Annotated in this window: 58 protein-coding genes and 1 pseudogene (1 of these 59 only partly in view); 20 read left to right on the top strand and 39 right to left on the bottom strand. The window is 73.2% G+C overall.

Annotation, left to right across the window (positions count from 1 at the left end):
- The 3 genes from AQJ30_RS03720 to bla form a co-directional block, all read right to left on the bottom strand.
- Positions 1-133 carry the start of an RNA polymerase sigma factor SigF gene (locus tag AQJ30_RS03720; RefSeq protein WP_391881487.1) on the bottom strand. 704 nt of this gene lie to the left of the window's left edge, so only the first 133 of its 837 coding nucleotides appear in the window; it begins with the start codon at positions 131-133; the stop codon falls past the left edge of the window.
- Positions 134-307: 174 nt separating this feature from the next.
- Positions 308-880, bottom strand: coding sequence for an HdeD family acid-resistance protein (locus tag AQJ30_RS03715; RefSeq protein ID WP_067228435.1), 573 nt, complete (start codon positions 878-880; stop codon positions 308-310).
- Between the two features lie 125 nt (positions 881-1,005).
- The gene (gene bla, locus AQJ30_RS03710) at positions 1,006-1,929 is read right to left on the bottom strand and encodes a class A beta-lactamase (protein ID WP_067228434.1); all 924 of its coding nucleotides are present in this window, start codon (positions 1,927-1,929) and stop codon (positions 1,006-1,008) included.
- A 159-nt stretch (positions 1,930-2,088) separates the two neighbouring features.
- On the opposite strand from bla, the gene AQJ30_RS03705 reads away from it, so the two are divergent.
- Both AQJ30_RS03705 and AQJ30_RS03700 read left to right on the top strand, forming a co-directional pair.
- Positions 2,089-3,060, top strand: a complete 972-nt coding sequence (locus tag AQJ30_RS03705) for a LysR family transcriptional regulator (protein ID WP_067228432.1) — start codon at positions 2,089-2,091, stop codon at positions 3,058-3,060.
- Complete coding sequence (locus AQJ30_RS03700; protein ID WP_067228430.1) at positions 3,057-3,992, top strand: serine hydrolase; 936 nt, start codon at positions 3,057-3,059, stop codon at positions 3,990-3,992. The genes AQJ30_RS03705 and AQJ30_RS03700 overlap by 4 nt, the downstream gene beginning before the upstream one ends.
- 73 nt (positions 3,993-4,065) lie before the next feature.
- Here the strand turns inward: AQJ30_RS03700 and AQJ30_RS03695 are convergent, their stop codons facing one another.
- The 4 genes from AQJ30_RS03695 to AQJ30_RS03680 all read right to left on the bottom strand — a co-directional run bounded on the left by AQJ30_RS03695 (position 4,066) and on the right by AQJ30_RS03680 (position 6,561).
- Positions 4,066-4,740, bottom strand: a complete 675-nt coding sequence (locus AQJ30_RS03695; protein WP_067228428.1) for a pyridoxamine 5'-phosphate oxidase family protein — start codon at positions 4,738-4,740, stop codon at positions 4,066-4,068.
- A 248-nt stretch (positions 4,741-4,988) separates the two neighbouring features.
- A complete protein-coding gene (locus tag AQJ30_RS03690; RefSeq protein WP_067228427.1) occupies positions 4,989-5,375 on the bottom strand; it encodes a TraR/DksA family transcriptional regulator in 387 nt (128 codons plus the stop codon).
- Positions 5,376-5,444: 69 nt separating this feature from the next.
- Positions 5,445-5,681 carry a hypothetical protein gene (locus AQJ30_RS03685; RefSeq protein WP_067228425.1) on the bottom strand — a complete coding sequence of 79 codons (237 nt, stop codon included), beginning with the start codon at positions 5,679-5,681 and terminating at the stop codon, positions 5,445-5,447.
- A gap of 70 nt (positions 5,682-5,751) precedes the next feature.
- On the bottom strand, positions 5,752-6,561 hold the full coding sequence (locus AQJ30_RS03680) for a maleylpyruvate isomerase family mycothiol-dependent enzyme (protein ID WP_067228424.1): 810 nt from the start codon (positions 6,559-6,561) through the stop codon (positions 5,752-5,754).
- Positions 6,562-6,679: 118 nt separating this feature from the next.
- Here AQJ30_RS03680 and AQJ30_RS40020 point away from each other — a divergent pair.
- The 4 genes and pseudogenes from AQJ30_RS40020 to AQJ30_RS03665 form a co-directional block, all read left to right on the top strand.
- A pseudogene (locus AQJ30_RS40020) lies at positions 6,680-6,787 on the top strand (LysR family transcriptional regulator); the annotation flags it as partial.
- Positions 6,788-6,945: 158 nt separating this feature from the next.
- Entirely contained in the window at positions 6,946-7,869 is a 924-nt protein-coding gene (locus AQJ30_RS03675; protein WP_067228423.1) for an NADP-dependent oxidoreductase, read from the top strand.
- A gap of 102 nt (positions 7,870-7,971) precedes the next feature.
- Positions 7,972-8,247 carry a DUF3253 domain-containing protein gene (locus AQJ30_RS03670; protein WP_079083774.1) on the top strand — a complete coding sequence of 92 codons (276 nt, stop codon included), beginning with the start codon at positions 7,972-7,974 and terminating at the stop codon, positions 8,245-8,247.
- Between the two features lie 205 nt (positions 8,248-8,452).
- Positions 8,453-8,689 (top strand): hypothetical protein, encoded by a 237-nt coding sequence (locus tag AQJ30_RS03665; protein WP_067228421.1) that lies wholly within the window; start codon positions 8,453-8,455, stop codon positions 8,687-8,689.
- Between the two features lie 91 nt (positions 8,690-8,780).
- On the opposite strand, the gene AQJ30_RS03660 is transcribed toward AQJ30_RS03665, so the two are convergent.
- Positions 8,781-8,975, bottom strand: coding sequence for an antitoxin (locus AQJ30_RS03660; RefSeq protein WP_067228419.1), 195 nt, complete (start codon positions 8,973-8,975; stop codon positions 8,781-8,783).
- A 144-nt stretch (positions 8,976-9,119) separates the two neighbouring features.
- Here AQJ30_RS03660 and AQJ30_RS03655 point away from each other — a divergent pair, with 144 nt between their 5' ends.
- Entirely contained in the window at positions 9,120-9,587 is a 468-nt protein-coding gene (locus AQJ30_RS03655) for a GNAT family N-acetyltransferase (protein WP_067228418.1), read from the top strand.
- Between the two features lie 90 nt (positions 9,588-9,677).
- Here AQJ30_RS03655 and AQJ30_RS03650 read toward each other — a convergent pair whose 3' ends face one another.
- Positions 9,678-11,645, bottom strand: a complete 1,968-nt coding sequence (locus AQJ30_RS03650) for a sigma-70 family RNA polymerase sigma factor (protein ID WP_067228416.1) — start codon at positions 11,643-11,645, stop codon at positions 9,678-9,680.
- A gap of 257 nt (positions 11,646-11,902) precedes the next feature.
- Between AQJ30_RS03650 and AQJ30_RS03645 the strand changes: the two genes are divergently transcribed.
- Positions 11,903-12,886, top strand: a complete 984-nt coding sequence (locus tag AQJ30_RS03645; protein ID WP_067228414.1) for a thaumatin family protein — start codon at positions 11,903-11,905, stop codon at positions 12,884-12,886.
- A gap of 20 nt (positions 12,887-12,906) precedes the next feature.
- Entirely contained in the window at positions 12,907-14,148 is a 1,242-nt protein-coding gene (gene manD, locus AQJ30_RS03640) for a D-mannonate dehydratase ManD (RefSeq protein ID WP_067228413.1), read from the top strand.
- 50 nt (positions 14,149-14,198) lie between these two features.
- Here the strand turns inward: manD and AQJ30_RS03635 are convergent, their stop codons facing one another.
- Positions 14,199-14,447, bottom strand: coding sequence for a hypothetical protein (locus tag AQJ30_RS03635; protein ID WP_067228411.1), 249 nt, complete (start codon positions 14,445-14,447; stop codon positions 14,199-14,201).
- Positions 14,448-14,641: 194 nt separating this feature from the next.
- On the opposite strand from AQJ30_RS03635, the gene AQJ30_RS03630 reads away from it, so the two are divergent.
- Together AQJ30_RS03630 and AQJ30_RS03625 are read left to right on the top strand one after the other, a co-directional pair.
- A complete protein-coding gene (locus AQJ30_RS03630) occupies positions 14,642-15,805 on the top strand; it encodes a serine hydrolase domain-containing protein (RefSeq protein WP_067228409.1) in 1,164 nt (387 codons plus the stop codon).
- 46 nt (positions 15,806-15,851) lie between these two features.
- On the top strand, positions 15,852-16,433 hold the full coding sequence (locus AQJ30_RS03625) for a DUF488 domain-containing protein (protein ID WP_067228408.1): 582 nt from the start codon (positions 15,852-15,854) through the stop codon (positions 16,431-16,433).
- 51 nt (positions 16,434-16,484) lie between these two features.
- On the opposite strand, the gene AQJ30_RS03620 is transcribed toward AQJ30_RS03625, so the two are convergent.
- The 3 genes from AQJ30_RS03620 to rpmG form a co-directional block, all read right to left on the bottom strand.
- Positions 16,485-18,224, bottom strand: a complete 1,740-nt coding sequence (locus tag AQJ30_RS03620) for a RecQ family ATP-dependent DNA helicase (protein WP_067228406.1) — start codon at positions 18,222-18,224, stop codon at positions 16,485-16,487.
- 197 nt (positions 18,225-18,421) lie between these two features.
- Positions 18,422-18,544, bottom strand: coding sequence for a type B 50S ribosomal protein L36 (gene ykgO, locus AQJ30_RS03615; RefSeq protein WP_067228404.1), 123 nt, complete (start codon positions 18,542-18,544; stop codon positions 18,422-18,424).
- 77 nt (positions 18,545-18,621) lie between these two features.
- Positions 18,622-18,786, bottom strand: a complete 165-nt coding sequence (rpmG, locus tag AQJ30_RS03610; protein WP_067228403.1) for a 50S ribosomal protein L33 — start codon at positions 18,784-18,786, stop codon at positions 18,622-18,624.
- A gap of 366 nt (positions 18,787-19,152) precedes the next feature.
- Between rpmG and AQJ30_RS03605 the strand changes: the two genes are divergently transcribed.
- The 3 genes from AQJ30_RS03605 to AQJ30_RS03595 are packed head-to-tail and all read left to right on the top strand — an operon-like array spanning position 19,153 to position 22,367.
- Positions 19,153-21,018 (top strand): hypothetical protein, encoded by a 1,866-nt coding sequence (locus AQJ30_RS03605; protein ID WP_159052290.1) that lies wholly within the window; start codon positions 19,153-19,155, stop codon positions 21,016-21,018.
- A 53-nt stretch (positions 21,019-21,071) separates the two neighbouring features.
- On the top strand, positions 21,072-21,503 hold the full coding sequence (locus AQJ30_RS03600; RefSeq protein ID WP_245726790.1) for a hypothetical protein: 432 nt from the start codon (positions 21,072-21,074) through the stop codon (positions 21,501-21,503).
- 54 nt (positions 21,504-21,557) lie between these two features.
- Entirely contained in the window at positions 21,558-22,367 is an 810-nt protein-coding gene (locus tag AQJ30_RS03595; protein ID WP_159052289.1) for a hypothetical protein, read from the top strand.
- A gap of 76 nt (positions 22,368-22,443) precedes the next feature.
- Here the strand turns inward: AQJ30_RS03595 and AQJ30_RS37675 are convergent, their stop codons facing one another.
- The 4 genes from AQJ30_RS37675 to AQJ30_RS03575 all read right to left on the bottom strand — a co-directional run bounded on the left by AQJ30_RS37675 (position 22,444) and on the right by AQJ30_RS03575 (position 26,523).
- Positions 22,444-23,391, bottom strand: coding sequence for a hypothetical protein (locus AQJ30_RS37675; RefSeq protein ID WP_067228398.1), 948 nt, complete (start codon positions 23,389-23,391; stop codon positions 22,444-22,446).
- A gap of 200 nt (positions 23,392-23,591) precedes the next feature.
- Positions 23,592-23,816 carry a hypothetical protein gene (locus AQJ30_RS03585; protein ID WP_067228396.1) on the bottom strand — a complete coding sequence of 75 codons (225 nt, stop codon included), beginning with the start codon at positions 23,814-23,816 and terminating at the stop codon, positions 23,592-23,594.
- Between the two features lie 26 nt (positions 23,817-23,842).
- The gene (locus tag AQJ30_RS03580) at positions 23,843-25,150 is read right to left on the bottom strand and encodes an aminotransferase class V-fold PLP-dependent enzyme (protein ID WP_245726789.1); all 1,308 of its coding nucleotides are present in this window, start codon (positions 25,148-25,150) and stop codon (positions 23,843-23,845) included.
- Positions 25,151-25,260: 110 nt separating this feature from the next.
- Positions 25,261-26,523, bottom strand: a complete 1,263-nt coding sequence (locus AQJ30_RS03575; RefSeq protein ID WP_067228395.1) for an MFS transporter — start codon at positions 26,521-26,523, stop codon at positions 25,261-25,263.
- A gap of 88 nt (positions 26,524-26,611) precedes the next feature.
- Here AQJ30_RS03575 and AQJ30_RS03570 point away from each other — a divergent pair, with 88 nt between their 5' ends.
- Complete coding sequence (locus AQJ30_RS03570) at positions 26,612-27,085, top strand: winged helix-turn-helix transcriptional regulator (protein ID WP_067228393.1); 474 nt, start codon at positions 26,612-26,614, stop codon at positions 27,083-27,085.
- A gap of 23 nt (positions 27,086-27,108) precedes the next feature.
- Here AQJ30_RS03570 and AQJ30_RS03565 read toward each other — a convergent pair whose 3' ends face one another.
- From AQJ30_RS03565 to AQJ30_RS03525, 9 genes are all read right to left on the bottom strand, one after another.
- Complete coding sequence (locus tag AQJ30_RS03565; protein WP_067228392.1) at positions 27,109-27,615, bottom strand: hypothetical protein; 507 nt, start codon at positions 27,613-27,615, stop codon at positions 27,109-27,111.
- A 19-nt stretch (positions 27,616-27,634) separates the two neighbouring features.
- Positions 27,635-29,338, bottom strand: coding sequence for a DUF885 domain-containing protein (locus AQJ30_RS03560; RefSeq protein ID WP_067228991.1), 1,704 nt, complete (start codon positions 29,336-29,338; stop codon positions 27,635-27,637).
- A 70-nt stretch (positions 29,339-29,408) separates the two neighbouring features.
- Positions 29,409-30,671, bottom strand: coding sequence for an ATP-grasp domain-containing protein (locus AQJ30_RS03555; protein WP_067228390.1), 1,263 nt, complete (start codon positions 30,669-30,671; stop codon positions 29,409-29,411).
- Entirely contained in the window at positions 30,668-31,993 is a 1,326-nt protein-coding gene (locus AQJ30_RS03550) for an ATP-grasp domain-containing protein (protein ID WP_067228389.1), read from the bottom strand. Before AQJ30_RS03550 ends, AQJ30_RS03555 begins: the two co-directional genes overlap by 4 nt.
- On the bottom strand, positions 31,990-33,375 hold the full coding sequence (locus tag AQJ30_RS03545; protein ID WP_245726788.1) for an ATP-grasp domain-containing protein: 1,386 nt from the start codon (positions 33,373-33,375) through the stop codon (positions 31,990-31,992). Before AQJ30_RS03545 ends, AQJ30_RS03550 begins: the two co-directional genes overlap by 4 nt.
- Before the next feature lie 61 nt (positions 33,376-33,436).
- Positions 33,437-34,189, bottom strand: a complete 753-nt coding sequence (locus AQJ30_RS03540) for a heme oxygenase-like domain-containing protein (RefSeq protein ID WP_067228385.1) — start codon at positions 34,187-34,189, stop codon at positions 33,437-33,439.
- 47 nt (positions 34,190-34,236) lie between these two features.
- Complete coding sequence (locus tag AQJ30_RS03535) at positions 34,237-34,536, bottom strand: 2Fe-2S iron-sulfur cluster-binding protein (RefSeq protein WP_067228384.1); 300 nt, start codon at positions 34,534-34,536, stop codon at positions 34,237-34,239.
- Positions 34,533-35,540, bottom strand: a complete 1,008-nt coding sequence (locus AQJ30_RS03530; RefSeq protein ID WP_245726787.1) for an NAD(P)/FAD-dependent oxidoreductase — start codon at positions 35,538-35,540, stop codon at positions 34,533-34,535. The genes AQJ30_RS03535 and AQJ30_RS03530 overlap by 4 nt, the downstream gene beginning before the upstream one ends.
- A gap of 217 nt (positions 35,541-35,757) precedes the next feature.
- The gene (locus tag AQJ30_RS03525) at positions 35,758-36,837 is read right to left on the bottom strand and encodes a ParB/RepB/Spo0J family partition protein (RefSeq protein WP_245726786.1); all 1,080 of its coding nucleotides are present in this window, start codon (positions 36,835-36,837) and stop codon (positions 35,758-35,760) included.
- Between the two features lie 509 nt (positions 36,838-37,346).
- Between AQJ30_RS03525 and AQJ30_RS03520 the strand changes: the two genes are divergently transcribed.
- A complete protein-coding gene (locus AQJ30_RS03520) occupies positions 37,347-38,558 on the top strand; it encodes an IS701 family transposase (protein ID WP_107119467.1) in 1,212 nt (403 codons plus the stop codon).
- Here AQJ30_RS03520 and AQJ30_RS03515 read toward each other — a convergent pair whose 3' ends face one another.
- The 4 genes from AQJ30_RS03515 to AQJ30_RS03500 all read right to left on the bottom strand — a co-directional run bounded on the left by AQJ30_RS03515 (position 38,559) and on the right by AQJ30_RS03500 (position 41,796).
- Positions 38,559-39,140 carry a TetR/AcrR family transcriptional regulator gene (locus AQJ30_RS03515; RefSeq protein WP_079083766.1) on the bottom strand — a complete coding sequence of 194 codons (582 nt, stop codon included), beginning with the start codon at positions 39,138-39,140 and terminating at the stop codon, positions 38,559-38,561.
- 207 nt (positions 39,141-39,347) lie between these two features.
- A complete protein-coding gene (locus tag AQJ30_RS03510; protein ID WP_067228382.1) occupies positions 39,348-40,115 on the bottom strand; it encodes an SDR family NAD(P)-dependent oxidoreductase in 768 nt (255 codons plus the stop codon).
- Between the two features lie 110 nt (positions 40,116-40,225).
- Entirely contained in the window at positions 40,226-41,176 is a 951-nt protein-coding gene (locus AQJ30_RS03505; protein WP_079083764.1) for an NAD(P)H-binding protein, read from the bottom strand.
- Entirely contained in the window at positions 41,173-41,796 is a 624-nt protein-coding gene (locus tag AQJ30_RS03500; RefSeq protein ID WP_067228380.1) for a ScbR family autoregulator-binding transcription factor, read from the bottom strand. Before AQJ30_RS03500 ends, AQJ30_RS03505 begins: the two co-directional genes overlap by 4 nt.
- Positions 41,797-41,887: 91 nt before the next feature.
- Between AQJ30_RS03500 and AQJ30_RS03495 the strand changes: the two genes are divergently transcribed.
- Positions 41,888-42,931 carry a ScbA/BarX family gamma-butyrolactone biosynthesis protein gene (locus AQJ30_RS03495; RefSeq protein ID WP_079083762.1) on the top strand — a complete coding sequence of 348 codons (1,044 nt, stop codon included), beginning with the start codon at positions 41,888-41,890 and terminating at the stop codon, positions 42,929-42,931.
- A gap of 124 nt (positions 42,932-43,055) precedes the next feature.
- On the opposite strand, the gene AQJ30_RS03490 is transcribed toward AQJ30_RS03495, so the two are convergent.
- The gene (locus tag AQJ30_RS03490; protein WP_067228379.1) at positions 43,056-43,550 is read right to left on the bottom strand and encodes a PaaI family thioesterase; all 495 of its coding nucleotides are present in this window, start codon (positions 43,548-43,550) and stop codon (positions 43,056-43,058) included.
- A gap of 98 nt (positions 43,551-43,648) precedes the next feature.
- Between AQJ30_RS03490 and AQJ30_RS03485 the strand changes: the two genes are divergently transcribed.
- Together AQJ30_RS03485 and AQJ30_RS03480 are read left to right on the top strand one after the other, a co-directional pair.
- Positions 43,649-44,116 carry a winged helix-turn-helix transcriptional regulator gene (locus AQJ30_RS03485; RefSeq protein ID WP_067228978.1) on the top strand — a complete coding sequence of 156 codons (468 nt, stop codon included), beginning with the start codon at positions 43,649-43,651 and terminating at the stop codon, positions 44,114-44,116.
- Between the two features lie 80 nt (positions 44,117-44,196).
- Positions 44,197-44,670, top strand: coding sequence for a DUF6174 domain-containing protein (locus AQJ30_RS03480; RefSeq protein ID WP_067228377.1), 474 nt, complete (start codon positions 44,197-44,199; stop codon positions 44,668-44,670).
- Between the two features lie 27 nt (positions 44,671-44,697).
- On the opposite strand, the gene AQJ30_RS03475 is transcribed toward AQJ30_RS03480, so the two are convergent.
- From AQJ30_RS03475 to AQJ30_RS03460, 4 genes are all read right to left on the bottom strand, one after another.
- Entirely contained in the window at positions 44,698-45,978 is a 1,281-nt protein-coding gene (locus AQJ30_RS03475) for a glycoside hydrolase family 16 protein (protein WP_067228375.1), read from the bottom strand.
- A gap of 255 nt (positions 45,979-46,233) precedes the next feature.
- The gene (locus AQJ30_RS03470) at positions 46,234-46,668 is read right to left on the bottom strand and encodes a hypothetical protein (protein ID WP_067228373.1); all 435 of its coding nucleotides are present in this window, start codon (positions 46,666-46,668) and stop codon (positions 46,234-46,236) included.
- Between the two features lie 120 nt (positions 46,669-46,788).
- A complete protein-coding gene (locus AQJ30_RS03465; protein ID WP_067228372.1) occupies positions 46,789-47,427 on the bottom strand; it encodes a hypothetical protein in 639 nt (212 codons plus the stop codon).
- Between the two features lie 230 nt (positions 47,428-47,657).
- Positions 47,658-48,455, bottom strand: coding sequence for a restriction endonuclease (locus tag AQJ30_RS03460; protein WP_067228975.1), 798 nt, complete (start codon positions 48,453-48,455; stop codon positions 47,658-47,660).
- Between the two features lie 159 nt (positions 48,456-48,614).
- Here AQJ30_RS03460 and AQJ30_RS03455 point away from each other — a divergent pair, with 159 nt between their 5' ends.
- Positions 48,615-49,580 carry a YihY/virulence factor BrkB family protein gene (locus AQJ30_RS03455; protein WP_067228370.1) on the top strand — a complete coding sequence of 322 codons (966 nt, stop codon included), beginning with the start codon at positions 48,615-48,617 and terminating at the stop codon, positions 49,578-49,580.
- A 9-nt stretch (positions 49,581-49,589) separates the two neighbouring features.
- Here AQJ30_RS03455 and secD read toward each other — a convergent pair whose 3' ends face one another.
- The 4 genes from secD to AQJ30_RS03435 all read right to left on the bottom strand — a co-directional run bounded on the left by secD (position 49,590) and on the right by AQJ30_RS03435 (position 54,020).
- Positions 49,590-51,794, bottom strand: a complete 2,205-nt coding sequence (gene secD, locus AQJ30_RS03450) for a protein translocase subunit SecD (protein WP_425424120.1) — start codon at positions 51,792-51,794, stop codon at positions 49,590-49,592.
- Positions 51,795-51,913: 119 nt separating this feature from the next.
- On the bottom strand, positions 51,914-52,309 hold the full coding sequence (locus AQJ30_RS03445; protein ID WP_159052288.1) for a hypothetical protein: 396 nt from the start codon (positions 52,307-52,309) through the stop codon (positions 51,914-51,916).
- 8 nt (positions 52,310-52,317) lie between these two features.
- A complete protein-coding gene (locus tag AQJ30_RS03440) occupies positions 52,318-53,064 on the bottom strand; it encodes a response regulator (RefSeq protein ID WP_245726785.1) in 747 nt (248 codons plus the stop codon).
- A 2-nt stretch (positions 53,065-53,066) separates the two neighbouring features.
- A complete protein-coding gene (locus tag AQJ30_RS03435) occupies positions 53,067-54,020 on the bottom strand; it encodes a sensor histidine kinase (RefSeq protein ID WP_067228367.1) in 954 nt (317 codons plus the stop codon).
- Between the last annotated feature and the right edge of the window lie 348 nt (positions 54,021-54,368).

The raw sequence follows: 54,368 nt of genomic DNA, 5'->3' as shown, positions 1-54,368 counted from the left end.
TGCCCTCTTCCAGCATCGACAGCCGGTCGAAGAACACCTTCGACAGCTCACGGGCGTCCTTCGGCGCGAGCTTGGACGGATCGGCGATCTCAGGCAGGTCCGCCGTCCGTGTGCCCGTCGTCGTCATACCCATGAGCGTCATGGGGTGTCCCCTCCCTAGAGCCATATCCAGATCTTGAGCCCACCGCACGGGTGGGCGACACACCGCCTACCCTCTCATCCAGGGTCCATGCGTGCCATCCGAGCGATTTCTTTTCACTTTTTTCATGGGCTCTTCTCACGGCTCTCCGCACCGCCCGCCCAGGCCTCAAGTGTGCCAGGCGTGCCGGGTCCGGCGCGGCCGGTGGGCCGCCGCGGTGGTGCCGTGCAGGCGCCAGGCCGCCGCCAGGGTCAGCAGGCCGGAGATCATGGCGTACACGCCGACGACCTGGGCGACGACGAGCGCTCCGGCGTCGGGGCGGGCCCCCACGAGCACGCCGGCCACGACCGAGGCGCCGCCGGCCGCGAAGAGCATCCACTCGTGGTGCAGCTCGCGCCGGAAGCGCGTGGCGGCCCAGAGCTCCGCGGCGCCGGCGCCGACGGCCCACGCGCCGATCAGGCTGACCAGCGCGAGCGCGGTGACCCCCGGCCAGGCGATGGTGACCGCGCCGACCGCGATGCCCAGCATTCCCCCGGCCGCGTGGGCCGTGCGGTGCCCCATGTCCCCTCCCCTGCGCCGCAGGGCGCTCGTCAGGAGGGACAGACCGTCGGCGAGGACGTACGCGCCGAACAGCAGCGCCAGCGCCTCCACGGTCACCTCCGGCCACACCAGGGCCAGCGCCCCGAACATCAGAGCCGCGAAGCTCCGCACCACCAGGGTCCACATCAACTGCCGCCGCATCCCTCGCCCTTCGCTCGGCCGACACCGGTCCGGGGCGGCGGGTACCCCGCTGCGCGCGGATCGCGCACCCGAAGCCTCACGACAGCACCGGGAGGGCCATCGGAGGCGCCCGGCTCGCTCCGCGCCTACTCGCCGGGGGCGAGGGTGGCGGCCAGGAGGGCGGCCGTGTCGCGGATCAGGTCGTTGTCGACGGGCGCGTCCGTGGCGTCCTTCGTGGACAGCACGGTCAGCAGCAGGGGCGTGTGCCGTGTCGTCCAGGCGATGCCGATGTCGTGGGCGGTGGCGTAGCTGCCGGTGCCGGTCTTGTCCGCGAGGGTCCAGTCCCGCGGGAGCCCGGCGCCGAACCGCTGGGCGCTGGTGGTGTTGCCCTTCAGCCAGGTGACGAGGTGCTCGCGGTCGGTCCGGCCCAGGCCGCGACCGAGGGTCAGCCGTTCGAAGCTCGTGCCGAGTGCGTGGGGCGTGCTGGTGTCCCGCTGGTCGCCGGGGACGGCGGTGTTCAGGTCGGTCTCCCAGCGGTCTAGCCGGCTCACCCGGTCCCCGAGTGAGCGGAAGAACCGGGTGAGTCCCTGGGGTCCGCCGATCTGGCGCAGCAGCAGGTTGCCCGCGGTGTTGTCGCTGTACTGGATGGCGGCGGCGCACGCCTGGCCCACCGTCATTCCCGTGGCCAGGTGGTCCTCGGAGTGCTGCGAGTTGTCGAGGATGTCCCTGGGCGGGTAATGGATCACCCGGTCCAAGGGGGCGCAGTCGGCGTGGTCGCGCAGCACGGCCGCCGCGGCGAACGCCTTGAACGTCGAGCACATGGCGAACCGTTCCCCGGCCCGGTGGGCCACGGTCCGGCCGGTGCGCACATTGCGGGCGTAGACACCGAGCCGCGCGCCGTACCGCTGTTCGAGGGTGCGGAACTCCTCGCCGAGACCGACGAGTTCGTCGGCCTCGGCGGGGGCGGCGGCTGCGGTGGGGGCGGCCGCAGTAGGGGCCACTGCCGCGGCGCTGAGAGCAAGACCGTTCCTGAACAGGCGGCGGCGCGGCATCGGGTCGGCGCTGGTCATGTGGGTGGTTCTCCCAGGTCGTCGGTGGAAGGACATCGGGGCATCGAGAATCGGACGTCGGCTCGGTGGATCACCGACGCAACCAGCGAAACAACGGGACCCCACTCATGTCCAAGAGTGAAAAGTGAAGGGCCCATACCGAAGTGGTATGACTGCTGGATGGACCTGCTGGCACACCTGGAGGCGTACGTCGCCACGGTCGACGAAGCGAGCTTCTCGCGGGCGGCCGACCGGCTCGGCATCGCCCAGCCGCTCCTGAGCCGCCGCATCAAGACGCTGGAGACGCACTTCGGCGGACCGCTGTTCGACCGCTCCCGTCGCCAGGTCGCGACGACGGAACTGGGCCTGCTGCTGCTCCCCTACGCGCAGGACGTCCTGGACCGGGCCCAGCGCCTCGACGAGGCCGCCCGCTCGGCCCAGCGGTCCCGGGTCCGGGCCGTGGGAGTGCCCGTCGACTGCGCGCCGGCCCAGCTGGCCCGGGTCATCCGCGCCGGGACGGACCACGGCGCCACCCTCGGTGTGCGTGAACTGCCGCCCGCGGAGCGGGAGGCCCGGCTGGCGGACGGCACGCTCGCCTACGCCGTGCTGCGCGTTCCGCCGGAGGGCGCGGCGCACCGGGTGCCGCTCGGTGTGGCCACCGCGCCGCCCCGTGACGCACGCCGGCCGGCGGACGCCCGGCAGGGGCGCCCGGTCCACCTCGAGGACCTGCGGCCGCGCCGCGTGGCCACCACCGGCGCCCGGACCGCTCCCCTGCCGGTCCTGACCCTGGCGGAGGACGACGTGCCGTACGCGCGCGACAGGCTGGCACGTGCGGCGGCCCGCTGCGGGCTGCCCGAGCGATGGGTACGGCCGGCCGAACCAGCGGCCACCGCGCTCGCCGAGACACTGGCCGGCCGCGCGGTGTTGCTGTGCGGGGAGTCGTTCGCGCGGCGGCACGGGGCCGACTGGGCGCCGCTGGCCGACGCCTCGCTGCACCGCGGGTACGACGTGCGCGCGAGCGCGCGCGAGCGGAGCGGCGACGTACCGCGGTGGCTGTCGGCGGTCCTGGCGGCGGCGGCCGGTGCCACCAGAACCGTCGACAGGCGTCCCGAGCCGGCGCACACCGCGACCCGACTGGCGGCGCAGGGATGACCGGGGGCACGCCCCCTCGTCCGGAACAGATCTGCGGCGACGGCCGGCTGCGGGACGTCGCCGAGGTGATCGCCAGGGACTGGACGGCGCTCGGCGTCCGCGGTTCGTTCCTCGCCCGCGACATCGACACGGGCGAGGAACTCGGCTTCGACACCGGCGATCCGGTTCCCCTCGCGTCCGTGGTGAAGGTGCCGCTCGCCCTCGTCGTACTGGACCTGATCGCGAACGGCGGCCTGGACGCGGCCCAGCCGGTGACGGTCGACCCGGCCACCAGCAGCGTCGGCCCCACCGGCATGGCGGCGTTCCGGCACCCGGCCACGGTCGCCGTGGGGGACCTGCTCCTGCTCATGCTCTCCGTGAGCGACAACGCCGCGGCCGACGCGCTGTTCGACCTGGTGCCGGTGGCCGACGTCGACGCCCGGTTGCGCGCCTGGGGCTGCGCCGGCCTCCACGTACGGCACCGGGTCAACCACATGTACGAGTGCGCCGCCGGCGCCGCGGGCAACGACTTCTCCCTCGCCCTGGAACTGGCAGTCCGCGACGAGCGCGCGCAGCGCCACACCATCAGGACGCTGGATCCCGCACACGCCAACACCGGCACCGCGGCGGGGCTGGTCGCCCTGCTGCAACGGGTGTGGCGCGACGAGGTGGCACAGCCCCGGGCCACGGCCGAGCTGCGACGGCTGATGGGCCATCAGGTTTTCAGCCAGCGCCTGGCCGCCGAGCTGCGCACCGACAGCCTGCGGGTGAGCGGGAAGACGGGCACGTTCTTGCACCTGCGGCACGAGATCGGCGTGATCGAGGCGGACTCCGGAACCCGGATCGCCATGGCCGCACTGACCCGAGCGGACCGCCGTGCGGCACAGGCACCGGACATCGACCTGGCGATCGGAATCGCGGCGCGCCAGGCGTTCGAGGCATTGCGCACGTGAGGGTGGGGGCAGTGTGAGCCGGGGCGGAGCCGTGCCCTGACTCATCGACACCCCGGCGCGGGTAAGTGCTGGATCAGCCCTGCCCGGTCCCCTCACGCCGGGCGACATGCGCCGGCACCGGGATGTCCGGGGGCAGCAGCGGGTCGGGGACGGGGGCGCCCCAGACCTGGGTGAGGGGGAGGGTTCCGGCCCACAGGCCCAGCTCGGCGTCGGGGCCGTCACCGTCGTCGGGGCCGCCGGTGCGGATCTTGACGGAGGCCTCCTCCAGGGAGACGGCGAGCAGGGTGGTGGCGGCCAGCTCCTTGCGGCTGGGGTGGCGCGCGTACGTCCACTGGCCCGGCGTCGCGTGCTCGGTGAGCCGGCGCAGTCCCTCCAGCTTCTCGTCGGGGTCGGTGACGGTGCGGGCCTCGCCGTGGATCACGGCGCTGCGGTAGTTGACACCGTGCTCGAAGACGGACCGGGCGAGGACGAGGCCGTCCACGTGGGTGGCGGTGACACACACCGGAGTGGACCCGGCGAGACTGCGGCTGGCGACGGAGCCGTGGACGTACAGCCACCGCTCGTCGCGGCCGTAGACGGTCGGTACGACGAAGGGCCGTCCGTCGATCACTACGCCCAGGTGGCAGAGGAACCCGGCGTCCAGGATCGCGTCGAGATCCGCCCGGGCCAGGCTGCCCTGCTCCCGAAGGCGGCGGTGCCGGGTGCGGTCGGTCAGCGGGAGGGCGGAGGGAAGCGGCTGTGGCGTCATACCCGGAAACTACCGAATGCGCGCTTTGAAGGCGATGCTTGCGATGAGATTGACGGTCTGACACTTGATGGGCAACTGAATCAGTAGTTCAGGGATGCCGGTCTGGGACGACCTGCTGCCGGAGTACCCAGCGGATGTCGCGGAGGCGGATGCGGCGATCGTGGCGGACGCACTGGTCGCCTCCGTCGGAGGTCGCCGCTCGGCTGGCGGCTGATCGCCGGACGGCTGGTCACTGGCCGCAGCACGCTTCAACGAGTCGTGGACGCGCAGCGCACGCAGGTCTTCGCCGCCGGGCGGACTTCTAGGCGCTCCGTCGGGATCGGCTCACCACACTGCTCGCAGCGTCCGTAGTCGCCCGACTCCAGTCGCTCCAGGGCGCTGTCGAGATCGTGCAGGTGCTCGCGCGTCTGGGACAGCAGGGAAGCGACGTGCGCCCGCTCGAAGGCCGTGCTCGACCCCTCCGGGTCGTGCTCGTCGTCGACGGCCACCAGCGCGTTCGCCTCGACGATCCCTTCGTACTCACGGCTCAGGGCGGATATCTGCTGCAGTGTGCCGACACGGTCGGCCGCCAGCGCCGCACGTATCGCCTCGGCCGGAGGCACGGGAAGGGCGGCGTTGCTGGATGGATCGGTCATAGGGGAGGAAACCTTTCCATCGTCGGTCCGATTCCCGGGTGCCTGCTCCCGGTCGACCGGGGCGACCGGTCACGCCGCCCTGACAGCGCCGTGGTCGCGGGCCAGCAGGCGCAGCTCGACCCGTGCCGCCGGCACCGAGGGGACCGTCTCCCAGTAGGGGTGCCACCACAGCCGTACCGACAGGAGCAGCAGACGGCGGCGCAGGCCGGTGGTGTCACGGGGGCGGGGTGCGGCGAGTGCTTGGTAGGTGGCGTTCCAGGCGGCTTGCGTCTGCACCAGGTCGTCGGGGAAGTCGTTCACGTCCATACCCGTATTAGATCGCGTGTTCGAATTCCGTGTCACCTCGGACACGCCCGCCGCCGAACGGTGCCCGGGGTCAGAACGCCGTGTGTGCGAACCAGCGGTCCAGGAGGCCGGTGTCCCCCGACACCTCGAACACCGGCTCCCGGTAGGACCGGCGGCCGTAGAGCAGCAGCAGGAGGTCCGCGGCGGGAGCCCGGACGGCCGCGGAGTCCGCCGCTCCGGGGCCGCTCCCGTCGCCCGCCACCAGCCGGAAGCCGTCCGGCTCCAGCCGGACCCGCCACTCCTCGCCGGCCGCGCCGCCGATGTCCGTGCACCCGAACGCGAGGACTTCGCCGTCGCCGCGCAGTCGGGTGACTCCCGGCGCGAAGAGCCCGGCGTACGGCAGGTTCACCAGGAACTCGTCGACGCCGTCCGCGGCCGGCTCCGGGTCGACCTCGGCGTCGCGGCCGACGGCACGCTCCGCGTCCACCCGGTGCACCAGCGTCTCGAAGAGCATCCTGCGGGCCCAGAACCGCGCGTGCGGGTCGGCGCCCCAGGTCCACATCGCCGCGCCGGGATCGGTGTCCCGCAGTACGGCCGCCACCGCGGGCACGCCCGCCGCCAGCCAGTCGGCGTACTCGCGTACGTCCTCGGGAAGCCCCAGCTCGACGTCCCGCTCGCGGGGAACCTCCTGCACCCGCCGGGACAGCAGGACGCAGAACCAGCGCTGCAGCGCTCCCACGTGCCGGGTGAGGTCGGCCAGGGTCCAGCCCGGGCAGGACGGCACGGCGCCGGCCGGGTCGGCGTCCCGCACCGCGTCGGCGAACCGGCGGGTCTCCCGCCCGATCGCCTCACGGTAGGTGTCGTACGGCAGGGGGTGCCCCGCCGGGTTCGTGGTCGTCATCCGCAGCCGCCGTTCTGTGCCGTGCACTCGATCTCGCGATCAGTGTGGCGGCTGGAGCGCACTCGAACGTGAATCGGCCCCGGGGTCGGTGGGCGGACGGCCCGAGGAGCGATCGCAAGTCGAAGGCGCGCCCCCCGAGATCCGCCGGGTCCTCGTGGCGCGGCTCCCCGGCCGCCCCACCCCGGCGATCACGGCTGTCACCCGAGCCTTCGCCTCGACCACCTGACACGAGCCGCCGGCCGGCGTCGGGTGCGGTGCCGCGGCCACGGCGACGCGGGTGCTGTGATCTGCGTCTCAGCCGGTTGCCCCTGACGTCAATGTCAGAGGTGAGGATGGCGACAACGCCCGGAACCACCGGGCCGAGCGTACGAGAGGCGGCGCAAGATGGGACAGGCGTGGGGTTTCGGCAGGCATGGCGGGCCCGAGGTCCAGGAGTTCTTCGATCGTCCCGATCCCGTCCCCGGTCGCGGCGAGGTGCTGGTCCGGGTCGACGTGGCCGGGGTGAACCCCCTCGACCACCTCCTGCGCTCGGGTCTGGTCGACGGGCTCGACGGCGGGCGTCCGTTCCCCCGCGTCCTGGGCATGGAGGCAGCCGGGACCGTTCTCGCCCGGGGCGAGGACGTCGACGGGCTCGAGGTGGGTGACGCGGTCTTCGGCTTCGCCCTCACCGGTGGCGGCACCTACGCCGAGACGACGGTGCTGTCCGCGCCGAACACCGCGCGCATCCCGGAGGGCCTGTCCGCGACCGTGGCGGCGACGCTGCCGGTGGCCGGAACGACCGCGGTGGACGTGCTCGACCAGCTCGGCCTCCCGGCCGGTGCCACGATCCTGGTCAACGGGGTCGGGGGCGGGGTCGGCCTGGCCGTCGCCCGGCTGGCCGTCGGGCGCGAGCTGCGCGTGACCGGCACCGGCAGTGCCGCCAAGCGCGAGCACGCCGAGGCCATCGGGGTGCGGTTCATCGACTACACCGCCGGGGACGTCGCCGCCGCGGCCCGTGAGCTGGTTCCGGACGGCTTCGACGGCATCGTCGACCTGGCGGGGGGCAGCTCGCTGCGGACGGTCGCTCCGCTGGCCCGGGACCCCCGCGACGTCATCTCCGTGGGTGACATGTCCGTGCCCGAACTCGGCGGGCGTTTCGTCGAGCGCCGCCTCGACCGCGAGAACCTGGAGCGGGCGGCCCGGCTGGCCCTCGACGGACTCCTCGCCCCCGTGATCACCGCGGTCCATCCGCTCTCCGACGCCCCGGCCGCCCTCGCCACCGTCGAGAACGGTCACGCCGCGGGCAAGGTCGTCATCAAGGTGGCGTGAGCGGGGCGTCCTCGTGATCAGGGACGCCGTGGCCAGTGCCCTCGGGGCCGGAGACGCCGTGACCAGGGACGTCGCAACCGAGGGCCGTGTCACACTGGGGGGGTGGCGGAGTCGGACCGGTCCCTCGACCAGCGACTGGAGCAGGTCATCATGAGCCTGCTGGAGCGCCGCGCCGACACGGCCTCCATCTGCCCGTCCGACGCCGCACGCTCGGCCTACGAGGGTGACGACGACGGCTGGCGCGACCTCATGGAACCGGTGCGCCGGGCGGCCTGGCGTCTGGTGGAGGCCGGCGAGGTCGAGGTGACCCAGGCCGGGCGGCCCGTCGCGAAGACCGGGGCACGGGGACCCATCCGCATTCGCCGGGTCCGCCGGTAGCCGGGGCGTCGGCCGCCGTCTCCCGCAGCCACGGTGCCACGTCCCCCTGGACAACGACGTCGGCGTGACCCCGAGTTGTACGCGCCGATCCAGGGAAGTGGACCATGTGTCATCGGCCCGGACAGCCAGGCCGGCTCCGAGACGCCCCCTGGGCGAGGACACACGAGGGCGCGCCCCCGCCCCGAGCACAGACAGGAGGCCGTCAGTGACCGCCGTTCCCGAGGGCCGCGACTGGACCCGGATGAAGCGCGCCGACTTCGACGACTGCGCCCCGCTCGACCTGGTCGACGCGGAGGACGCGGCCCTGAGCCGGCCCGTGCCCGCCGTGCCCGACGAGTGCGGGACCCAGGCGCTGTTCGGTAAGGCCCCGGAGCCGCCGCGCCCGCGCCGCACCCGCACACCGGCCCCCGCTCCGACCGAGGACACCGATCCCCTGTTCTGAAGCCCGGGTTCCGCGCACCCGCCGCTCCGCGCCGGAAACACGACCGGGCCCCGGCGATCGACGCCGGGGCCCGGTTCCGGGTGTCGTGGGTTCAGCGGTCCGTCGCGTCGCCGCTGCCGTAGGAACGGCGCGCGGCGTCGGCGGCCTTGTCGGTCTGCGCGTCGTACTTGTCCCCCGTGCGCTCGTCGACCATCCGCTCGACGCGGTCGACACCCTTGTCGGCCTGGTCCGGATGGCCCTTCGCCATCTCCTTGGCCTTGTTCGCCATGTCTCCCAGCTTGCCCATGAGGTACCTCCCGGCGCTGCGTGTGTGTCGTACCCGGCGCTGAGTACCCGCGTCGTCCGGATCGAAGCGTGCACGGCGGATCCGTCGTCGTGCCGACCGTCCAGCACGGACGCCCGGGCACACCGGGGCTGGGACACTACGGCCATGGATGCCGACGTGATGGGCTGGAGGCTGCGTTCCGCGGTGGCGGCGGACGTCGAGGTGATCGCGGAGTTGCGGGCCACGGTCATGCGTGCGGACCTGGAACGCCTCGGGCGCTACGACGACCACCGGGTACGACAGCGGCTGCGGGACTCCTTCTCCCCGCAGTACACGTCGGTCATCATGCTCGACCGTGGCCTCGCAGGATGCGTCACGGTCCGGCCGGCCGTTGGCAGGCAGTGGCTGGAGCACTTCTACCTTGCTCCGCACTGTCAGGGACGGGGGCTCGGATCCGCTGTGTTGCGCACCGTGCTGGAGCGCACGGACGCGCAGGGCATGACCGTTGGCCTGAACGTCCTGCAGGGCAGTGGTGCGCGTCGCCTCTACGAGCGCCACGGGTTCGTCGTGGAGGCGCAGGACGAGATCGACGTCTTCATGATGCGCGCGCCGGGGGCGACGGCGGGCGCATGAGCCTGTCAAGCGGCGGTGCGAGGACCCGCCGCAGGTACGTTCGCCCCCGGGGGCCGGTGCCGGCGCAACCGCCGTACCGGCCCCCTCAGTTCAGCGCGCCGCCTGGAAGGCCCGGCCCGCCGCCGTGGCCGTCGTACCGTCCGTGAACAGCCCGCTGCTCGGCTTCGACGGATCGGCACCCAGCCCGAACCACGCGTAACGGTGCACGTAGGGCAGGCTGTCCAGCATCTTCGTGGACGCCGTGACGAATGCCGCCTGCTGCGCGGCGGAGGGGAACCGCGTCCCCTGGGAGAAGTCGATCAGCGCGTACTCGGTCAGCCAGATCGGCTTGTGGTAGCGCGCGTACACCGACGTCAGGTACGACTTCAGCTGCTCGACCGCTTGCGGGGTGCGGGAGTCACCGCCGTACCAGTGCAGCGTGACGAAGTCGACCCGGTACCCCTTCTGCGCGGCCCCGGCCATGAAGCGGTCCAGCCAGCCGCCGGGCGTCGCCGCGCCCGTCGCGACCGCGGGGCTGCCCAGGACCTTCCCGGCCGCCATCAACTTCGGCCACAGCTGCAGCGCTTGCTCGACCGACATGTTCGACTGCTGGGCGAAGTCGGGTTCGTTGAAGCCCAGCAGGTACGGCCCCGCGGCCCGGGCCTGCGCCAGCGCCTCGTCGGTGACGGACGCGGCGCCCCAGATCATCGGCACGAACGAGGCCGACGTCGGGGTCGTCACGCCCTGGTGCTGGGTGTTCCAGGTGTAGTACCAGCTCGCCCCGCTCGCGGCGAGCGCCCGGCTGACCCCGTTGAACGTCCACACCCCGACACCCTTCTTCGCGCCGGACGCGATCTGCACGGGAGGCGCGGAGTGCTGTGCAGGGCTCCCCTTCACCGAAGCACTCCCCGAAGCATCCCCCGACGCCTTCACCGACGCCTTCGCCGACGGTGAAGGGGACTTACTGGAGCTGGGACTGGAACTGGGGCGCGCGCTCGGGCTCGGTGGGGCGCTGGACGAGGTGACGTCCAGCGGGGTGGGCGGGGGAACCGTCGCCGCTGCGGGCGCGGACGGCCCCACCGTCAGCCGGGCGGCGACCAGCGCGGCCACGGCGACGGCCGCGACCGCCGCCGAGCCGCCGACGACGGCCCGCCTGCCCGCCACCCGCCTGCCCGTCCGCGCGTGCCGCCGGTGCCCCCGCCCCGCCGCGCGGCCGCCACCGCTCCCCGAGCCGGAAGAGCCGCCGGACCCCGAGGGGGTCGTCGCCGTCCCGACATGGGCGAGCACCCGCGCCGGATCGAGACTGGCCGGCACGGCCACCAACGGCAGCCCGCCCAGCAGCCGTTCCATGGGCAGCAACCCCCGCTCCAGGCCTCCGCACACCTCACAGCCGCGCACATGACGGGCGAACCGCTTGCGCCACAGCGGACTCGGCGTGCCGTCCCACGGCGCGGCGATCTGGCCCAGCTCGGCGCAGCGCGGCTCGGCGGCCAACGCCCGGACCACGCCCCGCGATGTCTCCATCTGCTTCTTCATCCGCTGCACCCGTACCGCCGTGTGGCGGTCGGACAGCCCCAGCGCGCCGGAGAGGTCCGCGCGCTCCAGGTCGCCGGTCGCCTCCAGCCACCACAGGGACAGCAGCTCCTGGTCCTCCGCGTCGAGCCAGCGCGTCGCCTCGGCGACCTCACGGCGCTGCTCGGTCAGTCCGAGCCGCAGGATGGTGAGCCCGGCGAAGTCGAGGGCGGGATCGGTGATCGTCTCCGCGTCGTCCAGGTGCGCCCTGCGGTCCCGGTCCGTGGCCCGCGCCTGCTCCCGGTTCCGTACCTGCCGGATCGTGATCGCCACCAGCCAGGACCGGAACGCGGACGGGTCCCGCAGCTTCGGCAGCCCGCGCACCATGCGCAACAGCGTCTCCTGTACGACGTCGTCGACGTCGGCGTGACCGTTCAGGGCGCGGCCGACGATGTTGTAGACCAACGGCAGGCAGCGGCCCACCAGTTCCTCCAGGGCCCGGCCGTCACCCGCGCGGGCGGCCGTGACCAAGCCGGGATCAGGCCCTCTCCGATGGTTCTCGCTCATGTGGGTGTGTTTCCTCCACGCAGGGATCGGCTGTCGGGACGGAGACCGTCCGGGACTCACGGGGACAACAGAAAATCGGTGGACCGGCGTCACGTTCCGTTCCGGCCCCGCGATTCGTGTTGTACGAACCCCGTCCATGGGGTCTCCGTGAGGAAGGCGCACATCCGGCACGACCCGAGGAAGGCACAAGAATGGCACGAGGACGCAGGAGACACGGCGCGCACCCACCGCGGGGCCGACGCTGGTGGCACGCCGCGGTGGCAGCCCTCGTCGCGGTCGCAGCCGTACTGGTCGTCCGCGCCGCCTGGACGCCGTCCGGCGGCGACGGCGTCGGCACGGCGGACCGCGGACGGATCACCGGGGCACTGCCGTCCGGATCACGGGCCGGCGCCCCGCCCACCTCGTCGGTGTCACCGAGCCGCAGCACCGAGCCGTCCTCGTCACCGTCGGCGAAGACGGCGACGAAGCCGAAGGCGTCGGCGAAGGCGTCGGCAAAGGCCACCGGGAGGTCGGCTACCGGCTCGGGCACCTCGGGCGAGGCCCAGCAGCCGACCACCGCCCCCGCCGGCAAGCGCCTGATCACCGTCGTCAACAAGACCCACGAGACCGTCTGGGCCGTCGTCACCGACACCGCCGTCTACCCGGCCGGGCGCGAACTGGCCCCCGGCCGCAGCATGTCGGTGATCGTGGCGGACAACTGGGCCGGCCGCATCTGGGGCCGCACCGGCTGCGCCACCACGGCCGCGGGCCCGTGCGCCTCCGGCGACTGCACCAGCGTCTGCTCCGGCGGCAACCCGCCCACCACGCTCGGCGAGTTCACCTTCTCCGCCTTCGACGACATGGACTTCTACGACGTCAGCATGGTCGACGGTTCGAACCTGCCCATGTACATCAACGTCTCCCACACCACGACCGTCGACCCGGTCAGCTCGTCCGGCTGCTACCGGGGCCGCTGCACCACGGAGGTCACCTGTCCCAGGGCGATGCAGACCCTCCTCAACGGCCAGGAGATCGGCTGCAAGCCCCCGTGCGCCGCGTTCGGCGGCGACACCTACTGCTGCCGGGGCGCCTGGGCGGGCCGCGAGCACTGCGTCCCCGCCACGTGGCCGGTCGACCATACCCAGGTCTTCAAACGGGCCGCCCCCTACGCCTACTCGTACGCCTTCGACGACTCGGCCACCATGTCCTGCAAGCACGAGTGCTACTACCGCGTGACGTTCGGCACCACGAACGACACCTGACGCCCGTGGGAGGATCCACCATGCAGATCGTGTCCGCCGAGGTCGTCGTCACCAGTCCGGGGCGGAACTTCGTCACCCTGCGGGTCACCACCGAGGACGGTGTCACCGGTCTCGGTGACGCCACGCTGAACGGCCGGGAACTGGCCGTCCGGTCCTACCTGGACGACCACGTCGTCCCCTTGTTGCTGGGCAGCGACGCCTCGCGGATCGAGGACACCTGGCAGTACCTCTACCGGGGGGCGTATTGGCGGCGCGGTCCCGTCACGATGGCCGCCGTGGCGGCGGTGGACACCGCGCTGTGGGACATCAAGGCTAAGTACGCCGGCATGCCGCTCTACCAGCTCCTCGGCGGCGCCTGCCGGACCGGCGCCCTCGCCTACGGCCACGCCTCCGGCCGCGACGTGCCCGAGCTGCTGGACTCGGTGCGGGCCCACCTGGAGCAGGGCTACCGGGCCGTTCGCGTGCAGACCGGCATCCCCGGTTTCGACTCGGTGTACGGGGTGGCCGCCTCCCGTGCCGGTGGCGGGGAGCGGTACGACTACGAGCCCGCGCGGCGCGCCGTCGGGCCCGTGCCGCGGCCGGCGGTCGAGACGTGGGACACGCGCGCGTACCTGCGGCACCTGCCGACGGTGTTCGAAGCGGTCCGGGCGGAGTTCGGGCCCGAGCTGCCGCTCCTGCACGACGGGCACCACCGGATGACCCCGATCCAGGCAGCGCGGCTCGGCAAGGACCTCGAGCCGTACGACCTGTTCTGGCTGGAGGACGCCACCCCCGCGGAGGACCAGGCGGCCCTGCGCTTGATCCGCCGGCACACGACGACACCGCTCGCGATCGGCGAGGTGTTCAACTCCGTGCACGACTACACGACCCTGCTGAGCGAGCGGCTCATCGACTACGTGCGGTCGGCGGTGACGCACGCCGGTGGGGTGACCGCCATGCGGAAGCTGCTCGACCTGGCGGCCGTGTACGGCGTCCGGTCCGGGATGCACGGCCCCACCGACATCTCCCCCGTCGGCATGGCCGCGGCGCTCCACCTGGACCTGGCGGTGCACAACTTCGGCATCCAGGAGTACATGCGGCACTCCGCGCGGACGCTGGAGGTGTTCCGCACCTCGTACCGGTTCGAGGACGGTCTGCTGCACCCGTCCGACACCCCGGGTTTGGGCGTCGAGCTGGACGTCGGGGCGGCCGCCCGCTTCCCGTACCAGCAGGCGTACCTGCCGGTCAGCAGGCTGCGCGACGGCACGGTCCACGACTGGTAGCGCGGACCGGCCGACGGGACGGGTGGCGGACCGGCCGACGGGACGGGTGGTCAGGCGCCGAGACGGGTCACCGTGCTGTCCAGGCGCGCCGCGACCTCCTCCAGGTCCCGGCGCGAGGGGGCGTCCGTGTCCAGCTGGGCGCGCAGGTCCCGCTGGGTGACGACCTCCAGCGCGCCCCGGTAGTCGTCGGTGTCCAGTGCCGCCTCGGGGACGACCACGGCGGCGCTGGCCACCACGACCAGCACCGCACGCTCGGCGTCCGAGGCGAGCAGTTCCTCCACGTGCTCCGGGGTGATCACGTCACTTACGTCCTTCCGCTCGGCCGACTCTCGTGGCCCTCCCCGGTTCCCCAGCCCGGCACCGGCCATGCCGCCGCCGGGGCCGACCGATGAATCGGCGGCGCCGTCACGGTCGTACCCACGACAGACGCCACGGCGCGGCACGCACGGCACCGTCGAGCACCGCTGCGCCGTCCCGACCTGGAGGCCGATCCATGGACACGCTGCACGACACCCTGCACGCCACCCTGCGCCGGTACGTCGACGACGGGACGGTACCGGGCGCCGTCGGCCTCGTGGCGCGCGGCGACGACGTCGAGGTGGTGGCCGTCGGGTCGGTCGACACCGACGGCTCCGCGCCGATGGCCAGGGACTCGCTGTTCCGCGTCGCCTCCCTCACCAAGCCGGTCACGGCGGCCGCGGTGCTGATGCTGGTGGAGGAGGGCACCCTCGCCCTGGACGCCCCGGTCGCGCGGTGGCTGCCGGAACTCGCCGCGCCGCACGTCGTGCGCACCCCGCGGTCGCCGGTCGACGACGTCGTCCCCGCGGCCCGCCCGATCACCGTGGCGGACCTGCTGAGCTCCCGCACCGGCTGGGGCTTCCCCGACGACTTCTCGCTCCCGGCCGTGCGGGCCCTGTTCGAGGTGCAGAAGGACGGCCGAGACCTGCGGGACTGGCCGGACCCGGACACCTGGCTGCGGCTGCTCGCGCAGGTGCCCCTGTTGCACCAGCCGGGCGACGCCTGGCTGTACGGCACCTCGTCCGACCTGCAGGGCATCCTGGTCGCCCGGGCTTCGAGGCGGACGCTGCCCGACTTCCTCGCCGAGCGGATCTTCGCCCCGCTGGGCATGACGGACACGGGGTTCGCGGCGTCCACACGGCAGCCGCACCGCCTCACCGCCTCCTACACCCGGGCCCCGGACGGCACCCTCGCCCTGGCGGACGCCCAGGACGGCTCCTGGACCCACGTACCGCGCTTCCACTCGGGCGGCGGGGGCCTGGTCTCCACGGCCGACGACCTGCTGGCCTTCTCCCGCATGCTGCTGGCCGGGGGCGAGGGCAACGGCCGCCGGCTGCTCGACCCGGCGTCCGTCCGCCGGATGACGACCGACCACCTCACGCCGGAGCAGCGCGCCGCCGCCACCCTGTTCCTGGAGGGCGAGGGCTGGGGCCACGGCGGCCAGGTCGACGTCAGCACCCGCGCGCCGTGGAACGTCCCGGGCCGCTACGGCTGGGTGGGCGGGACCGGGACGACGGCGCACCTGGTCCCGGACACGGGCACCACCACGATCCTGCTGACGCAGGTGGCCATGGACGACCCGACGCCGACGCCGATCATGCGGAGCTTCTGGGAGTGCACGGCGGCCGCTCGGCCCTGAGCGCGACCCGCCCACAGCACGCCGCCCGGTCCACGGCACCCGTACGGTGGGGCGTGTGCGTACCACTGCCCCCGACGGCCTCCCGCGCCCGGTGCTCGAGCTGATCACCGTGGGGCACAGCAGCGCCGACCAGGAGACGCTGGCGGAGCTGCTGCGGACGGCGGGGGTCACGGCCGTCGTGGACGTCCGGACCGCCCCGGGCAGTCGCCGGTACCCGCACCTGGCCCGGCAGCGGATGGCCGAGTGGATGCCGCAGGAGCACCTCGCCTACCGGTGGGAGCCGCGCCTCGGCGGCTTCCGCAAGCCGCCGCCGGACTCCCCCGACACGGTCTGGCGCAACGAGTCCTTCCGCGGCTACGCCGCCCACACCCGCGCCCCGGAGTTCGTCGCCGCGATGGACGAGCTGGTGCGGCAGGCCGGGCGGGAGCGCACCGCCGTGATGTGCCGGGAGGCGGTGTGGTGGCGCTGTCACCGCCGCCTGATCGCCGACGTCGCCGTCCTCGCCCACGGGGCCGTCGTACAGCACCTGATGCACGACGGCCGCTCCATGACGCACACCCCGACGCCGGGCGTCCGCCGGCGCGAGGACGGCCTGCTGGTGTACGACGGGGAGGACGCCGCCCGGTGAGCCGTGCGACCCGCCGCGCGCGTCCGGCCCCCGGCACGTCACAGCACCTCGTCACGCGGCGGGCTTCTCCTCCCGGCCCTGTCCCACGACCGCGAGCAGGTCGTCCTTCTCGGCCAGGGCGTCCAGCGAGAGCGTGCGGTAGCCGACCTCCTCGAACAGCACGGTGATGCGGTCGCCCTCCTCGCTCAGCACCGTGCCCGGGCCCCACTCGCCGTGCCGGACCTCCGCCCCGATCGGATAGGCGCCGACGTCGGGGTGCGCCGGGCGCTCGTCGCCCGGGGCGGGGCCGTCCCCGGCCTCCTGCGCCTCGCAGACGTCGCAGGTGCCGCAGGGCGCCTCGTACTCCTCGCCGAAGTAGCCCAGCAGGAAGCGGCGCCGGCAGCCGGTGGCCTCCGCGTAGGCCCTCGCCATGTCGACCCGGGAGCGCTCCATGCGCCGGTGGGCCTCGGCACGCTCCGTCGCCCGGTGCACCGCCTCCGACGGGTCGGCCCCGGGGACGGGCCGCACGGTGCCCGTGGCGTCCGTGGCGACGGCTCCGGCCTCCTCCAGGAGGTTCACGGTGGAGGTGACCCGGCCGCGCGTCATCCTGGTCTCCCGGCGCAGGTCCTCCAGTCCGGCGGGCCCGTCGCCGTGGGCGTGGACCGCGTCGACGACCTTGCGCACGGTGTCCGGGCTGGGCCGGCGGCCGCTGAAGAACGCCTGCATGCCGGTGTCCTCCGGGCGGTAGTGCAGGACGGCGAGGGCGGGTTCCCCGTCCCGGCCGGAGCGCCCGACCTCCTGGTAGTAGGCGTCCAGGGAGCCCGGCAGCGCGGCGTGCAGCACGAACCGCACGTCCTCCTTGTCGATCCCCATCCCGAAGGCCGAGGTCGCCACCACCACGTCGGTCTCCCCCGCCAGGAACGCCTCGTGGACGCGGCGGCGTTCGGACGCGCGCATGCCCGCGTGGTACGCCTCCGCGGCGAGCCCGAGCGCGGCCAGCTCACCGGCGTAGAACTCGCTGTCCTTGCGGGTCGCCGCGTAGACGATGCCGGGCTTCGGCTCGGCGGCGGCACGCTCGACGACGAGCCGGCGCCGGTCGGCGTCCTCCTGGTGGCGGTGCACCTCCAGCCGGATGTTGGGCCGGTCGAAGCCGGTGACGAGGACGCGCGGGTCGCGCATGCCGAGGCGTTCGACGATGTCCTGCCGCACCGGGGGCGCGGCGGTCGCGGTGAGCGCGAGGACCGGCGGGCCCCCGAGGCGCCGCGCGGCCTGGGCCAGCCGCAGGTAGTCGGGGCGGAAGTCGTGTCCCCACGAGGAGACGCACTGGGCCTCGTCCACCACGAACAGCGCGGGGTCCACCTCGGCCAGCCGGTCCACCACCTCGTCCTTGGCGAGCTGCTCGGGCGACAGGTACAGGAAGTGCACCTCGCCCTCGCGCACCGCCGTCCAGGCGGCGTCCTCCTCGGCGGCGGTCAGGTCGGAGTTGACGGCGACGGCCGCGGGGCCGCGGTCCCCGTCGGGCAGGCCGGCGATCTGGTCCCGCTGGAGGGCGAGGAGGGGGGACACGACGACCACCGGGCCGGACAGCAGCAGGCCGGGGACCTGGTAGACGGCGGACTTGCCGGACCCGGTGGGCATGACGACCAGGGCGTCCCGGCCCTCCAGCACCCACTCCATGGCCGTGAGCTGCTCGGGGCGCAGTTCGTCCCAGCCGAACACCTCGGCGGCGGTCTCCCGCAGCCGCCGGGCGCCCTCGCCGTCCCGCCTCCGCCCGGACCGCTCCCCGTCCGCTCTCCGCACCCCGCCGCTCATCGCACACTCCTCCGGTCCGCGTGCGGGACCGACCTGGCTCGCGGACCCGCACGGCTGTCCTGTGTACCCGCGGTCGTCGCGCGCACGCGTGCGTACGAGGTGCTCGGGGCGGGGAGCCGTGTCACGGCCCGCCGGAACGCACGGCGGCCCGGCACCGCGCGTGCGGTGCCGGGCCGGCTCACTGCGGGGAAGGACCGTCAGCCCTGGCGGGCCTTGAACCGCGGGTCCTTCTTGTTGATCACGAACGTCACGCCCCGCCGGCGCACCACCTGGGCACCGGGCTTGTTCTTCAGGGAGCGCAGCGACTTGCGCACCTTCATGGCGGCCTCCTCGGGTCGATCGGGCGGGTCCGCCGACGGCGGACCCGGAGTGTGCCCCCGTCGGGGAGCTCGGGAGGTCAGCGCTCCTCGCGGAAGAGGACGTGCTCGCCGAGCACCGGGTCGAACTTGCGCAGGACCAGCCGGTCCGGGTCGTTCGACCGGTTCTTGCGGGTCACGTAGGTGACCCCGGTCCCGGCCGACGACTTCAGCTTGACGACGGGCCGCGCGGTGCTGCGTGCCATGAGGTGCTCCTTCCGTCACCATCCGAGTCGGATGACTCGAACATGTCAGACGTGCCGTACAACAAGGGGACCCGGTGCGGCATTCCCGCGGCTCAGACCGCGTCCCGGGGCCTGACGACGAGGGCCCGACCGGGCCAGGAGAACGGCCGACGGACCCTCCTGCACAGGGCGCGGCCCGCCGTCCAGCCACTGCGGAGACCTTCACTCCATCGGGGCATCCTCGCCGTCCTCCGCCCATGCGCGATCACGGTGGCCGTACCGTTACCGCCTCATCCCTCGACACCGGGGTGGTCGGCCGCCATGCTCGTCACCCCCGTGTCGTGACCGGGGAGACGACGGACCAGCAGGGGGAGCGACGTGGCCGGCGTGAGCCTTCCAGAACACCGGTACAGCCGTACGGAGGCCACGCGCCTGCTGTGCGTCGGTGTCTACCAGGACGCGGGCTTCCGCCGACAGGTGATCAAGGAACTGGTGGACCACCGGGAGCGCCCCGTCGCCCCGGCCAACGGCGTGGACGTCCTGCCCGTGCTGTCGCACGCGCTGCGGGTGAACCGCCTGGAGGCGCGGGCGGCCTGGCTGATGCTGGCCGCCTGGGTGGGCTTCTACCTGTCCGACGTCATGATGTTCTGGGACAGCCTCGCCGACCGCTGGGGCGACGGCGCCGACATCCACTACAGCGACGTGCAGACTGCGTTGTTCCAGGGCGACGACCGCCTCACCGACGGGCTCCCGCTGCCCTGGTCGGTGCTGTACGCGCTCGTCGCCCTCGCCCTCTGGTTCGCCCGCGCCGCCGGGGAGCGCGGGGGCAGCGCGGCCCGCGCGCTGGGCCTGCCGGACCCCGTCGCCAAGGCCGCCGACGGCGCCGGTTCCCTGATCTCCTACGCGGCCCGGGGCCTCGCCCTCTTCTACTGGGGCTGGTACCTCAAGGCCCTCCTGGGCGGCCACGCCCAGACCCCGTACCCCCTGCTGTTCCCCCTCGCCATGGCGCTCATCGCCTGGTGGTACCAGACCGCGCAGCGCACGGACCTGTGCCGCTGGCTGGCCCGCTGGACCTTCCCCACCGCCACCCAGCCCGACCTGCCCCCGGGCCCCCTGTTCGAGATGCTGCGCGACGACGTGCGGCGCGAGCAGGAGGCCGCCCTCACCCTGTACGACGAGGACAGCCCGTTCCTCGGCCTGGGCGAGCAGGGCGCGTCCTGGTCGTTCGCGATGGAGCTGCGCAGGCGCCCCCGGACCCCCGGCGACACCGGCCCCGAGGACGCCGACACCGGCGACGGCAGCGGCAGCGGCAGCGGCAAGGGCGTGTTGCCGCGCCAGGCCACGGGTCCCCTCACCGCGGAGAGCGCGCTCGCCATGATCGAGCCGCAGCTGACGACGCTGCGCGAGTCCGCGGCGCGCACCGGCAAGGACCGGCTGCGCGACCTGGAGATCGACCGCTTCGTCTACCTCCCGGGCGGCGTGGCGCGCGACGAGGAACTGGAGGTCGGCGGCGTCGGCGACCCGTCGACCGCGCTCACCCGCGGCGACGGACAGCGCCGCGGCCTGACCGTCTACGACCCCGCCCAGGTCGCCGCCCACCTGCGGGAGGCCGTCGACGAGGGCGGCGAGGGCCGCCGCGTGTTCCTGCGCATCCGCGTCGGGGCCTGGCACGAACAGGTCGTGGTCACCGTCCTCGTGCGGGTGCACACCCAGGGCCGCATGCTCGTCCTGGAAGTGGTGCCGTACGTCCTCGGCCCGATCCGCAAGGAGTTCCGCGCCGTGGACACCTTCGTGGACAAGCTGCCCGAGACCTGGGTCCGCGCGGCACTGCGCGCCCTGCGCGACGCCCCGGTGATCGGCGTCGAGAGCGGCCTGGGCGGCTTCTCGACGCTGCGCAGCACCCTCACCGCGGGCTGGTCCGACGACGACCGGACACCCGACGTGCCCAGGGTGTCCCTGCGCGCGCTGGCGAGCACCAGCCGGCTGTCGGCGTTCCAGCGGATGGACAGCACCCGCTACGTGAAGACGATCCAGGAGCGCATCGTGAACGGGGTCCGCGAGGCGCTCAAGGCGCACGGCTACCGGACCGAGGAGTTCGAACAGCACGTGTACCAGCTCAGCGGCGGCAGCGTCTTCATCCAGGACATGTCCGGCGGAGCGGTGGCCACGGGCAGCCACGGCAGCGCCGCCCACCACGCCGCGCCGTCGCACCCGCCGACGGCTCCGGCCGCCAACGCCAGTACGACGTCATGAGCACCGTGGACGCCATGACGGTGACGAGTGCTACGAGACAGGGGACGCACCGCATGCCGAGCAACGGACAGGGCACTCCGGACCAGCAGCAGCCGGGCGAGGACACCGGCGGCACGGGGGGCGGCAGCGTGAGCATCGGCTCGATGAGCGGCGGCTCGGTCGCCACCGGCAGCCACGGCACCGCCACCTCGTACAACACGACGGGTGCGGGGCCGGACCCGCGCCACGCCGAACTGCTCGAAGCCATCCGCCAGTTGCGCGAGGACCTGCCGGCGACGGCGGACCGCAGCGACGAGGACGCGGCGCTGGACCGTGAACTCGCCGACGCCGAGGCCGAGATCGTCGGGGCGGGCAGTGCCAGTTCCGGCCGGCTCACCCGGCTGCTGGGCGGGGTCCGCGGCTGGCTGGGCTCCCAGGCCGCCGCCGTGGGCGCGGTCGCCTCGGCGACCGCCGTCGTCCAGGGCATCGCCCAACTCCTCGGCTGACGGGCGGACTTCACCGATGGCAGGGACGGCGTTACGGCACGGAGGACGGCGACGATGAGAGTGTTCGACACCGAGCGGCAGGAGTGGGCCGGCTCGCGCCGCGAGCGCCTCTTCGACGCCGACCGGTACCTGGACCTGCCGCGCCAGCGGAAGGTCCTCCAGCACACGGCGGTCGTCCTCGCCGTGTGCGGGGTGTCGTTCAGCGTGTGGGCCCTCGGCTGGAAGGACGAGCCGGAGCCGTACCGGCCCCCGGCGCAGGAGGGACCCGCCGAGCCGGGCGTGACCGCCGGGGACACCGCGTCCCCCGGGGACGGGTCGGGCACCGGGACGTCCGACGACGCCACGCCGACGGACCCGGCGTCCCCGACGCCGCCCGCGGGCTACGAGGTGCTCGACGACTCCCAGGGCTTCCGCATCGCCCTGCCCTCGGGGTGGACCCGGGAGAGCCAGGCGTCGCAGTACGGCATCGACGTCGTCGAGTACCGCGGCCCGGACGGCGTCCGCCGGGTGCAGGTGTTCCAGCTCATGGAGAGCTCCCCGCACGCCTCGGTGGTGGAGGCCCAGAAGGCGCAGAGCAAGCTGGACGGCTACCGGAAGATCCACGTGCAGTACGTGGCCGACCCTTCCGGGGGCGAGGCCGCCGAGCACGAGTACACCGCCGACGAGCTGAACGGGGAGTCGGGCGCCGGCGCCCCCTTCCACGTCATCGACTACCGCTTCGAGGCCCAGGACGGCCAGCGGTACGCCCTGATCGTCTACGGCGAGGAGGACGACGGGCGCGAGGACGAGCGCGCGCTGCTGGACACGGCGCGCGCGTGGTTCTGTCCGCCGTCGACCCAGTGCGAGGCACCACAGGCGTCCTGACGGTCACGCTGGTGGGCCCCCTGCCGAACGCGTCGCGCCGGGGCGCGCACCCGGGATCGCGGCGGCCGAACACCGGTCAGCTCCCCTTGCGGCGCAGTTGTCCCTCCAGCCGGCGGACCTGCGCGGCGGCGTCCCGGGCGTGGCGGCGGGCCTCCTTCACCGAGCGTTCGGCCTCAGCCGCCCGGTCGTGGGCCTCCCGGGCGGCGTCCCGGGCCCGGTCCCGTTCGCCCTCGGCCTCCTCCAGCGCTCGGGTCAGCGCGGCGATGCGTTCCTCGGCCTGCCGGGCCAGCTCCTCGGCCTGACGCTGCTCGTCCTGGACGGCGGTGAGCCCCTCCTGCCGCTCGGTCAGCTCGCGGTCGGCCCCGGCGGCCTGCTGCCGGGCCTGTTCCAGGCGCTCCTGCTGTGCGCGGCGCCGGGCCCGCGCTGCCTCCAGGTCGGCCGTCCGGGCGGAGGCCTTGGTGGCCGACCCGGCCGCGGACGGTGCGGCCGCCTCCTTGCGCCGGGACGCCGGGCGACCGGCCGAGGACACCCGCGCGGGCGGCGCGGACAGGGCCGGGAAGCCGACCGGGGCGCTCAACGGCTTGGCGAGCCGGCCCTCGGCCCACTCCTGGCCGGCGTCCGGGTCCGCCAGGACCGCCTGCAGGGTCTCCTGGACCTCGCGCCGGGCCTCCTCGCTGATGGGCTGCCCCGCCTGCCGGGCCAGGTCGGCGGCCTGCCGGGCCAGCGCGGAGGTCACCTTGCGCTGCTGCGCCGACAGCTCGCGCAGCTGGTCGCCGTCCAGCTCCTCGGTGGCCTGCCGCAGCGCCTCGCCGAGCCGGAGCAGGCGCCGGGTCTCCTCGGGCTGGTCGCGCACGAGCAGGTTGCTGGCCCACGCCGACAGGGTCGGGCGGCGCAGCCGGTGGATGCGCTCGGCCAGGTCCCGGTCGCCCTCGGAGCGGGCGCCCTTCGCGCGCACCTCCCGGGCGGAGGTGAAGTCGCTCGGCGACAAGCCGTACAGCTCGTCGGCGACAGCGTCCAGATCCATCCACGCTCCCGGCCACCCGTGCCTCGTACGCCCACCGAGGGGCTTGTACGTCCGGAATGCCCAGTGTGGGTCACCGCGGGCGGGCGAGCGAGCGAGGGCGTGGTCTCAGGTCGGTGCGTATCTCGATGTCGACGGCATCGAGGACCAGGCGCTGAAGCTCGCGGGGCCAAGCCGGGCGGCGGTGCGAGCCGCGGCGCGGGTCAGTTGGCCGGCCGGGGACCAGTTCCCCGGTGCTCGCGCGCCTCCATGAGGCCGTCGGCGCCGGTGACCGCGAGGTCGCGCAACGGCCCGGCGATGACGTGCGGGCGAGCCCGCACGGGCAAGGACCGATCCGCCTCCATCTCTGCGCCGTCGGTGTCCGACAGCCCGGCCCCGGAGGCGGGGGCCTGTCCGGGGCCGGGGATCTGGGCAGCCGAGCGCGTCACGTGCCGTGCTGCCCCGTTGCTGGTCGCTACGCCTTGAGCGACCGGATGACGTTCAGGGCCACGTCGATCTCGTCGGGGAAGTTGACGATCCCCGCCGACAGCCGGACGTGGGGCACGCCGTACGGCGTGCTGTTGGCGATCACCCGGTTCTCGCGGAGGATCCGCGCGACGTCCTGCGGTGAGTGGCCGTCCACGTCGAACGTGACGATGCCCGCCGACAGTTCCGGGGCGAGCGGCGTGTGCAGCGTCACGTGGTCCATGGCGGCCAGGCCCTCCTTGATCTGGCTGTTCAGTTCCGCGATCCGGTCCTGGATGCGCTTGCGCCCGATCTGCCGGACGAAGCGGAACGCCTCGGCGGCGGCCCACTGGTGCTCGTAGGAGAAGAACCCGCCCGGGCTGACCCACGAGGCCTGGGTGGGGCCGGTGGGCCGGCGGTCCTGCCGCCATGCCGCGGAGGTCTCCGCGCTCATCAGGGAAGGGATCGTCGGCTGGATGAGCGCCCAGTTCTCCGGCGTCGCCCACATGATCCCGGTGCCGCGCGGGCCCAGGATCCACTTGTGGGTGCCGGCGGAGAAGAAGTCGCAGCCCATCCGTGCGACGTCCTCGTCCGCGACGCCGAACCCGTGGACGCCGTCCACCACCAGCAGGATGCGGTCGTCCTCGTCGCGGTTCCGGTTGAGCTCGGCGATGGTGTCGGCGACCCTGGCCATCGGCAGGCGCACGCCGGTGTTGGAGTGCACCCAGGCGACACCGAACACCCGGGTCTCGGGTCGGACGGCGGCACGCAGGCGGTCGAGGGCCTCGTCGGGCGAGAAGTCGAACGACGAGTCGTAGAGCGACACCGAGCGCATGGTGGCGCCCCACTTGTCGGTGGCCAGGCGGATCGCCTCATGGTGCGGGTAGAACTCGTGGGTGGTGGTCAGGACCTCCTGGCCCGGCCTCAGCCGCAGGCCGTTGTAGGTGAGGGCCAGTCCCATGGTGGTGCTGGTGGTGAGGGCGATCTCGTCGGCGTGACCGCCGACGTACTCGGCCGCCTCGGCGCAGACGGTCCGCCACAGCTTGTCCTCTTCGCGGGCGAACATGTTGTCGTCGAGGAAACTGTGCGGGTTCTCGTCGAACGCGCGCCGGTAGTTCGTGATGGCGTCACGGACGGGCGTCGGGTTGGAGGCGAGGTAGAAGTTGGACAGGTGCACGAGGTCGGGTGACAGGAGGAACTGCGCCCGCACGGATTCCCAATCGCCCGGGTCGTAGGGCTGGGGTGCGGTATCCGGCGTGACGTGCGGGCGACTCGCGAGGTCGGAGTCGACGAGCTGTGCCGGGTTCGTCAGGGACACGATCACTCCTTGGAAGGTGGTGGACCTGCATCGGTGGGGGCGTGGGCCACGGCCCGGGCCTGCCTGTCGTGGGGCAGGGGGCAGGGGGCCGGGGCGCCCTCGGGAGACCCTCAGAAGACCTCGGAGCGGTCCGGCACCGGGCCGACCTGCTCGGTGTCGTCGCGCCGCCGTTCGCCGCGGTGCGCGTCCGTGGTCCCGGCGCCGTCGCGCGGGACGGCGGCGCGCCGGCGGGCGTCGGTCGCCCAGACGATCAGCGCGCACGTCGCGAACGCCGCCCCGAGGAGACTGGACGCGCCCCAGCCGTGGGAGGAGAAGACGGAGGTGGTGGCGGCCGCGCCGAGGGCGGAGCCGAGGGAGTAGAAGACCATGTAGCCGCCGATGACGCTGCTGGTGCGGTCCGGGTGGGCGGTGGTGAGCACGTGCTGGTTGCTCACGTGCACGACCTGGACCGCGAAGTCCAGCGCCACGATGCCGACGGCGAGCAGCCACAGGGACCAGGACAACTGGGCGGTGGCGGCCCAGGAGACGATGAGCAGCGCCAGCGCGAGGCCGCTGGCCCGGACCGCCCATCCGGCGTCCGCCCACCGTCCGGAGCGTGCCGCGCCGAGTGCGCCGGCCAGTCCGGCGATACCGAACAGTCCGATCTGGCTCTCGCTCAGGTGCCAGGGGGCGTCCGCGAGCGGCAGGGACAGGCCGCTCCACAGGGTGCCGAACGAGGCGAACAGGAAGAACGCGATGAGGCCGCGCGTGAGGAAGAGCCGCTCCCCGAAGAGGCCGCCGAGCGAGACGAGGGCCTGCCGGTAGCCGGCCGGCCGACGGGCGTCGCCCTCGGGGGGCAGGGCGCGCAGGACGAGGGCCGCAAGGGCGAGGGCGAGCGCGCCGAGCACGATGTACATGCTGCGCCAGCCCCACGCCTGTGCGAGCACGCCGGTGACGAAGCGCGCGCCCAGGATGCCCACGACCACGCCGGAGGTCACGACACCGATGGTGCGTCCGCGTTCGGCGGGCGGTGAGACCGTCGCGGCATAGGCCACGGTGGTCTGGACGACGACGGCGAACATGCCGGCGAGGGCGAGTCCGGCGAAGGCCGTCCAGGCGGCCGAGGCCGCTGCCGTCACGAACAGGCCGGCCGCGGTGATGGTCATGTGTACCGCGATCAGCCGGCGCCTGTTGGTGACCACGTCGCCGAGCGGCACGAGCAGCACCAGGCCGATCAGGTAGCCGAACTGGCCGGTGGAGACGATCCACCCGGCGTGCTCCGGGGACACCCCGAGGCTGTCCCCCATCGGCGGCAGCACGGTCTGTGCTGAGTAGATGCTCGCCACCGCGACACCGCACACGGTCGCGAGGAGTAACCGTCGCCAGACGTCCATCGCACTCCCCATCGAAATAAGTAGCAAAGTGAAACTGTTTCGACCGTAGGGCATGATGGTCTCAATCCGCAACTCATCGGGAGGTGTCATGCCGAGCACTTCCACCGGCCTGCCGAGCGCCGTCTGGACCGATCCCGACTGCCCGGTGGCCCGCACGCTGGACCTGGTCGGCGACCGGTGGAGCCTCCTGGTCGTGCGGGACGCGATGGACGGGGCGCGGTCCTTCACCGAGTTCCAGCGACGGACCGGCATCGCGCGCAACATCCTCACCGACCGCCTGCGCAAGCTCACCGACCACGGGATCCTGACCCAGCAGACCGCGCCGTCGGGCCGCCGCCGGCAGTACGTGCTGACCGACGCGGGCCGCGCCCTCTTCCCCGTCCTGCTCACCCTCCGCCAGTGGGGGGAGCGCCACGCCTTCGCGCCCGGCGAACCGCACTCCACCCTGGTCGACCGGCACGGCGCACGCGTGCCGGAACTGAAGCCCGCCGGCACCGACGGCGCCCCGCTGGACGCCGACACCACCTACGTGCGGAAGACAGGCGGTCCGCAGCCCGGGTGAGACGACGGCCGCCCGCGGGATGGTCAGGACACCCGCACGGACGCGGCGTGCCGGGCCCGTTCACGCGCGGCCCCCGCGGGCCAGACGACATCCACGGCGATCCCGCGGGCCCGGGCGTAGGCGACCATGTGGGCCGTGGCGTCCTGACCGCTGGACGGTGAGCCGTCCCAGACGGCCAGCAGTCGGCTGCACCCGGCGACCAGCCGTTCGTCCGCGCTCACACAGGCGTCCCGGTCCAGCGGGTCGAACGGCAGCATCCGGATCTGCGCGGCCAGGGCCAGCAGCTCCCGGTGCGCCCGCAGCTCTCCCTCGTCGCCGCTGGGGAACGAGTCGCCGTGTTCCGGGATCAGGACCATCAGGGGGTGCCCCAGCTCGTGCGTCACCCGCCCGAACGCCAGTGGCAGTCCGGCGCCGGCGCGTACCAGGGACGGCACGTGGGGTGGCAGGCCCCGCAGGTGTGCGCGCAGTTCCGTCCGCACCAGTTCCCAGGTCGCCGGGGTCAGGTCGGCGTGTCCCACTGCGGTGATCATCCGATCGCTCGCTTCCTCGTCATGCCGTGCGCTCCGCCGGCAGGTGTCCTGTCCATGCCTGTTCCGCGGGCCCGGACCCACGGGTGAGCTCCGCGCGCAGCAGGTCCAGGCCCATCGGGCCCAGCGTCAGCGCGTGGTGGTGGAAGCGCCGCAGGTCGAAGGCGGCGCCGTCGCGGCGGCGGGCCGCCTCCCGCGCCTCCAGCCACACCTTTTCCCCCAGCTTGTAGGCCAGGGCCTGTCCCGGGCGTCCCAGGTAGCGGTCGATCTCGAAGTCGATGAACCCCGGGGGGCCGAGTCCGCAGTGCTCTGTGAGGAACGCGCGGCCCAGCTGCGGCGTCCAGCGCTCCCCCTCGTGGAACCCGGTGCCCGCGGGGATGCGCAGTCGCAGGTGCAGTCCGATGTCGAGTACGACCCGTGCGGCGCGCAGCAGTTGCCCGGTGGCCAGCATCCCCAGCCGGTGGGCCGGGTCGGCGAGGTGCCCGAGTTCGTCCATCAGCCGCTCGGCGTACAGGCCCCAGCCCTCTGCGTGCCCCGGGTGCAGTTCGCAGGACAGCCGCTGGAACCGGTTGAGCCGGGACGTGTTGAGCGTGGTCAGGCCCAGCTGGAGGTGGTGGCCGGGGACCCCCTCGTGGAACATCGTGCTGGGCACGGTCCACGTCCGGATCGGCGCACCCGGCTCGGGTCTGGTCCACCAGACCGTGCCGGGACGCGACAGGTCCTCGCTGGGTGCCAGGTAGTAGGCCGGCCCGTCGGCCGGGCTGATGCGGCAGTCGATCCGCCGCAGCGGCCCGGGGATCGTGAAGTGGATTCCGTCGAGGTCGGCGATGGCGGTGTCGGCGAGTTCCTGGAGCCAGTCCCGGAAGCGCGCCCGGTCCGTCGTCCGGTGGCGCGGGTCGTCGTCGAGCGCCGCCAGGACGGCGGGCACCGGTTCGCCGGGGGCGATGCGTGCCGCAGTCTCCGTCATGTCCCGCTGGATCCGGCGCAGTTCCTCCCAGCCCCACGCGTAGGTCTCCTCGAGGTCCAGCCGGATCCCGAGGAACTCCCGCACGCCGAGCCGGTAACGCTCCTCGCCGACCGCGTCCGCGTGCGGAGCGTGGGGCGCGAGCTGTCCGGACAGGTACTGTGCCAGCTCGGCCAGCGCCTGGCCGGCGTCGGCCGCGGCTCGCTCCAACGGGCCGCGCAGCGCGCCGTTTCCGTGCCCGGAGGGCAGGCCCGTCAGGTACTCCCGCACGTCATGGCACTCCCGGACGTTGCGGACCACCTGGCGGTACGGCGCCACCCGGCCGCGCCGTCGGGCGGCTTCCAGGCCGTCCTGCACCCCGGTCAGCGCCTTCGGGACGGCCGACAGCCGCGCGAGCAGCGGTTCCCAGTCGGTGTCGCGGCCCCGGTCGAGCAGGCCCACCGCCTGCCGCACGCGCTGGACGGGCCCGTCGAGGGTGTCCAGCAGCGTGCCGTAGGCGTCGGCGTCGGCCAGTGCCACCTCGGTGGCGAGCCGTTCGCGCAGCACCGCCGCCGCGACGCGCTCCGCCTCGCCGGCCACGGGCGTGCCGTCGAGCGCCTTCAGCAGGTGCCGCGACCGGTCCGCCCGTTCCTGGACGGCCGCGGGTCCGAAGTCGGTCAGGCGGGTCTCCTGGCCGACGATGCCCATCGCCCCGGCGAGGCAGGGGTCCAGGACGGCCAGCTCGTCCACGTACCGGTCGGCGAGGTCGTCGAGCGCCGTCATGACCGCGCCCGGCCCGACACCGACGGCCCGGCCGCGGCGGGACCCACCGCGCACGACAGGTTCGGCGCCCTCATGCCGGCACCTGTTCCGGGGCCGGGCGGGCGCCTGGGCGGGTGCGGACCGACAGCGAGGCGAACAGGTCCGTGATCCAGCGCCGGCCGTCCTCGGGGGTGTCGCTCGCGACGATCCCGGCGAGCACCGTTTCACCGGACTGGTAGGTGATGTGGCGGGGCAGCGGCGAGCCGGGCGGCAGTTCGTTCCAGGCGATCACGGAAGGGTGGTGGCGGAACGCGGCCGTCCCGTCGAGCCCCTGGAAGTCCTGTCCGGCCAGGTGGTGGCCGGGGCAGACGAACCAGCCGTACAGGCGCCGGTCGGCGGGCGGTTCGGGGAGCGTGCCGGTGACGCGCTCGCCGAGCAGGGCGCGCAGTTCGTACGAGGGCAGGTGGACGCCGGTGGCCAGCTCGACGGTCGCCACGACGTCGGCGCCGCCGACCCGGTTGCCGACCTCCAGGAAGACCGTCTCCCCGCGGTGCACGATCGCCTCCAGGTGGAAGCTGCCGTCCTCGATGCGCACGGCCGCCAGGGCACGGGCGACCCAGGCGCGCTCCTCCTGCGACAGGGTGAGCTGGAACGACCCCAGCGGGCTGCCCTGCGCGTACTGCAGGCACGTGCCGATGTACTCGCTCGCGGTGAGGACCAGCAACTCGCCGCCCTGCACCAGGCCGTCGAAGTGCCGGATCGGTCCGGAGACGAACTCCTCCACCTCGAAGTCGGCCAGGTCCTCCCCCGCGTCGAGCCGGGGAACGCCGGTGCGGCGCGCCGTGACGGCCTCGACGGCCTGCCGGGGGGTGTCGAAGACGAGGACGTCCTCGCTGGAGGCGCCGCGGTGCGGCTTGAGCACGGTCCGGCCCTCCCAGGGGGCCCCGCCGGCCAGGTCGAGGAAGCGCGGCAGCGGCAGGAAGCGGGGGACGCGCAGACCGGCGCCTTCGACGGCCTGCTTCATCAGGACCTTGTCGCGGGCCAGGGCCACCTGGTCGGCCGGCGCGCCCGGCACGCCGAGGTACTCGCGCAGCAGGGCGGCGTCGAGCAGCTCGTACTCCGACACGGAGATCACCCGGTCGAAGTGACGGGGCCGGTGGGCGAGCCAGTCCCGCGCCTCCTCGAAGGCCGTGCGGAGACCTTGACGGCTCACCCGCTCGCAGCGCAGGTGCGGCGGCAGGGTGGCGAGTGCCTGGTCGGTCCCGAAGTAGGTGACGTCGTGGCGGTCGTGGGAGATGCCCCGGTGGTATTCGATCTTGAAGTAGGGCACGCGGTGCAGGACGAGGATCTTCATCGGGCGTTCCTCAGGGGTGCGGGGGCGCGAAGGGCCCGGTCCAGGGCGTGCGGCCAGGCCTCGCGCAGGGCGTGGACGACGGTGCGGAGGTCGACGCCACCGCCGCGCAGGACGACGCAGCCCTGGGCCGCGAAGTCCGCGTTGTCGCGGGCGACGGCGTGCAGGTCGCGGCGCTGGGGCGACAGCCAGGAGAACTCCGCGACGGTCAGTGCCCCCTCGGCCAGGCCGAGGCGTTCGGCGGTGCGCCGGACGGCGTCGGCGAACGGGTCGGCGCCGGCCGTCACGTCGTCCGGGCTGAACGAGCGGTCGGTGGCGACGCCGAGCAGCACGGTCGCCGCCGCGCACCCGGGCACCAGCTCCGGCGCGCCGGGGGCGGTCCCGAAGGCCGTGTCGACCCAGAGGCGGTGCAGGTCGAGGCCGTAGACCCAGCGCGCCAGTGACCAGATCCTCATGCCGCCCGGCCGCCTGTTGGGTTCCACCACCGCGGCGCGCAGTCCGTCGTCGCTCAGCTTGACCTCGTTGTGGAAGGGCCCGTCGCACTGCCCGACGAGCAGGTTGGCCTGCCGGCCGGCCCGCACCAGCGTCGCGCGCTCGTGCTCGGCCACCCGGGCGGGCAGGACCTGGGCGATCTCGACGGGGTACCGGCCGGGTGCGCTGATCTTCTCGGTGAGGAACTCCAGCGGTCCCAGCCCGTCGAAGGAGTACTCCCTGCGGTACGGGATGAGCTCCTCGGCGATCACGCCGCCGTCCCGGTAGGGCAGGACCTCGGCGAACACCGCCGTGAGGTCGTCGCCCGGCCGGACCACGACGACGCCCCGGTTGTTCCCCTCCGTGGCGGGCTTGACGACGAAGCCCTCGGGGTGCTCGGCGGCGAACGTCCTCAGCTGGTCGAGCGAGGCGATCTCGGCGCACGCGGGCACCATGACGCGCTGTGCCCGGAGCAGGTCGGCCACGCGCGCCTCGCTGAGCCGGTAGAGGTACTTGGAGAACGCGCCGCCGGCCGGCCGTGACGCGTCGACGGTGACCCCCAGCCGCTCCAGGAGTTCGGCGCCGCTGCGCACGGCGTTGTCGGAGAAGACGATGCCCGCCTTGATGTGCTCGCGCCGGTCGCCGAGCAGTTTCTCCCCCATCTCGGCGAAGTCGTCGCGCAGCGGGTCGAGGTCGATCACCTCGTCGGCGATGCGGCGGTCCAGCTCGGTGGGGTCGGCGCGGACGAGGACGACCCTCGCGCCATGGCGTTCGCGTGCGTGGTCGCGCAGGTGCCGCACCTCGTCGACGCGGCTGAGGTTGTAGTCGACGATGAGGAGGATCGGCCTGGTCATCCCCGCTCCCTTTCGTACACGATCTCGATGGCGTGCTCGGAGGCGGGCAGCAGCCGGGGCAGGACCGCGTCGCGGTCGGCCCGGTCCATGCGCCAGAGCACCTGGCCGAGGAACACCTCGCGCGAGGACGAGTGCACGACGTCGCCGGGTTCGAGCAGGACGTGCGCGACGACGGGCTCCAGCGGGAGGTCGTCGTTCAGGCCGACGGCCCGGATCGTCCCGGGCTCGGCGAAGAAGACCCGGAAGAACGTCGCGGAGCGGCACGGCGTCGTGCCGTCCGCCGCGAACGACAGGCTCCTGAGCGTCGCGCCGAAGCCGTCCGGCCGGTCGGCCGTGAGCAGGGAGTCGAGCCAGAGGTCGAGCAGTCCGGGGCCACCGGTCAGCGCCGCCACGCTGGGGGAGATCAGGCTGCCGCCGACGCGCGGGTTGACCTCGATCAGGTCCCAGCCGGACGCGGTGTGCCGCGCCTCGACGTGGAAACAGCCCCGGTCCAGGTCGAGGACGTCCAGCACCTTCGCGACCCAGTGGATCCCGGCGGCGACCTCCTCCTGCGACAGGCTGACGGGCGGGCTGACGCAGGCGTTCTCCAGCACGGTGCCCGCGGTCTCCGTGACCTCGCACTTCTCGTGCACGGCCACGACGTGCGGCTCGGCGTCGACGGCGATCACCTCGAAGCTGAACTCCCGCCCCGGTACGTAGTCCTCGACGAGGAAGTCCATCCCCGGGCGGTCTCCGCGCTCCGCGTCGGGGTTCAGGGTGCCGGGGCCGGGCCGCGCAGTGAACACGTCGGCGTAGACCGTGTCGGAGCGGGCCTCGGCGGTGATGCGCTCCACGTCGCCCCACGTCGTGTCCGCCGTGAGGGGGAACGTGCCGAAGGAGGCGATGCCGCTGACCGGCTTCACGAAGTAACGGCCGCCGTCGCTGCGGCGTTCGGCGAGCGTCTCGGGGGTCAGGAGGGACGCTCGGCCGCGGCTGAGTCCTGCGTCGGCGAGCCGGTTGCGCAGCGTCAGCTTGTCCCTCAGGTCCAGGACCTGCTTCTCGTCCAGGTCCGGCACTCCCAGGCGGGCGTTGGCCAGCGCCATCAGGTGCCGGTAGCCCTCCCACACGGTGAGGCAGCACTGCACCTGCTCCCCCGCCGCCCGGAGCCGGTCCAGGCAGTCCTCCACGTCGCGGGCCGTCAGGACGTGCCCGCTGGTGACGTGCACGTGGTCGGCGAGGCCGGCCAGGACCGCCGGCCTGTCCGCCTGGTGCTGCGGTTCCGGCAGGGAGCTGAGCACGTAGCCCTTCAGCCCCCGTGCCCGGAGCGTGCCGAGGAGGTCCTCCATGAACGAGAACCCGACGTGGCTGAGCAGCAGCACTCCCCTGGTGTTTTCGGTGCTCATTCCGGCCTCCTTGCCGGCGGGCGGGGGCGCGGCGCGGCCGCGCCCCCGCTGTGGTCGGATCTCAGGCCGGCTGCTTCTCGGCCCTGGCGATGGTGTCCAGGTAGAGCTCCTCGAAGTACTGCGCCAGGATCTGCTGGTGCTCGCGCAGGTACCGCTTGAAGGCGTCGATGTCGTCCTGGCTGCGCAGCAGGTGCCGCACGGCTGCCCAGACCTCGCCGGGGTGGTCGTCGTTGATGTCGGTGTGCGAGTGGTTGATCTGGCCGCCGATGTTGGCTTCGCCGACGGACTGCTTGAGCGCCTCGAGCTTCTTCGGCTCGAGCTTCACGTTCACGTACTCGACGAGGTAGGAGTACGCGACCACGCCCAGCGGGCCCTCGTGGTCGAGGAGGTAGGAGAAGTAGCCGGTGAGCAGCTTGGTCGACAGGTAGGGCTCGGTGGCCAGGAACTCCTCGCGGGAGACGCCGGCCTTGGCCAGGTCGTCGATGAAGAGTTCGTCGTGGAGCATCTCCTCCTGCTCGTAGTTGGCCCAGACCTGCGCCGCCTCGGGGCTGGTCTTGGCGATCTCCACCAGTGCCTTGGCCTCGGACACGCGCAGCATCCGGATGCGCCAGGCGGTCTCGATCAGGTTGCGCTTGTAGTAGGCGGAGTCGACGTTCTTGCCCTCCAGGTGGGCGGCCTCGGGGACGTTGGCGTACCACTCGAGGACCTGCTGGTCGAGCTGCTCGTCGATCTCGGCGCGCAGCTTCGCCGAGGCGGTGCTGCTGAGGAAGGGGGTGCGGTCCCCGTAGCCGACGTTGGTCACGCGGTTCGGCATGGTTCACCTTTCGGTCTGGGTGTTCGGGCGCTCGGTGTGAGCGGGTCTCAGATGTCGTCGGCGACGCGAACGGTCGCGTCGCCCCGCAGCCGGCACTGGCAGGCCAGGCGGTGGGTGCCGCCGGTGCGGCCGAGGTCTTCGAGGAAGTCGAGTTCGTCGGGATCGGGGTCGCCGAGGGAGGCGAGGCCGTCGAGCACCTCGATCACGCACGCGCCGCACGATCCGGAGCGGCACCCGAAGGGGATGGGCCGCTGCTGCACTTCGTACTCGACTTCGGTCAGGGGGGATCCGGCCGGCAGCAGGACGTCGATCCCCGCCGGGAGGATGGTCAGTTTTTTCAGGTTCATGACAGGAAGGTGTCGTCGATGTCGGTGGAGTGCTCCGGTGCGAGGCGCGCACCGGGGCGCAGCGCGACCGCCGCGTGGTTGGCTGCGGTCGCCGCCTCGCCGAAGGACACGGAGATGAGCGGGACGCGGCCCTCGTAGTGGCAGATGTCGCCGATCGCGTAGACCCGCGGCAGATTCGTCCGCATCGCCCCGTCGACCAGGACGAGACGATTACTCATCAGGAGCCCCCATTCGGCGATCGGGCCCAGATTGGTGATGAATCCCAGCGCTCCGACGACGGCCTGCGCGGATATGGCGAATTCCCGGTCCGCGGCCCGGACCCGGACTTCCTCCAGAAATCCGTCGCCATGGCAGGCGGTCACCTGTGCCTCCGTCACGACACGGACACCCGACGCGTACATCCGCTTGACGCTGTGTTCGTGGGCGCGGAAGGCCGCGCGGCGGTGGACGACCGTCACCGAGCGGGCGACGCCGATCAGGGCGAGGGCCCAGTCGACGGCACTGTCACCGCCGCCCACGATGACCACGTCACGGTCCCGGTGGTCCTCCAGGCGCCGTACGTGGTGGGCGACACCGCGCCCGTGATAGGGCCGCAGGCAGGGCAGGGTGCGCGGGACCGCGCGGCCCAGTCCGGCCGCGACCACCACGGCTCGGGCGCGCACCGGCACGCCGTCCTCGAGCCGTACCACCCAGCTCCCGCCCTCCTCCGCCTCCAGGGAGACCGCGGTCCGGCCGAGCAGGAAACGCGGGTGGAACGGCTCGACCTGGGTCACCAGACGGTCGATCAGTTCGCGGCCGCGCACCGCCGGGTGGCCGGCGACGTCGTGGATCCTCTTCTCCGGGTACAGGGCCGCGACCTGGCCGCCCGGTTCGGGCAGCGCGTCGACCAGCACGCTGGAGAGCCCGCGGAAGCCCGCGCAGCAGGCGGCGTACAGCCCGGCCGGTCCTGCGCCGATCACGGCCACGTCCGCGCCCGCTTCCGCGCCGGTCTCGATCGTCTTCACTCGAACCCCCGCCTCGTCCATCCTGAACTCCAGGTTTCTCCAGCGTGCGGTCGAATTCCTTTTCCCGACCTCTTGCAGGGGTCGGTCTCCTTGATGAGGGAAGGAAAGAGACATTCGGTTCCGCGGCTCTTTCCTGGTGATATCCGGCGCTGTTTCCGCCGAACGGACACTCATCATTCAGGGGCCTTGATATGCCGTCAAGAAACCGACCCGTAACTCAGTTCGCCGTTCCTTGCGGGCGGCGCGGGGCGGGACTGTCGACCTCGTCGCCGACCGCCTGGTCCAGGGTGGCGGCGAACCGCTGCCACTCCTGGGCGTAGGTGTGGGCGAGGTCCGCGACGGTGACGGCGCAGTGCGGTGGCACGGCGGCCAGCAGTTCCCGCGCCGCTTCGAGGTCGGGCGCCCGCTCGTTGAGCCAGCGCAGCAGCGCGCGCCCGGACTGGGTGAATCTGAGGGACGGGTCCTTCGCCAGGGCGGCGATGTGCCGGGCCGGCCCCTGCCCGGTGCACCGGCTCGGGGACTGACGGCCCGTGCCGCCCGGTGGCGACGGGGCGCGCGTGGAGTGCGGGGCGCCCTGGTCCGCCGCTGCCGGCTGTCGCTCGTCGCGCCTCATCCGCTGCCGGATCTCGCACGCCGTACTGACCGACACCCCGGCGGCGGCGGCCGCTTCGTTCAGGGTGGCCCGGGGGTGTTCGGCGAGGAATGCGCCGACCGCTTCCCGGCGTCGCGCCGCGTCGAGCGGGCGAGCACGGCCGTCCGTCCCGACCCGGACCTTCGACTGGGGAACTTCCTCACTCGAAGCGCGGCGCACGGCGCCCACGGTCTTGGGTGACAGGCGGGTGATGCGCGCGACCGCCCGGTCCGACAGGTCCGGTTGCTGGGTCAGGATCCGCCGGGCAGCGGACTTCCGGTCCTTGAGGGTCAGGGGCAGGCCATGGCTGACGTTGGCCGCCACCGAGTGGATGAACACCTCACTGGCAGGTATGTCCAGGTACCGGACGGGGATCATGGCGTCCCCCCGCTGCCTGGCGGCGTGGAGCCGGTGCATGCCGTCGACCACGCGCCGGGTGCCCCGGTGCACGAGGATCGGTTCGATGGCGCTCTGCGCCAGTACGTCGATGTGGCCTCGGTCCAGCCCTCCCAGTCGCGGCGAGTCGGCGTCCATCAGGGAGTCCACGGGCACCGACCGGATCTCCGGACACTCCACCACGGAGATCGGGACGGAGTCCGGGACCGCCGTGGCCGAACGGTCGGGCAGCTGTGTGGGGGGCGGGTTGTCCGTGAGGAGTGAAGACACCGGAGGTCTGCTTTCTGTCGGTCTTCTGCATGTGGGGGCTGCAGGTGCCGAGGAGAACATCGTCGGCTCAGGTGAGCGTGGCGCCCGGCACCGGGGGTGCGAACCGGACGGTGCGTTTCGCGGCGGGGCGGGAATGGTGACGGGGCGCTGCCGACGGTCGGCGGCCAGGACCCGGCACCTCGTGCGGCTCGGTGCGGCAGGCTCGCCGTCGACTGCGGAGCACTCGCCCTACGGCTACAGGGAGCCAAGCATAAAGAGCGCTATGTGTTCGAGTCGGAGGGGTCGTCGCGCCCTCACTTGACCAAGTCAGGGCATTTACACCCCAATGAAGTGCCACAAAGAGGACTAAAGCCAGGCGCGTCAGACCTGGCCGGATGCCTTCTGGCTCACATAAATAGCGCTATTTATGCTGGGGTCCGGTCCCGCCGCCGGTCCGATCCCCCGTCGTCGGCGGCGGGGCCGAGTACACGGATCGGGGACAGCGTCACGCCCGGAGGAGGGACGTTGCGATGGCCTTGCTGCACGAGCCGACCTGGGTGCACGAGTCGGCGCCGACGATCGGTTCCGACGACGTCCGGGACATCCGTCACGCCCAAGGCGTCCGTCGTGACAAGGACGTTGGTGACGACCGAGGCGTCCGTCACGACCAAGGCGCCGGGGGTGCGTGCCTCCACGCGTTCGTCGCAGCCGTTTTCGACCACCTGCCCCGGGCGGACCAGCGCAGATGGGCCGAACTGCACGTGCGGGCCCTGCTGCGGACACCGGGCAAGAAGTCGCTGCGACGGCTGGCGATGTCCGTCAGCGATTCGCCCACGGCCTCGCAGGCCCTGCACCAGTTCCTGAACGCCAGTCCCTGGGACTGGACGACCGCTCGCCGGAACCTCCTGCACCAGCTGGCGCCGGCCGGCACGGAGGTGACGGCCTGGACCCTGGCACCCGCGCTCATACCCAAGCGCGGCGACCACTCCGCCGGTGTGCACCGCAGGTTCGATCCGTATCGGGGCCGATCGGTGAACTGCCAGCTGGGCCTCGTCATGCTGGCCACCGGCGAACACGGCCCCCTGCCCGTCAACTGGGGCCTGTACGTGCCCAGGACCTGGTCCCCAGCGCAACGGACGAAGGCGCGGGTGCCGGACACGGTACGCGGTCCCCTCTGGTCCCAGGCCGCAGATGTACTGCAACGCACCGCGTCGCAACCGTCGGGACAACGCGCTCCGGTCACGGCCGACCTGTCGTGGCTGCCCGACCGAGAGGCCTTCATCGACGACCTGGCGCGCAGCCGTCAGCCCTTCGTGGTGAGCGTCCCCGACACGGTGCGCGTCGTGCCCGTGTCGTCCCCGTCGGCGGACCCGGAGGCGCTCACCGTGCGCCGTCTCCTCGCGGGCCGGGGTGACCGGCCGGCGGAGGACGGCCGGCACGTCCTGAACCTCCCCGTCCTCCTGCCGCGTCCGTCGAGCCGCCGGGTGGGGTTGCGCCTGCTCGTGCAGCACCGGCCGAACAGCCCGGCGGAGCTCTGGCTGACCAACCTGGTCGACCGTCCGGTGCCCGAACTGCGCCCGCTGATGCGGCAGCCGCGGCTGGCAGCGAGCGTGATCGCCGCCCTGCACGAGAACTTCGGCCTGCGGGACTTCGAGGGGCGGTCGTTCCCTGGCTGGCACCACCACACCACGTTGGTGTCCACCGCGTTCGCCTACTCCCGGCTCCACGGTGACCCCGTGTGATCACAGAGCATCCGCTGCCAGACCACCGAGCACGGCGTACCAGATCTCCTCGACGTCGGCGACCGGCGGGCCGCCCCTGGGTGCCGCCCTCCGGGCGTTCGCCGCCACCCCCTCCATCACGTGCAGCACGACGTGCACGGCGGTCGCCGGCCGTACGTCAGCGGCCAGGTCACCGGTGGCGGCGGCCTCCTCGGCCAGCCGCAGCACCTGTGCGCGGAAGTCACCGGGCCAGCCGGAGCACCCGTGACCCTCCTCGACCAGCCGCACGGCGGCGCGGGTGAGCACGGTGGTCTGCAGGGCGGTGGCCACCCGCAGCACCAGGGAGGTGAGCTCATGGAGGGGCCGGCCGGTCGCGGGGCCCGCGGTGCCGAGACCCCGCAACTCGCCGGTGCCTTCTTCGACCACCGCGGAAGCCAGTGCGGCCTTGGAGCGGAAGTGGAAGGTGACGGCCCCGAGCGTGACGTTCGCCTCTCTGCAGATGGAGTCGAGGGTCGTACCGTCGTAGCCGTGCTGGTCGAAGTGGCGCGCTGCTGCCAGAACGAGGTTCGCGCGCGTACACACGGCGCGTTCTCTCTTCTTCATCAAAGGGGCCTCGGAGGTCACGACGATGAGGGTGCGGGCCGGCCCGCTTCGGCCACTCCACGGGGCCGGAGTGCGTCGTGGCTGGTCGGGTGCTTCGGATCATGTGCCGGCATCCGTCAGACCCTAGGGTGAGGAGCCAGTGACGGGCACACGAACGAAGAGAACCCGGAGCGTTTCGAGCAAGTCCAGCGGCGCGGCGCGCTGGTGCTAGCGAGCGGTCCATCCCCCGTCGACGGCGATGACCGCGCCGGTGGTGAACGAGGACCGGTCCGAGCAGAGCCACGCGGCCGTCCGGGCGATCTCGACGGGGTCGGCCATGCGGTGCTGCATCGCGCGCTCGGTGAACGGCCGGAGGAGCGCGGGGGTCTCGGTGAGCACCTGGTCCATCAGTTCGCTCCGGGTGCTGCCGACGGCAAGGGCGTTGACGCGTATGTGCTGTTCCGCGTACTCGTCGGCCGCGGCCCTGGTCAGACCGATCACGGCGTGTTTGGCCGCGATGTAGGGGGCAGCGGCGCCGGTGGCGCGCATCCCGGCGACACTGGAGGTGTTGACGATGGTCCCGCCCCCGTGGTCGAGCATCGCGGCGATCTCCGCGCGCATCGCGTGCCACACGCCGCGGGCGTTGACATCCATGATCCGGTCGTACTCCGCATCGTCCATCAGGTGCAGGGGTGTCCCGGTGGACGTCCACCCTGCGTTGTTGAACGCCGCGTCGAGCCGGCCGTAGGTCCGCAGCGCCGTGTCCACGGCTGCCCGCATGTCCCCCGCCCGCGTCACGTCCGCCACTACGGCCGTGGCCCGTCCGCCGGCCGCGCCGATCGCGGCCACCAGCTTCAGCAGGTGTTCCTCGCGGCGGGCGGCCAGGACGACGGCGGCCCCCTCCTGGGCGAAGAGTTCCGCGGCCGCCGCACCGATGCCGCTGCTCGCTCCGGTGATCAGGACGGTCTTGCCGTGCAGCAGGCCCTCTGCGGGCATGGGTCCCCCAACCGTGGATGCCGCAGCGCGCCTTCTTCCGGCAGCGCGGCCCCGGAGATCTTGGCCCGGAGCAAAGGGGTCGGGCAAGCCGCGCACTGGTGGTTTCCGGCCTACCCGCACCGGAGTCGCGGTGTTCCGGCCACGGCGCCGTTCGCCGGGCAGGGCTCCGCGGAGCGTGGCGGCCGCCGTTCGCCCTCGAAGCGGTGCTTGTGACGTGTGGCCCACTGGGCAAAGGTGGTCGCCGGCCTCCCGGTGAGCCGCTCGACCGTGTCCGTGACGTCCGCCTTGGCACCGGCCAGTTGGCGCTCGGTGCTCGCGATGAGCGCGTCGGCCATCAGGGGTGAGTACTTCCGTGCGTGGGTGAGGTGGGCCTCCTCACGGGACAACTCCCGGCAGGTCAGGGGACGTCCGAGCACCTCGGCCAGGACGGCCGACTGTTCGTGGGCAGACAGTGCCTGCGGACCGGTGACCTGGTAGGAGTGGGAGTGGTGCCGGGCTTCGCCCAGGACACGTGCCGACACCTCCGCGACGTCCTCGGGCGCGATGCAGGCGTTGCGGCTGTGCGGATGCAGGGCGTGGGTGGTGCCGCTGCTGCGGATGCTCGGCGCCCAGGCCAGGGCGTGCGACATGAACGAGCGCGGCTGGATCATGGTCCAGGGGATGCCGCTCGACTTGATCCGGTCCTCGTTCGTGCGCTGCCACTCGGTGATCAGATCGTGCGCCGCACCGTCGCGCACCGCCGCGGCGGACAGCTTGACGATGTGACTCACCGACACCTCGACGGCCGCCCGCACGATGTTGCGATCGTGTTCGGGCCGGGTGGGGTCGTTGGTCACGACGAACAGGGCGTCGGCGCCGCGGAAGGCGTCGACGATGCTCGCCATGTCGTCGTAGTCGCAGGCGAGGTGACGGATGCCGGGCCACCGCAGGGTGCGGCGGGGCGTGCGACTGGTCAGGGTGAGGCGGTGGTGGGGCGTCAGGTGCCTCACCATGAGCGAGGCGATCTGCCCGGTGGCCCCGGTGAGGACGATGTGCCGGGGCGGGGCCGTCGTCGCGGTCACCGCGCGGGGACACGTGTGGGGCCCACGTGGATGGCCTGCAGCACGGCTGGGGAAGCGACACTGGGCAACAGCAGGTCCCACATGTCGCAGACGCGTTCCATGAGGTCGGCCCGCCTGGTCGCGAGGTGCGAGTAGAGCTGCATGCCGGTGCAGGCGCCGACGACGAAGCGGGCCAGCTGGTCGGTGTCGACGCCGTCACGGATCTCGCCGCTGGACCGGGCCACGTCCAGGTGCCCGCGCATCAGTTTCCGCCAGTCCTCGAAGGACGTGGCGTCGTTCATGCCGTGACTGCCCTGTTCGGTGGCCAGACGCACCCCGGCACGCAGGACCGGATCGCGTTTCATCCGGTCCGCCCACACCAGGGTGATGTCCACCAGGCGCTGCAGCCCGGTGGACGTGAGGTGGGGCTCTATGGTCGTCGGCTGAGCGTTCATCAGCGCTTCGGCCAGTCCTTGTTTGGAGCCGAAGTGGAAGTAGAGGGCGCCGAGGGTGAGCCCCGCCCGTTGCACGATCTGGGAGACGGACGCCTTCTCGTAGCCCGTCTCGTCGAAGACCTCGGCTGCCGCCAGCAGAACCTTCTGGCGTGTGCGGGCAGCCTGTTCCGCTTTGGCAGTCGGCACTCGGGATCACTCCTCGACACACATAGATAGCGTAATTTATGTTTACCGTATCGCTGTTGAGCAGGCCATCGACTCAGGGGGAAGCGTCGGCATGTCCCACTTACGCGGCTACGGGATCGGCAGACCACGGCTCGTCGAAAGGGTTCCCCGGGAGCTCGTCCACAAGGACGCGGCCGCCGAGGTGCTCCTCACCGGCTGGACCTCCCACGGCGGTGACCGGCACACCGTTCGGGCCCGGTGGCCGCGCTTCCACGACTTCTACCGCCCGCGCAACCGGCGCTTCGACCCGTTGCTCCTCGTCGAGACCGTGCGCCAGACGTTTCCCCTGCTGTCCCACGTCGCCTACGGCGTGCCCTTCGGCAGCCACTTGGTCTGGGACCGCTTCCACTTCGAGGTACAGCCGCGCGCCCTGCTCGTCCCCCGGTCCGGGGCCGACGTCCTGCTGGAGATCACGTGCTCCGATGTCCGGATGAGGAAGGGCTGTCTGGTCTCGATGACCATGCACGCGACCGTCCGCCTCAACGGCCGCCGCGTAGGAGCCGCCGACACCCGGTTCACGAATCACTCGCCGGCCGTGTACCGCCGACTGCGCGGACGAAACGATGTCGGAGCACGGCCCGGCCGGACCGTGCCGCCTCCTCCCCCGCTGCCGCCAGCTACCGTCGGACATGCACGGCCCGGGAACGTGGTGCTCGCCGCGACAGGAAGTGCCGGGCGCTGGCAGCTCCGCACCGACCAGGACCACCCGATACTGTTCGACCACCCCGTCGACCACGCCCCCGGCATGCTCCTCCTGGAAGCGCTCCGGCAGGCCGCGCACGCGGTTCACCCGGCCCCGGGCACGACGGTGACGGGGATGTCCGTCTCGTTCCAAGGCTGGGTGGAGCTGGACGCCCCCGCCTGGGTGTCCGTCACACCCCTGCGCCGCAACGCGCTGTGCGCCGTCGTAGAACAGAACGGCAGAACCTGTCTCAGCGGCGAGGTGGTCGTCGGGAACGAACCGGCCGACCGGACCCTCGGACAGCCGTCGCCGGTGTTGTCAGGGGGATGGGCCGTCGATGCCCACCTGCCCGGCGGCCGGTGCTGGGTAGTCCCTCACCAGGCCCCCGTCCGAATACCCGAGCGACCGAGGTGACGCAGCGGAGGGAGGGTTGTGCCGAGTTCCTGCATGGCGGTTGAGGGCGGTCCGCCTTCGGAGCTCGCACCGGCCGCCGCAGGGCCCGCCCTCCGGGCGGACGACGGGACTTTGCGGAAACGGCCTAGGCCGCCGGCACGGGGAAGAGCATGCAGCTGCTGGTCGCGTGGGCGAGCAGGCGGTCCGCGGTGTCGAACAGTTCCGCCTGGGCCAGAGCCGTGCGGCGGCCCTGGTGGAGCACCGTGCCGACGGCGCGGACCTTGCCGGTGTCGACGGTGATGGGGCGCAGGAACTTCAGGGTGAGGTCGAGCGAGGTGTAGCCGGTGCCCGCCGGGAGGACGGACTGCACGGCGCAGCCCGCGGCGGAGTCCAGCAGGGTGGCGTAGACACCACCGTGCACGCTGCCGATCGGGTTGTAATGCTCCTCGCCCGGCTCCATCGCGAACACCGCGCGGCCCGCCTCGACCTCTTCCAGGGTGAAGCCGAGGGTGGCGCTGATGGGCGGCGCGGGCAGGCGCCCGGCCAGGACGTCCCGCAGGAAGTCCAGCCCGCTCCCCCGGCCGACCGCGGCCGCGGAGACCCGCGGGTCCTCCCACTCGATGGTGCGCGACCTCGCCATGGGGTCTCCTCCGGAACCGGGCCAACTGACTTCGCTTCCCGAAGCTAGCCAGTGACACCTCTGGCTGTCAACGCCGAAGCCAGCCTACGATGGGGTCCATGACCTGGCTGGAGACCAGCACCGAGAACTGCACGGTGCAGCGCACGCTCGACCTCGTCGGGGAGAAGTGGTCGATGCTGGTGCTGCGGGACGCGATGAACGGCGTGCGCCGTTTCGACGACTTCCGCCGCCACGTGGGACTGTCCGAGGCGGTCCTCGCGGACCGGCTGCGCAAGCTCGTCGCGGCCGGCATCCTGCGGACCGTCCCGTACCGCGAGCCGGGCAGCCGCACCCGGCACGAGTACCGGCTCACCCGCAAGGGCTGGGACCTTTGGCCCGCCATGATCGCCCTGAAGCAGTGGGGCGACCGGTACACCGCGGACCCCGAGGGACCGCCCCTCGACGTGCTGCACCGCGACTGCGGCGAGCCGGCCGAGGTGGCCGTCGTCTGCTCCGGCGGCCACGGGGCGCTGACCCCGCGCGAGGCGTACACCCAGGCCGGGGCGTCGGCGCACGCCGCCCGCTGACCGGCGGGGCCGGCACGCCCTGAACGTTTCCCCCTCCCCCGGCGTCACAGCGGTAACCGACCCGAGGGGAGTGGTCACCCATGACCGCCGGACGTTCCCGTACCCGCGCCCGCCAGGTGTCAGCCGCCGGACTGCTGCTCGTGCTCGCGTCCGCGAGTGCGGCCTGCGGGTCGACGCAGGCCACCGCGACCGCGGAAGCCGCCCGCACGAAGACCTCCTGGCGGGAACCGGCCGCGTACTCCTACACGCTGCGGGCTGAGTCCCAGGTGCTCGCCGGGGAGTTCCGGGTGCGGGTGGAGCACGGCAGGGTGACGGAGGTGACCGGCGTCGACGAGGACAGCCGGCGGCAGGCGCGGGAGGTCTTCGCCCAAGTGCCCACGATCGGGTCCCTGTTGGACCGCCTGGACCGGGCCGTCGCCGAGCACGCGGACCGGGCGGAGGCCCGGTACGCCGCCGACGGACGCCCCCTGCGCATCTCCCTCGACTGGGACACGAACGCCATCGACGACGAGGCCGCCTACCGGATCGACGCCTACCGGCCGGCGTCCGGGTAGGCGTCGGGGCATCACCCGGTCACCGGGTCAACGGGTCACCGTCCACTTCTGGTTGGCGGCGCCGGTGCACGTCCAGATCTGCAGCCGGGTGCCGTTCGCGGAGCTGCCGCCCGCAGCGTCCAGGCACTTGTTCGCCTGGGGGTTGACGATGTCGCGGGCCGCCGGGGTCGCCCACTGCTGGGCGGGGGTGCCGTTGCAGTCCCACAGTTGTACGGCGGTGCCGTCCGCCGTGCCGCCGGAGGCCACGTCCAGGCACTTGCCGAGTGCGCGGATCGTGCCGTCGCCGCCGACCGTCCACCGCTGGGCTGCGGTGCCGTTGCAGTCGTAGAGCTGCACGGGGGTGCCGTTCGCCGGGTTGGCCCCGGCCACGTCCACGCACTTGCCGCCGACGCCCGTGATCGGGCCGCCGGTGCCGGGCTGCGCGGAGTCGGTGCTGACGCGGACGTAGTCGACGACGAGCTGCTGCGGGAAGGCGGTGCTGCCGTCGGGGTCCCCGGGCCAGTAGCCGCCGACCGCGAGGTTCAGGATGATGAAGAACGGCTTGTCGAAGACCCACTGGCGGCCGCCCAGGTCGGCCGGGGTGCGCCGCTGGTAGACGGTGCCGTCGACGGACCAGGAGATCGAGTTGGGGCTCCAGTCCACGGCGAAGGTGTGGAACGCGTCGGCGAACGCCTGGCCGCCGGGCAGGCTGTACCCGGCGCCGATGCCGCCGGAGCCCGAGTAGCCGGGGCCGTGGATCGTGCCGTGCACCGTGGACGGTTCGAAGCCGACGTTCTCCATCACGTCGATCTCGCCCGAGGCGGGCCAGCCGGCCGTGCCGATGTCGTTGCCGAGCATCCAGAACGCGGGCCACATGCCCTGGCCCCGCGGGATCTTCATCCGGGTCTCGACGTGCCCGTAGGTGGTGGTGAACCGGCCGGCCGTGTTGAGGCGGGCCGAGGTGTACTCGCACCGGCCGTACCAGCACTGGTAGTTGGCCGGGTTCTCCCGGCGGGCGGTGATGACCAGGTGGCCCTGTCCGTCGAGGGCGGCGTTGCGGTTGCCCGCGGTGTAGTACTGCCGCTCGTGGTTGTTGACGTTGTCGCCGGTCTCCGTCTGCCACTTCCCGGCGTCCACGGCCGAGCCGGCCGGCCCGTCGAACTCGTCGGCGAAGGTGACGGCGGCCGCCGCGGCCGGAGCGGCGAGGCGTGCGGGGTCGTCGGCCCGTGCCGGGGGCGCGCCCTGGGCGAGCCCGGACGACAGCGAGGCGAAGGCGGCGAGCGCGACGAGCGACGTCAGCAGACGTCGGCGGAGGCGTGGGGGATGCATGACTCTCCCTGGTTCGTGCCTGACGGCGGGACGGGGCGCGGCGGTCGTGCACACCCGCGCCCGCATGTCGTGCTCATGACATGCATGTGCGCCGCGCACACCGCTGCGCCCGTCGCCCCGTCAGGAGGTGGGGATCGGGTGGGAGTTCCTCGCCGGAAGGAGTTAATTCACTACGTGATTTAAGAGATGAGCAATACGGGTGTCAAGAGTCTGGTACGGACCTGCTGTACGCCGGTCCGTACCGGACCCCCGAGGTCAGGCGGCCACGGGCAGGGCGGCCGCTATCAGGTGGCGCTCACGACGGCTGATCAGCGGGAAGATGATCTTCAGGCCCTGCTGGTCGTACGGGGATGACACCACGAACGACGAGTTGAGCAGGCGCTCCTTGATGGCCGTGCGCACGAGTCCCGCCCGCGGGATCGTCATCAGGTGCTCCTCCGGGCGGGCGAAGTGGGGATTGGCCCGGAACACGAAGAAGCGCCGGTCGGTCATGGCCAGGTACATGGGCGTCGGCGTGGGGACCACCGCCATGGCGCCCCCGCTCAGCAGGGCCGAGGCCGCCGCGAACGCCGCCGTCCTGCGCACCGAGACGGAGCTGAGGCCCACGATGGTCGTCACCTCCACCCGCTCCCCGGGCTCCAGCAGGGGGTCGAGGGCGGCCAGAAACAGCCGGCGGCGCTTCGCGTTCACGTGTGAGGCTCCTGAGGTCGTGCCTGACCGGCGAGAGGTTCCTCCCGGTCGTCGGCACACCTTGCCACAGGCCCCCACGGCCCTCACCAGGGGGGTTCCTTCGGCGACGGGCCGGGGCCGTCAGTAGCGCCGGGCCTGCGCCAGGCGTGGGGTCAGCTTGGGCTCGGCGGGCTCGTGGCTGAAGACGATCGGCTGCTCCCGCTTGCCCGGGGCGAGGTCCTCCGCGCCGGTGTAGCGCGTCTCCACGACCTTGTGCTGCGCGTCCTCGAAGTCGATCCGCACGGCGTACGACGCCTTGCTGTCCGTCCTGTTCGTGATCCGGACCAGGACCGCGAGCACACCGCCGGTGTCCGCCCGCGCCAGACCGCTCATGGTGACCTCGGACATCGCGTTCCCCTGGCCCTCGACGTCCTGGAGCGCCTTCTTCGCCGCCGTGGACCTGCGCTCGAACTCGGCCGACACGGACGCCTCGAACTCCGAGGCGCGGGCCGACACCGAGGAGACGGCCGCCGAGGCGGACGCGCGCGCCGATGCGATCTTGGACGCGGCCGAGGAGGCGATCGCGGAGGGCAGCTCGCCGCTGAAGGAGGCGGAGACGCGGGCGCTGGGCGCGACCGTACCCGTGGACGCGGAGGAGCCGCCGCTGTCGTCGCTGCAGCCGGTGAGGGCGCCGGTCGCCAGCAGGGAGCAGGCCAGGGCGAGGAGGGTCAGCGGGCGCGGGTGCGCGCCGCGCGAGCGGATCCAGCGGTGGGACGGCATGGGCTTCCTCGCTGTGGGGGACCGTGGGGCTCGTCGACGCCCCGTGGGGGCACGGGGACCGCCCCGTGGGGGCACGGGGATCGTGGGCCCATCGTCGGTCCGTGCGCGCCGGGCTGCGAGCCGGGGCGGCGAGCCGGGTGGTCGTCGCCGGGTACGGGTGGACCGTTCGGGTGGAGCGCGCCTTCGGGGCCTGATCGACAAGACACCCCCTAGCGGCGCCGGTCCCCCGGTCAGCCCGCGGCGGGGTGCGCCTGCCAGGGGGCCGCCGCGGTGCCCGCCATCCATCCGCGCAGGTCCTCCTCGCCGACGCACAGGATGCCGCACTGCTCCGCGTACTCGAGGGCGGGCTGGGTGAAGTCGCTGGTCGTGACGACGACGGCCAGGTCCGCCTCGTGGACGGTGAAGCAGGTGCCGCCGAAGCGCTGGAGGTCCTGGGAGCCGACCTTGTTCCCGTCGCAGTACCGCTTGCACTGGATGACGAGCCGGCGTCCGTCGGGCGTCCACGCCACCACGTCGGCGCCGAGGTCCCCGGCGCCGCCGACGACCTCGGCTCCCGTGCAGCCGTCGCGCGTGCACAGGGCGGCTATCTCCTCCTCGAACTCGTAGGGGTCCTCGGCCGGGCAGGGTTCCGCCTCCGTCTGCGCCGTCTCGCTCACCGGTTCCACCACCGGGCACGGCTCCGCCACGACGCCGCCGCCCGCTCCCACCAGCACGGGTGCCGGGGACGGCGCGTCCAGGGCGTCCACGGCCGTGCGCGCCGCCTGCTCCAGCGTCTCGGTGGCCTGCCGCGCGAGCCGGGACGCGGAGAGCGTGCGCCGGCGGCGCGCCCACCGCACCGCGACGGCGACGCCCACGCCGGCCAACGCGAGGATCCACGCGGGCCGCTGCTCGAACGCGCTCGCCATGGCCCGTGCGACGGTGGCGGCCAGCACGAGGAGCAGCGCGAGCAGCACGAAGAAGGCGGTCGTGACGCGCAGGTCGAAGCGCCGCTCGCGCTGCGGTCCCGAGGGACGGACGGGCAGGGTCATCGTGGTGGTACCTCCCGGGAGCGCCGCGGACATGTGCGTCATCCCGTCTGCCCAAGATCGAAAACTTCAACGCCCGGCGGTGAAGGGGCCGTTTGCGGGCAGTCGGTCGGGCAGGGGCCCGTGGTGGGGCGGGACGTGAACGGAAGGAGCGCGAGGGCGATGGGAACCGCGGTCCACGTCCCGCAGACCCGGGACATGATCGGGGAGGAGCTCTCCGGCGACGAGGCGCTGACCGCCCTGCGGCACTACGGCGGGGTGCGCCTGCTGGTGGACTCGTTCAGCCGGTTCCGCTACGCGGACGGCTTCACCAACGCCCGCGCCCTCGGCTTCCAGATCGTGCTGGGCCTGGTGCCGTTCACCCTGGCCCTCGTCGGGCTCGCGACGTCCGTGCACACCGAGTGGGTGGGGCGGGTGATCGAGCGGAGCCTGGGCGCGGTCGTGCCCGGGGCCGGCGCCGACGTCCTGGACGACGCGTTCGCCGAGACCCGCGACAGCGCCCACGGCGGCGTCTGGAGCACCCTGGCGCTCTGGCTGGGCTTCGGCTTCGCGATGCTGAACCTGGCCTCCGCGATGGGCCAGGTCGAGCGGGGCGCGAACCGCATCTACGGCATCGAGCGCGACCGTCCCTTCCCGCGCAAGTACGCCCGCGCCCTGGTCCTGGCGGTCGCGGCGGGCCTGCCGATGGTGCTCGGCTTCATGGTGCTGGTCGCCGGGGACGCCGTCGGTGACGCGGTGGCGGCCACCTCGGGCGCGGGTGACTCCGGTCCCCGCTGGTGGCGGGCCCTGGAGATCCCGGTGGGGCTGCTCCTCGCCTGGCTGGCCTCGGCCGTGATCTTCCGGTGGTCGCCGCGCCGTCGGCAGCCCGGCTACACCTGGCTCGCGTTCGGCAGCGCCGTGCACCTGCTGCTGTGGGTCGGGGCGACGCTGCTGCTGGCCCTGTACGTCGGCCGCAGCTCGGCGTTCGGCGCCGTGTACGGTCCGCTCACCGCGTTCGTCGCCCTGCTCCTGTGGGCCAACATCACCAGCATCGCGCTGTTCCTGGGCGTGGCCTTCGCCGCGCAGCTGGAGGCGGCCCGGGCCGGGATCGAGGAGGCCGTACGCCCCGACCCCGGACCCGGGGACTGACGCGGCCGGTCAGGAGCGGCGCCGCCGGACGGCCCCGGTGCGGGTGCGCCGGTCGAGTTCCAGGGCCACCGGCGCCGCCGTCAGGACCGAGGAGTACGTGCCGACGGCGAGGCCGACCAGCAGCGCCAGCGCGAAGTCCCCCAGCGACGACCCGCCGAGCACGGCGAGCGCGGTGAGGATGAAGGCGGCGCCCATGCCCGTGTTCACGGTGCGCGGGAGGGTCTGCAGGACCGCCCGGTTCACCGTGTCGGCCAGGGGCACCTCGGGCGCCTTGCGCACGAGTTCCCGCACCCGGTCGAACAGCACGACGGAGTCGTTGACCGAGTAGCCGATGACGGTGAGCAGGGCCGCCAGGAACACCCCGTCGACGGGCTTGCCCAGCCAGGCGAACACGCCGACCAGGATCACCGCGTCGTGGGCGAGTGCGACGACCGCGGCGCTGCCCAGCACCCAGCGGAAGCGTGCCGCGAGGTACACCAGTTGGGCGCCCAGGGCCACGGCGAGGGCGATCAGGGCGCCCCGGCGCAGCTCGGCGCCGAGGCTCGGGCCGATCAGCTCGTCCCGCACCTGCTCCGCCCCGCCGGCGAGGTCGTGCACGACGCGCGTGACCTCGGCCTCCTCGTCCCGGGTCAGCGGATCGGTGCGCACGGTCAGGCCGCTGTCGCCGGATGCCTGTACGACGGCGCGCGGGAGCCCGGCGTCGGCGAGGGCGGACCGGACCCGGTCCGGGTCGGCGGGTGCGGTGGTGGCGTACTCCAGGAGCCGGCCGCCGGTGAACTCCACCCCGAACTGCACGCCCCGCAGCGCGATCCCGGACCCGGCGAGGACCAGTGCGGTGGCGGACAGGGCCAGCCAGCGGCGCGGCCGGCGCATCAGCCGGGGATCACGGCGGGTGAGGCGCTCGCGCACGGCGCCCGTGGTCGCGATGCCGGTCAGGCCGGGGCGACGGTGCACCGGGGCGCGGCCCACGGCGTACTCGGCGAGGACCCGCGTGACGACGAGCGCGCTGAACAGGGAGGCCAGGACGCCGATGCCGAGGGTGACGCCGAACCCGCGCACCGGTCCGGAGGCGAGGAAGAACAGCAGGCCGGCGGCGATCAGGGTGGTGACGTTGGAGTCGGCGATCGCGCTGAAGGCGTTGCGGAACCCGGCTGACAGGGCCGAGCGGGTGCTGGGGCGCCGGCGGGCCGCGTACTCCTCCCGGGCCCGCTCGAAGACCAGCACGTTGGCGTCGACGGCCATGCCGATCGCCAGGACGAACCCGGCCAGTCCGGGGAGGGTGAGGGTGGCGCCGAGGGCCGCCAGGGCGGCGTAGGAGACGAGGCCGTAGCACAGCAGCGCGACGGTGGCGAGGACGCCCATCAGCCGGTAGACGACCATGATGAACACCGCGGTCAGGGCCGTGCCGACGACCGCCGCCCAGGCGCTCGCGGTGATGGCCTCGGCGCCCAGGGTCGGTCCGACCGTGCGCTGTTCCACCGTCTCCACGGGCACCGGCAGGGCGCCGCCGTTGATCAGCAGGGACAGTTCGCGGGCCTCCGCCGCGCCGAAGGAGCCGGTGATGCGGGTGGCGCCGTCCCGGATGCCGGTCGCGCAGCCGACGGACGGGTCGACCTGCGGGGAGGAGATGACCTTGTCGTCGAGGACGATCGCCACCCGCCGCGCGGGCGCACCCGCCGGGTGACAGGCCGCCTCCCCGGTCAGCCGGGCCCAGCCGGCCCGGCCGGCGCCCGCGAAGTCGACGGTCACGTGCCAGCCAGCGCCGCCCTGCTGGTCGAAGCGCGCGGCGGCCTCCTCGACGTGCTCACCGGTCAGCGCGGCGGGGCCGAGCCGCAGTGCGGTGCCGGACGCGTCGGGCAGGACCCGCTCCCGGGCCACGGGCGTCCCCCCCGCGGTGGTCCGCGCGGTGCCGAGCACCGGGTGGAAGGTGAGCTGCGCGGTGCGGCCCAGGACGTCGGCGGCCCGCTCCGGGTCCTGCACGCCGGGCAGTTCGACGATGATCCGCCGCTCCCCGGAGCGGACGAGGCTGGGTTCGGCGACGCCGAGCGCGTCGATGCGGCCGCGCAGCACCTCCAGCGTCCGGTCGGTGGCCTCGCGGTCGGCGTCGGTGGTGGCGGTGGACCGGGTCTCCAGCACGATCTGGGTCCCACCGCGCAGGTCCAGCCCGAGACGGACGGGCACGGCGACGGCGACGTACAGCGAGACGGCGAGCACGGCGAGGGCGAGCAGGGCCCTCAGCCGGGCGGGACGGGGACGGGAACGGGCACGCGAACGTTGAGAGGGGTGAGACGGGCGCAACGGGATCTCCGGCAGGCAGGAGTGGACGGGGAAGGTCAGGTGCCGGAGCGGGCGGGGGGTGCTCGTCCGCGGTCGCGGGCGTGGTGCGGTCGCTGCGGGACGGGGCGCTCGGCGCCCGGTGACGTCCACCTGGCCGGGCCGGGTGGGGCGACGGCCGGGTCCGCGGTGCCCGCGGCCGGGGCGGGTCGCGGCGGGGTGGGGTGGTCGCGCTGTGCTGCGTGGCGGGTCGCCGCGGAGGCGGCGCGGGCGGTGTCGTGGTCGTCGTACGCGTCGGCGTGAAGGTGGTGCACGGAGACGGCGGCCGACGGTCCGGCCGCGACGGCCGCCGGTGCCGGGGCGGTCGGCGCGGTGACGCCGAGCGTCGCGAGCAGCGTCCAGACGACGGTGGCCAGGAGCCCCCGTACCCGCACCCCCGTGCGTGTCCCGGTCACGGCGTCGGTCAGGGCTCGATCAGGCCGGCGCGGATCGCGTACCGGGTGAGCTCCAGGCGGTCCCGCAGGCCGAGCTTGTGCAGCAGGTTGGCGCGGTGCCGCTGGACGGTCTTGACGCTGATGAACAGCAGCCCGGCGATCTCCTTGGAGGAGTGCCCCTCGGCCACCAGCTTGAGGACCTCCTCCTCGCGGGGCGTGAGGATCCGGTCCGGGGTCTCCTCACCGTGGTGGGTCCGGTCCAGGTAGGTGCGGATCAGCGCGGTGACCGCGCCGGGGTACAGGAACGGCTCGTCGCGCATGGCGGCGCGGCAGGCGGCGACCAGGTCCCGGTCGGCGACGGACTTCAGGACGTACCCGCAGGCACCGGCCTTCAGCGCCTGGAAGAAGTACTGCTCGTTGTCGTGCATGGTGAGCATCAGGATCCGCAGGCCGGGCCGGACGGCCGCCAGTTCGCGGGCCGCCTGGAGTCCCGTCAGGCGGGGCATGGCGATGTCGAGGACGGCCAGGTCGAGGTCGTGGGTGCGGGCCCGGTCGACGGCTTCGGCGCCGTCACCGGCCTCGGCGATCACCTGGAGGTCGGGTTCCTGGTCGAGGATGAGCCGTACGCCGCGGCGGACCAGGGCGTGGTCGTCGGCGAGCAGGATGCGGATGCCGTGCGCCCGGGCGCGGGGGGCCGGGTCGCTCGGGGCGGGGCGCGGTGCCTGGTTGGTCGCGCCGGTGCTCGGCGCCGGGGCGGTCGTGGGCCTGTCGTGCATGGTCAGGGCTGCCTTCCGGGAGCGGGTGCGGTGAGCTGCACCTGGGTGCCGGTCCGGGGTGCGGCGGAGATTTCGAGGCGGCCGCCCGCGAGCAGGGCGCGTTCGCGCATGCCGCGGATGCCGGCGCCCTCGCGCGGGACGGTGATGCCGCAGCCGTCGTCGACGACGGTGAGGACGACGCTGCCGTCGTCGTGGCGCAGGCCGACGGTGACGCGTTCGGCGTCCGCGTGGCGGGCCGCGTTGGTCAGCGACTCCTGGGCGACGCGGTAGAGCACCAGCTCCGTCTCCGGGGCGAGGGCCGGCAGGTCGGTGGCGAAGCGGCGGACGACGCGCAGACCGGTGTGGGTGGCGAAGTCCTCGGTGAGCGAGGTGAGCGCGCTGACCAGGCCGAGGTCGTCCAGCACCCCCGGCCGCAGCCGGCGCACCAGGTGGCGCACCTCGTCCAGGCTCTCCCGGGTGATCTCCTGCACCTCGCACAGCTGGTGGCGCAGGCCCTCGGGTGCCTCGTCCGCCGCGCGCTTGAGGCCCAGCAGGATCGCGGTCATGGTCTGGCCGACCTCGTCGTGCAGTTCCTGGGCGATACGGCGGCGTTCGGCCTCCTGGGCCAGCAGGGCGCGGGCGCTGCTGGTGGCCCGCTCGTGCTCCAGCCGTTCCAGCATGGCGTTGAAGGTGCGGATCAGCTCGGCGACCTCGCCGCCGCCGGACGCGGGCAGCCGCTGGCCGGGGCGCAGCAGGTCCACCGTGGTCATCAGCCGGGTGAGCCGGTCGAGCGGGGCGAGGCCCAGGCGCAGCAGCACGGCGTTGGCGACCAGCATGACGGCCAGGCCGCCGAGCAGGATGACCGCCTCGGTGAGCAGCACGGGCACGGACACGGTGACGGGAGCCCACAGCAGCAGCGCCGTGGCCGTGCCCAGCACGACGGCGTTCAGCACGAAGATCCGCCAGAACAAGGACACCGGCTGTGCGCCTCCTCTTCCCGGGTGTCGGTACGGCTCCCTGTCGGCCGCGCGCCGCCCTGCCGTCCGCGGGCGCGGTCGGTGTCCGTGGTGCGTGGGTGTGAGCTCGTGGCCAGCCTCTCCCGGCCCGGGGACGGCGTCGATGGGGTCCGGACCCCATTTCCGGGGCGGGCGCCATCCCATGGGTGCCCTGCCCCGTCACAAATGGGGTCCGCGCCCGATGGGCCGGGGCGGCCGGTCCGGCGAGGGTGGAGACACGGCGCCTCCCCCGCCACCGGAGGGAGTGCCGCACGTGCCGTGTCCGCCGGGACGCGGCGTGCGGCGACGACGGACGAAGAGAAGCGAAGA

This window comes from Streptomyces longwoodensis (assembly GCF_001514125.1).
Taxonomy (GTDB): Bacteria; Actinomycetota; Actinomycetes; order Streptomycetales; family Streptomycetaceae; genus Streptomyces; species Streptomyces longwoodensis.
Note: the sequence above shows the minus strand (reverse complement) of the source record. Positions and strands in the feature narration are given on the sequence as shown.

Excerpts from the sequence above, each read along its gene's own strand:
- AQJ30_RS03630 (WP_067228409.1), top strand. The coding sequence starts at position 14,642 with ATGGACACGCTGCACGACACCCTGCACGCCACCCTGCGCCGGTACGTC.
- ykgO (WP_067228404.1), bottom strand. The coding sequence starts at position 18,544 with ATGAAGGTGCGCAAGTCGCTGCGCTCCCTGAAGAACAAGCCCGGTGCC.
- AQJ30_RS03650 (WP_067228416.1), bottom strand. The coding sequence starts at position 11,645 with ATGAGCGAGAACCATCGGAGAGGGCCTGATCCCGGCTTGGTCACGGCC.
- AQJ30_RS03565 (WP_067228392.1), bottom strand. The coding sequence starts at position 27,615 with ATGATCACCGCAGTGGGACACGCCGACCTGACCCCGGCGACCTGGGAA.
- AQJ30_RS03695 (WP_067228428.1), bottom strand. The coding sequence starts at position 4,740 with ATGACGCCACAGCCGCTTCCCTCCGCCCTCCCGCTGACCGACCGCACC.
- AQJ30_RS03575 (WP_067228395.1), bottom strand. The coding sequence starts at position 26,523 with ATGGACGTCTGGCGACGGTTACTCCTCGCGACCGTGTGCGGTGTCGCG.
- AQJ30_RS03515 (WP_079083766.1), bottom strand. The coding sequence starts at position 39,140 with ATGAAGAAGAGAGAACGCGCCGTGTGTACGCGCGCGAACCTCGTTCTG.
- AQJ30_RS03705 (WP_067228432.1), top strand. The coding sequence starts at position 2,089 with ATGGACCTGCTGGCACACCTGGAGGCGTACGTCGCCACGGTCGACGAA.
- AQJ30_RS37675 (WP_067228398.1), bottom strand. The coding sequence starts at position 23,391 with ATGGATCTGGACGCTGTCGCCGACGAGCTGTACGGCTTGTCGCCGAGC.
- AQJ30_RS03570 (WP_067228393.1), top strand. The coding sequence starts at position 26,612 with ATGCCGAGCACTTCCACCGGCCTGCCGAGCGCCGTCTGGACCGATCCC.
- AQJ30_RS03700 (WP_067228430.1), top strand. The coding sequence starts at position 3,057 with ATGACCGGGGGCACGCCCCCTCGTCCGGAACAGATCTGCGGCGACGGC.
- bla (WP_067228434.1), bottom strand. The coding sequence starts at position 1,929 with ATGACCAGCGCCGACCCGATGCCGCGCCGCCGCCTGTTCAGGAACGGT.
- manD (WP_067228413.1), top strand. The coding sequence starts at position 12,907 with ATGCAGATCGTGTCCGCCGAGGTCGTCGTCACCAGTCCGGGGCGGAAC.
- AQJ30_RS03660 (WP_067228419.1), bottom strand. The coding sequence starts at position 8,975 with ATGGGCAAGCTGGGAGACATGGCGAACAAGGCCAAGGAGATGGCGAAG.
- AQJ30_RS03480 (WP_067228377.1), top strand. The coding sequence starts at position 44,197 with ATGACCGCCGGACGTTCCCGTACCCGCGCCCGCCAGGTGTCAGCCGCC.
- AQJ30_RS03440 (WP_245726785.1), bottom strand. The coding sequence starts at position 53,064 with ATGCACGACAGGCCCACGACCGCCCCGGCGCCGAGCACCGGCGCGACC.
- AQJ30_RS03550 (WP_067228389.1), bottom strand. The coding sequence starts at position 31,993 with ATGACCAGGCCGATCCTCCTCATCGTCGACTACAACCTCAGCCGCGTC.
- AQJ30_RS03690 (WP_067228427.1), bottom strand. The coding sequence starts at position 5,375 with ATGACCGATCCATCCAGCAACGCCGCCCTTCCCGTGCCTCCGGCCGAG.
- AQJ30_RS03510 (WP_067228382.1), bottom strand. The coding sequence starts at position 40,115 with ATGCCCGCAGAGGGCCTGCTGCACGGCAAGACCGTCCTGATCACCGGA.
- AQJ30_RS03655 (WP_067228418.1), top strand. The coding sequence starts at position 9,120 with ATGGATGCCGACGTGATGGGCTGGAGGCTGCGTTCCGCGGTGGCGGCG.
- AQJ30_RS03675 (WP_067228423.1), top strand. The coding sequence starts at position 6,946 with ATGGGACAGGCGTGGGGTTTCGGCAGGCATGGCGGGCCCGAGGTCCAG.
- AQJ30_RS03680 (WP_067228424.1), bottom strand. The coding sequence starts at position 6,561 with ATGACGACCACGAACCCGGCGGGGCACCCCCTGCCGTACGACACCTAC.
- rpmG (WP_067228403.1), bottom strand. The coding sequence starts at position 18,786 with ATGGCACGCAGCACCGCGCGGCCCGTCGTCAAGCTGAAGTCGTCGGCC.
- AQJ30_RS03555 (WP_067228390.1), bottom strand. The coding sequence starts at position 30,671 with ATGAAGATCCTCGTCCTGCACCGCGTGCCCTACTTCAAGATCGAATAC.
- AQJ30_RS03465 (WP_067228372.1), bottom strand. The coding sequence starts at position 47,427 with ATGCCGTCCCACCGCTGGATCCGCTCGCGCGGCGCGCACCCGCGCCCG.
- AQJ30_RS03560 (WP_067228991.1), bottom strand. The coding sequence starts at position 29,338 with ATGACGGCGCTCGACGACCTCGCCGACCGGTACGTGGACGAGCTGGCC.
- AQJ30_RS03595 (WP_159052289.1), top strand. The coding sequence starts at position 21,558 with ATGAGAGTGTTCGACACCGAGCGGCAGGAGTGGGCCGGCTCGCGCCGC.
- AQJ30_RS03535 (WP_067228384.1), bottom strand. The coding sequence starts at position 34,536 with ATGAACCTGAAAAAACTGACCATCCTCCCGGCGGGGATCGACGTCCTG.
- AQJ30_RS03520 (WP_107119467.1), top strand. The coding sequence starts at position 37,347 with ATGGCCTTGCTGCACGAGCCGACCTGGGTGCACGAGTCGGCGCCGACG.
- AQJ30_RS03495 (WP_079083762.1), top strand. The coding sequence starts at position 41,888 with ATGTCCCACTTACGCGGCTACGGGATCGGCAGACCACGGCTCGTCGAA.
- AQJ30_RS03485 (WP_067228978.1), top strand. The coding sequence starts at position 43,649 with ATGACCTGGCTGGAGACCAGCACCGAGAACTGCACGGTGCAGCGCACG.
- AQJ30_RS03490 (WP_067228379.1), bottom strand. The coding sequence starts at position 43,550 with ATGGCGAGGTCGCGCACCATCGAGTGGGAGGACCCGCGGGTCTCCGCG.
- AQJ30_RS03545 (WP_245726788.1), bottom strand. The coding sequence starts at position 33,375 with ATGAGCACCGAAAACACCAGGGGAGTGCTGCTGCTCAGCCACGTCGGG.
- AQJ30_RS03460 (WP_067228975.1), bottom strand. The coding sequence starts at position 48,455 with ATGACCCTGCCCGTCCGTCCCTCGGGACCGCAGCGCGAGCGGCGCTTC.
- AQJ30_RS03540 (WP_067228385.1), bottom strand. The coding sequence starts at position 34,189 with ATGCCGAACCGCGTGACCAACGTCGGCTACGGGGACCGCACCCCCTTC.
- AQJ30_RS03600 (WP_245726790.1), top strand. The coding sequence starts at position 21,072 with ATGCCGAGCAACGGACAGGGCACTCCGGACCAGCAGCAGCCGGGCGAG.
- AQJ30_RS03455 (WP_067228370.1), top strand. The coding sequence starts at position 48,615 with ATGGGAACCGCGGTCCACGTCCCGCAGACCCGGGACATGATCGGGGAG.
- AQJ30_RS03475 (WP_067228375.1), bottom strand. The coding sequence starts at position 45,978 with ATGCATCCCCCACGCCTCCGCCGACGTCTGCTGACGTCGCTCGTCGCG.
- AQJ30_RS03685 (WP_067228425.1), bottom strand. The coding sequence starts at position 5,681 with ATGGACGTGAACGACTTCCCCGACGACCTGGTGCAGACGCAAGCCGCC.
- AQJ30_RS03620 (WP_067228406.1), bottom strand. The coding sequence starts at position 18,224 with ATGAGCGGCGGGGTGCGGAGAGCGGACGGGGAGCGGTCCGGGCGGAGG.
- AQJ30_RS03715 (WP_067228435.1), bottom strand. The coding sequence starts at position 880 with ATGCGGCGGCAGTTGATGTGGACCCTGGTGGTGCGGAGCTTCGCGGCT.